Raw genomic sequence first — 57,671 nt, 5'->3', positions numbered from 1 at the left:
GGCTTGGCCAGAAGATTGGGTAGTTCGCATTGAATACCGCGACCAACTTGCAGAATTAGGCAAACTGTGGGATTAAATCCCATAGCTTCTAAGCAGAAGGACGGCAGGTCATGACTCCTTCTTTCTGTGTTTTGGCATTGGGATTACTGCCCATTGCCCGAACTGCGATCGTTGGTTCATAGCCAGGGTAACAACGCACCAAAACAGTATCTTGCGATCGGGTCACGTACAGAATATAAACTGGTTTGCCTCCTAGTACAGCAGGTACAAGACTAGGGGGAAGGGGGGCAGTGGCAACAAGTGTTGATTGGTTAACAAAGTCTATATCTAACTTTTCAGATAAAACAGGCTTTGCCTCAAAAAACTGCCAACATATCAGTACTAACGCTGTAATAATCACCAGTACAACAGAGAATTTAGGGGATAGTTTGAACATGGTTTATATTCCACCCTTGTGACTTGTGTAATTAAGATTGCACGCGATGCCTACGGACAACGCTGGAATATCCAACTAAATTTGCATAAAGCTGATTATGCAAACATATTGTATATTTGTAGGCTTTCGGAATTTTCCTGTAATGTTTAGCAAACAGTTCGCGATCGGTAAAATTGCTGTATTTATTAGCACTATAGCTACCCTCAGTTTAGGCTCTACTCAAGCTCAAGCTTCATGCGCCGCTCCTTTTACAGGTGGAGATTTTGAAGGGCAGACTAGGCAAAGGGTTAGCAGTCCTTGGGTTCCTGAAGGTAGAGTTGGTATCGATCGCGGATTGGGATACAGTAATGCGGGTAAAAACAATGCTTGGATGCGAAATGTTTCGGGATGGAACGGCATCCGTCAGCGCGTGAGACTTCAACCTAACACTCAGTATCAGTTAACAGCTTATGTCCGCACATCAGCGAATGTTACAGATGGTTATTTTGGGGTGCGAGATGCTCGACAAAAAGTGTTTTCCGAAATCAAATTTGGTAGCTTACCTCGCTACACACCTTTGACACTGGGATTCAGAACAGGTAGTGAAACTGAGTACAACATCTTCACAGGATTTTGGGCATTAGGTCAAGATAGTTGGGTTCAGGTAGATGACTATCGCCTTACAGGTGGTTCATGTGCAGATGTAGAATTGGTTCCGGCGAGTAACTAATGCTAAAAATCAACGTAAGTAAACACATCAATATGTGTAGAGATGTTGCATACAACATCTTTCCTTGACTTACGCGACAAATTCGCCCTTAAAATTAGACATATTCTCAATTATTAATTACTAGACTTACTCTTGGTAGGGGGGTATGATGAGCCGTCCAATAATTCTTGGTATTGTCGGTGACAGTGCCGCTGGAAAAACAACGCTAACTAAAGGGATTGCTCAGGTACTAGGGCCAGAAAATGTCACGGTTATCTGTACGGATGATTACCACCGCTACGATCGCAAACAACGTGCAGAAATTGGCATTACTGCCCTTCACCCCGATTGCAACTATTTAGATATTATGCAGCAACACCTATCGCTGCTACGCACGGGACAATCAATTCTCAAGCCAGTTTACAGCCACCAAACTGGTACATTTGAGCCGCCGCAGTATATTAAACCCAGTAAATTTGTAATTATTGAAGGATTACTTGGTTATTCTACTCGGGCTGCCCGCGATGCTTACGATGTGAAAGTTTACCTCGCGCCCCCCGAACCATTACGCGCTCAATGGAAAGTGAAGCGAGATACACAAAAACGAGGCTACACTCCTGAACAAGTACTAGCAGAGTTAGACAAGCGCGAACCAGACTCAGAGCAATTTATCCGTCCCCAGCGGCAATGGTCAGATATAGTTGTGAGTTTTTATCCGCCCGAAGAAGCCGCAGATGAAATTAATGGACATCTAAATGTGCGGTTGGTACTGCGTCCGACAATTCCCCACCCAGATTTTACCCAGATTGTCAAATCTACTAATGGTAATTCTCAGTCAGCGATCCGCTTAGGGCTAGACAGGGATATGACTAAGCCTGTGGATGTCTTGGAAGTAGATGGTCACGCCACCTTAGAACAAGTGAATAAGCTAGAGCAAATTATATGTTCTGATATGCCGCATTTAAAGAGTATATGCGATCGCGAAAGTAACCCCGAACTCGGCAAAATCGCTGGTACAACTGGTGAAACACTCCAGAGTTACCCCCTCGCTCTTACCCAGTTGATCATTACTTACCATATGCTCAAGGCAACACAAATTTATCAGCAAAGTGAAGTTTCAGCTAGCTGAAAATAAATCTGGATATTCAATCGCAAAAAACTCCAAATTCGCCAGTTAGAGGAACTCAGAAACGTTCAGTAATTTCTTGCGATCGTAAATCAAACGGAAATCATCAGAAAATGCTGGCGGCGTTTCTCCTGTATGAGCAAAATCACCAAGCCGATTTATTTACACAGTTGTTTAAAGACAGGATATTTTTCCCATCTTTAATATTTCGCGATACCCCTAAAAGTATCGCGAAGCTGCGCCCTAGGCTAGGGCTTTTGAAGCTTGCGGAGGCAGGCTCCACTATCAAAGGGTAATTGAGGCATTATCTGTATAAGCGTAGCCTTCCAAAGTGTTAGTAAAAATATGTGCCAAAATTAAAGATTTTTCAAATAGAGATGAATTGTAGAGCAAACAAGGGATAACTAAAGATAGTTCCAACTTTGGTGAATATTCCGTAGTTATTCTATGACCTATTGCCTGAGAATTGCTGATATGCCTGAGACTGAGCGTCCGCGTGAGCGGTTAATGGCTCATGGCCCAAAAGTTTTAGCCACAGCTGAGTTAATTGCAATTCTACTAGGCACTGGTCAAGGACCAGGAAAACTATCTGCTGTGGGTTTGGGGCAATATATTTTGAGCGAATTGAGCAAACATCAGCGTGACCCTCTAGCAGTGTTGCGAGAAGTTACCCCTGCCGAGTTAATGCAAATTCCAGGGATTGGCCCAGCTAAGGCAACTACCATCTTAGCGGCAATTGAACTAGGCAAACGCGCCTTTCAATCTCGTCCAGATGGCGTAACTATTGATAGCCCACTTGCAGCAGCGGCGGCTCTTAGTCAAAATTTGATGTGGCAGACACAAGAACATTTTGGTGTCTTGCTATTGGATGTCAAAAATCGTTTGCTGGGAACGCAAGTAATTACAATCGGCACTGCCACCGAAACCTTGGCTTCTCCTAGAGAAATTTTCCGGGAAGTTATTCGTCAAGGAGCAACGCGAGCCATTGTGGCACATAACCATCCCTCTGGAAACCTTGAACCCAGCCAAGAAGACATAGAATTAACACGCCAGTTGTTAGCAGGAGCACAGTTGTTAGGCCTTCCTTTGCTAGATCATCTGATTTTGGGTAATGGCAACCACCAAAGTTTACGTGAGGTTACAACCTTGTGGAATGAGTATCCCCAAGGGGATTAAAAAGCTAGAAATGCCGAGAGAAATTCTTTTATCTGCGCTTGTTTGCCTCGTTTTTCGATGCAAGATATGCTATCTTGAATGCTTACGGGCGATTAGCACAGGGGTAGCGCACATCCTTCACACGGATGGGGTCACTGGTTCAAATCCAGTATCGCCCATTATACATTCGCAGATTATATGTCTCTGTAGAAGACAGATAATTAGTTTACATCTGACTAGCAGTGAATGCGATCGCCCTAAAGAAACAAAACTATTGCCTCTTTCCTAAAATCCAAAAACGCAAATTGCTGTATATTTCAGTATCAGCAGTAGCGCTATAAACTGCTTGCAGTTAATTTAACTGCAAAATGCAACCAGAGAAATATCACTCATTTCTTCTATTAGATGCATGTCAATTTATGGCTTAGCAAGCTAAGTTGAGACTAGCAGCTATTTAAGGTAAAACAAATGAGTAGGGTACTGATATCAATTTTGATTTTTGGATTTTTAGTATTGTTCATTTCCTCTCCCTTTGCTGCTCTTGCTAGTTTAATGCTCGTATTGTTAGTTGCAGGTTTTGTATCATTAATAGGCAATATATTTCAAGCAATTATTGGCGCTAACAGCGATTCCCAATAGTTTTACGAAATAAAGTTGGTAGTCTTGCTATTGGGATAATTTATTCTTAGAACTAGGAATTTTGAACTGTATGTACTCCCCTGTATGAGCACAGTCTAAATAAAAATGCTCATTTTTATGCATTTATAGCTTAGATGCGATCGCTTTTCATAATTAGCGTGAAGAAGCGGTTCTCCAGAACTTTCGCTTGTGGGTGCAACAGCAGATTCAGCAACAATAACTCCTGTTATTCTCTGCAATTGTGGGATTTTATTCCCCCCTCGCTTGCAGGGGGGGGATTAGAAGATGGCGTTCTACGCGCTAAAGTATTTCGCTACTGGATGATAAGCAATAATTGCTGTTGTAGACTGTTCTGGATAAAGTTGCTCACTTTCATCCATATACAGGTTAATCTTGTCTGTCTCCAACAACGTCAGCTGCTTATACTGGTCTTGAATATTCGGACAAGCCGGATAACCAAAACTATACCGTGAACCCCGATAACGTTGTGCCAAGATATCGCGGATATTGTCTGGTTCCTCCGCCGCAAAGCCTAATTCTTGACGAATTCTGGCGTGTGTCCATTCAGCCAAGGCTTCTGCCATCTGCACTGCTAAACCGTGGAAATACAGGTAATCCGTGTATTGATTATCTGCAAATAATTTTTGCGCAAATTCTGTTGCAATCTCTCCCACAGTTACCGCCTGCATCGGGAAGACATCAATTAACCCCGACTGCTTCGGCGCAAAGAAATCTGCAATACAAAGCCTCCTCAAAGACTTCTGTCTAGGAAATTCAAACCTGGCAACTTCCTTCGCGTCTAAGTGGTTCGTTTCATAAATATGCAAAGTATTCCCCTCAGATTGACAAGGAAAATATCCATAAATCACCTGGGGATGCAACAGATTCTCTTCAATAATCCGCTGTTTCCACTGTTCTAAAATTGGGTAAACTTTTTCAGCCAAGAAAGCTTGATATTCTTCTTTCGTTTGCTCTTTGGGTTTGCGGAATTGCCATTGTCCAGCAATTAGAGCTTGCAAATCCAAATAGCCGAATATTTCTTCTAGAGAAATATCATCAGGTTGCAACAATTTTGTTCTCCAGAAAGGCGGAGTAGGACGTTCAATATCAATCGCCACAGCTTCAGAACGTCTTGTATCAACTTGAGCGCTGAGTCCTAAGTTTTGAGTACTGAGAGAAGATTCTTCAGTAATGACTTCTGATTTTTTGGGAATGATTTCTGGTTCATCAGTCCCGACTTCATCCAAAAATCCTTGCAAATTATCCCATTTTCCAATAGCTTTTGCTGGCATTAATTTATCCATAAAATGCAAATCGGAAAAGGCATCTTTGCCATAAACGACTTTACCTTTGTAGGCATTTTGACAATCTTGATATACAAATTTAGGTGTCAGTGCTGCACCACCTAAAATTACAGGTACAGTAATTTCTTTTTCGTTAAATACCTCCAAATTTTCTTTCATAAAGGCAGTAGATTTCACTAGCAATCCACTCATAGCAATACAATCAGGTTTGTGCTGTTCGTAAGCCTGAATGATATTTTCTACCGACTGTTTAATTCCCAAATTAATAACTTTGTAGCCATTATTAGAGAGAATGATATCCACTAGGTTTTTACCAATATCATGGACATCACCTTTGACAGTAGCAATAATTACTGTTCCTTTAGCATTATTGCCAGCTTCAGACTTTTCCATGAACGGTTCTAGGTAAGCAACTGCTGCTTTCATGGTTTCCGCAGATTGCAACACAAAGGGGAGTTGCATTTGTCCCGAACCGAATAACTCACCTACAACTTTCATCCCATCCAACAGGAAAGTATTGATAATTTCCAGAGGCGGATATATTTCTAAGGCTTTTGTCAGTTGTGTTTCTAAACCAATACGTTCGCCGTCAATGATATGACGTTTCAGACGTTCTTCGATGGGGAGGCTTTCGTCAACACCTTTGTTGCGTTTTGCCGTTACCCCTGCAAAAACTGTGGTAAGTTCTCCTAATGGATCGTAAACGCAGACATCAGCCTCAAATTTTCGTTGATCGTAAATCAATTGAAGACAAACTTCTTGATGGCGGGGTTCAATTTTGGACAGTGGTAATATTTTGCTAGCGCTGACAATGGCTGCATCCATTCCTGCTGTCATCGCCTCGTGCAAAAACATTGAGTTCAGCACAATTCTTGCTGCTGGATTTAAACCAAAGGAAATATTAGATACACCCAAAATTACATGACATCCTGGTAATTCTTGGCGAATCCGTCGAATTGCTTCAATGGTAGCTTTGCCGTTTTCTCTATCTTCTTCAATCCCTGTAGAAATCGGTAAAGCTAAAGTATCAAAGAAGATTTCTGTGGGAGGGATACCATAATCTACAGCTTGACGATAGGCACGTTGAGCGATCGCAAATTTTCTCTCTGCGGTTCGCGCCATCCCCTCTTCATCTATTGTACCAATTATTACTCCCGCGCCGTATTTCTTAGCTAACTCCAGTACCTTCAAGAAACGCGGTTCGCCGTCTTCGTAGTTGGTGGAGTTGAGTAAGCACTTACCACCAGCGACTTTTAAACCCGCCTCCATCTTTTCCCATTCGGTGGAGTCGAGCATTAAGGGTAATGTGACATTATTGACAATGCGCGAAACGAGTTCGTGCATATCTCGCACCCCATCGCGGCCTACGTAATCGACGTTAACATCAAGAACATGGGCACCTTCTTTCACCTGAGATCTCGCCATTGAAACGAGTCCATCCCAATCTTCTGCATTTAGCAATTCGCGGCATTTTTTAGAACCACTGGCGTTGAGGCGTTCGCCTACAATTAGGAAGGAGTTATCTTGATCGTAAGGCTGAGTGGTGTAAATTGATGCTGCTGCTGGTTCTAAGCTAGGTTGTCTAACTTTAGGCTTTAGATCTTTGGCAATTTCTGCTAATTGTTGAATGTGTTCTGGACGCGTCCCACAGCAACCCCCAATCACTTGGACACCCAAATCTTCAACAAAGTGCATTAGCGACAACCGTAATTCCATCGGTGTTAAACGGTAATGCGCTTGACCGCCGACATTCTCAGGTAAACCTGCATTTGGAATACAGGAAACTGTGAAAGGTGAATGTTCTGCCAGATATTTAATATGTGGCTTCATCAAGTCTGGCCCTGTAGCACAGTTGAGACCGAGAATATCAATTGGGTAAGGTGCCAAAATTGTCAACACAGCACTGATTTCGGTTCCTACCAGCATCGTGCCCATACTTTCCATTGTCACCGATACCATCAACGGACGGCGATCGCCTTTTTTGGCAAAAACTTCTTCAATCCCATTCAACGCTGCTTTAATTTGCAGCACATCCTGGCAAGTCTCAACCAGAAATATGTCAACGCCACCATCCCATAACGCTTCTGCTTGTTCTGCAAAAGCAGTTTTCATGGTGTCAAAGTCAATATGTCCCAAGGTAGGGAGTTTAGTTGTAGGGCCAATAGAACCCGCTACAAACCGGGGTTTTTCTGGCGTAAAGAATTCTGCCGCCACACGCTTTGCTAGTTCGGCAGCTGTTTTGTTGAGGTAATATGTCTTGTCTGCCAAGTCATATTCTGCCAACACAATCGAAGTAGCACCAAAAGTATCCGTTTCAATGACATCTGCACCAGCAGCAAGAAAGTCACGGTGAACTTTGGCGACAGCTTCCGGTTTGGTATGCACTAGGTATTCGTTACAACCTTCATAATGCGGACCTCCGAAATCCTCAGCGGTGAGGTTTTGTGTTTGCAGATTAGTACCCATTGCACCGTCAAAGACGATAACTGGGGCTTCTGGACTGTGTAAACGTTCAAGAAAAGGATGAGTCATATTTTCACGAGGAAATTAAGTTAGTCGTGCGCTATTAGACTTAACTTATTATTTTCTATAATTTGGAAATTTTCGGCATACTTGAATAAAATCAGACATTGCCAAAGATCATGCCCCTAAGAATGAGTGGTATTCATTAGCGGTTATCGGCACGCCAGTTGCTACCCTGCGGGTTCTGCTTTGCAGTACAACGCACTGGCTCGTTGATCGGCGGTTAATTATTCTTTGTTCGCTCCCAAATCCAGTCTTGTAAAATTGGATTAACTAATTCAGGTACTTCATCTTGGGGGCAATGTCCCACCCCTTCCAAGGGAATAAATTTCAGTACTTGAGGGTAATTAGCTAACTCTCTACCTAAATCCACTGGTTCCCAAGGATCGGCTGTGCCCCATAAAATAATTGCTGGACAAGGTAGCACAGGTAAAAGGTCTTCTGGTAAGGGTCCTGTAGAATAACTTGTAAAAGCCAGGAAAACAGCTACCGCACCGGGGTCGCTAGCAGGGGCAGTTAAAATATCTACCAACTCATCTGTCACAGCTTCAGAATTAGCGTAGGCTTGCAGCAAAATCTTCCTTACTGTTTTTGGTTTGGCAAGTTGATTAAAAAAGAAATCGCCAATCGGTTTGATAGATAATAAGCGTTGCAGCAAGGGTGCACCAAAGCGACGAGACCAAGGTAAAGTTGCCCGTTTGCGATCGTGTAACAATCTTAAAGAACAATTGAGCAATGCCACTCCTAAAGCAATCTCTGGGTTACTTACCGCTGCTTGCATGGCAACTATACAGCCAATAGAATTCCCTATCAAAAATGCGGGTTCACCTACCACTTCACGGCAGAAATCAGCTACTTGCTGTCCCCAAGTTTCGAGTGTGTAGGCAATTTTTTCTCCTGGCTTCGGTTTAGCTGAATTACCAAAGCCAATCAAGTCAATGGCATAAACACGGCAATGTTCTGCTAGCACAGGGATATTTTGCCGCCAGTGCCACCATGATGCCCCAAAACCATGCACCAGAACCACTGCTGGTCCAGTGCTTCCTTGGGTTTGATAGCAGATGGAGAAACCTTGCCAAATCCAAGTTTTGGTGGTGGTAAATGCGGTTTTAGAAGTCGTCATGGCAGTTGATTAAACAAGAATTGATTAAATTAAGGCTATGAATGCCAGAATTGAGACGTAGATTTTTTGCCGCAGTCATTATTATTTTAATTTTTATTAAATTATTTAACGTTTAAAATAATCCAGATTGCTTAAGCCAGGTTTGAAACAGACAGGGAAAAAACCTTTACATCTGCGATGTTATGCTTGGGCTTTGATGCTGCTACTGATAATACTTCATATTTCTTAATTTGTTGATTCTGCATTAGCCAAATACTATCTATCGTTAGGTATATGACAAAAATAGACCTCTCTCTTGCAAAAGTTACTTTTGCAAGAGGGGGGAAAGGGAAAAGGTTAAAAGGAAAAGGGTTTTTATTAGCCCTTTCCCCTTTACCCCTTACCCTTTTCCCCACTTCTGCAAAAAGTCTAATGGAGCATTTAGATGAGCAGAATTCATACTCACAGATTCTAAAAACTACTGGATAACTCAGGTTTTGCACTTATTAACCAAGTAGCAATAATTACTTAAAACACGGGATTTGAGTAATTATATTTGCTGTAACCAGAGAAACATGACATAAATTGAATTAATCCTAGAAAATTTGTAATTTTTGGAAGCATTAGACACAGTATTTTTACTAATTTTGTAGCAATATGTAGTAAAGTTTTTACAAATATGATTAACAGTAATTCACGTTACTAATATCAAGTTTCAATCTCCAATCATGTTTGTGTAATCTTACAAATTGTCTATATGGAATTACATACAGTAAGAATGAGAATCCGTGTTTTTTGTAAAGTAAAAATCAAGTTATATTGAAGAAATCAACTAAATTATGTCTCGAATATCCGACATACCACCACAAGTACGTTTTAGCCAATAAACAATTAATACTTATTCTTACCCAAGCAAAAAAGCCCTGATAATCATTGCTTGTGGATGCTTTACTTGCAGCGTTTGCATTTAGCCGTTAAAACAAGTTTATGTTTACTACTTTTCTGAAAAAAGGAAAAATTACATATCACTAAGTACTATTTCATGGAATAAGTATCAGTAGTAGATTCAGTAGTTTCACAATTTACGACGGCTAAATTAACCTATAAAATTGTTGTGTATCAAGCATCTGCCAAGGAGTGGTTTGCAACTAGGAAAGTGACGCTTAGTTTGACGAATTTTTTTTGTTGCTAGTTCCTCCAAACCGAAAAACATGAATATACTAGAATCTATTGATACTCCTATTGGGAGCTATGCACCAGACTTTGAGCTGCCAGGAATTGACAATCAAGTACACCATCTCAGCCGTTATTTAAAAAAGTTTCGTGCAGTTGGTGTCATCTCAATGTCCAACCACTGCCCTTATGTAGCTCTATATTTAGACAGGCTAAAAAAGATTCAAGCGGAATTTGCTAAATTTGGTTTTACGCTGATTGGGATGAATGGTAGTGCAGCTATTGGGCATCCGACAGAAAGCTTTGAAAGTATGAAAGTTTTTGCTGAATGTCATCGGTTGAACTTTCCTTACTTATGGGACCCAACCCAAGATGTGACTCGGAGCTTTGGTGCTTGTAAAACACCAATGGCTTTCCTTATAGATAATATTGGTATATTACGCTACAAAGGTCAAATTGACGCTCATCCCCAAAACCCCTTAGGTGGAGGAGAAGATTATTTGAGAAAGGCGATCGCTTCACTACTAAAAGGTCATAAAATATATCCACCAGAAACTGAGGCAGTAGGCACTTCATTAATCTGGCGTAACTAGACACAGATAGCCACTGTACTGTTATCTTAAATTGGAGGCAATTGCAACTTTTTCGATAAAGCGTAACTTCATGGGAACGAATTACCGACGGGTTTTACTTAAACTGAGCGGTGAAGCTTTAATGGGCAACATGGGCTATGGGATTGATCCAGAAGTGGTCAAAGAAATAGCACAAGAAGTGGGAGAGGTGGTAGCCACTGGCGTTCAGATCGCTATCGTCGTTGGCGGCGGCAATATTTTTCGTGGCGTCAAAGCGGCTTCGGCGGGGATGGATCGGGCAACCGCTGACTACATCGGGATGATTGCCACGGTAATGAATGCCATGACGCTGCAAGATTCGTTAGAACGAATGGGGATACAGACGCGAGTGCAAACCGCGATCGCTATGCAAGAATTAGCTGAACCGTATATTCGTCGCCGTGCCATCCGTCATCTTGAGAAAGGACGGGTGGTAATTTTTGGCGCTGGTTCTGGAAATCCTTTCTTTACAACCGACACTACTGCGGCATTAAGAGCAGCAGAAATCGATGCGGAAGTGATTTTTAAAGCCACTAAGGTAGATGGGATATACGATGCTGACCCTCATGTCTATCCTGATGCTAAACGTTACACCAGCCTCACTTACGCCCATGTTTTGGCTAAAGATTTGCGGGTAATGGATACTACCGCGATTGCCTTGTGTAAAGAAAATAATATTCCCATACTTGTATTTGACTTAACGGTGCGAGGTAATATCCACCGAGCAGTCATGGGAGAATCTATCGGCACCCTTGTGGGAGGTTCTTGTGAAATTAGCTGAAGCTGAGAGTAAAATGCAACATACCGTTGAGGCAACTCAACGAGCTTTTAACACGATTCGTACTGGTCGCGCCAATGCGAGTCTATTAGATAAGGTATTAGTAGAGTATTACGGTACACCTACCCCTCTGAAATCACTGGCAAATATCAGTACACCTGATGCCACAACCATACTGATTCAACCTTACGATCGCAGTAGCTTGAATATAGTTGAAAAGGCTATTTCCTTGTCAGATGTAGGTTTAACTCCTAGCAACGATGGTTCTGTAATTCGGCTGAATATCCCGCCTTTGACAAGCGATCGCCGTAAAGAACTAGTCAAAATCGCTGCCAAATATGCCGAAGAAGGTCGTGTTGGGATTCGTAACATCCGCCGCGATACCGTAGACTCGATTCGCAAACAGGAAAAAAACGCGGAAATTTCTGAAGATGAATCGCGAGACCAACAAGATAGCCTGCAAAAATTAACCAATAAATACACTGCCAGAATTGACGAATTATTGGCAGAAAAAGAAAAAGACATTACTACTGTGTAAGTTAAACCTGTCTTGAAAATAGGGCATGGGGCATTGGGTATTGGGCATTAGAGGCAAGGGACACAACGGAGACAATGAGAGAAGTCTGAGCGCCGACTTCCGGCGAATAGAACTTTTCCTGTCGCAGACGCTCCGCGAACGGAGGAACAAGGCAAGAAATAACAAATAATCATTGGCTCTTGACCCTTGACTCAAGTCAATTTTTTGAACATGAAACCACAGATATTCATCGGTATCGCTCGGTGTTTATCTGTGGTTTTACATAATAAACTAAAATTTTGTATGCGCCCTAAACAAGAATAAAAAAGGGCAACTCAAACAGAGATTACTGAGCATTACTCAACTTTTAGGAGTGTCAAATCATCATAAAAAACATATACGAGCTAGAACTAAGCTTGAAAAGAAAGTCAAATAAGAGTTGCCTTTATCCGTAGATTAGAAAAATGCACTTTAAAGTCAACTAATTGAGGAGCAAAAATTCAGCCATATGTACGACTGCATCATCGTCGGAGCCGGGCCATCGGGTGGAACAGCCGCATATCATTTATCTAAGCGAGGTCGCTCAGTATTAGTTTTGGAAAAAGAATCTCTGCCAAGATACAAACCTTGTGGCGGTGGAGTATCACCAGCGATCGCTCAATGGTTTGACTTTGACTTTAGCCCAGCAATTTCTGTGAAGGTAGACTCTCTTCGCTTTACCTGGAATTTAGAAGACCCAGTAGAAGCGAAAATCGCAATTAAAGAACCGATTTGGATGGTGCGGCGAGATGTTTTTGACCATTTCTTAGTTAAACAAGCCCAACAGCAAGGAGCTAAACTGCAAGACAATACAGAAGTAACTGGCATTGAGTTTAAAGCAGATTCTTGGCAGGTTAATACAGCTAACGGCCCTGTTACAGGCCGCTACTTAATCGCTGCTGATGGTGCTAAAGGATCGATAGCAAAATGGCTAGGGTTCAAAGACCGTAAACGCCATTTAGCAGGAGCTTTAGAGGCAGAAGTTCCCGCCAATGTTGAGAACAAATCTATGGCTCATTTTGAATTTGGCTTGGTTAAAAATGGCTATATTTGGAACTTCCCCAAGGCTGAAGGGTATTCCATTGGAGTCGGGACATTTATTGGTGGCGCACCCCAAGACTTCAAGAAGATCTTGGATGAGTACGCTCAATCCTTTAATGTAGATGTCAAAACCTGCAAGCAATATGGTCATCCCATTTCTTTGTGGAACGGGAATCAAAAGCTACATAGCCAAAATGCTGTTTTGGTTGGAGAAGCGGCTTGTGTAGTTGATCCAATGACAGCAGAAGGTATTCGTCCATCGATTTTTAGTGGCTTATTGGCAGCAAGTGCCATCAATGAGGCGCTTGCAGGCGATATCAACGCTTTAGAAGAATATACCAATGCCATTAACGAACAATGGGGCACTGATATGGCTTGGGCGCAAAAATTAGCCAACGCATTTTATCGCTTTCCGAAAATTGGCTACAACCTTGGTGTCAAGCGCCCCTCTGGTGCTCAAATTATGGGTAAGATTCTCTGTGGCGAACTGCGCTATGGCGATGTTGCTGGTGGTGCCCTCAAGCGTCTAATTCCTGGCTTTGGGGGCTAACTGGCACAGGGGTGCAGGGAAGATTAGGGCAATGAGCGAGATCAGGAGGCTAAGGAAAAAATGCCCAATGCCCATTTTCCTCAGTTGTCAGTGTACGTAGTTGATCGTGACTATGTAAGAAATCTCCTTCAAGGAAGTTGTAGTTACAACCGCTCATTGGTTAATACCAAAGTTTCCTTGAAAATAAAGACTTATGCCAGCTAATAAGCCTCAATACCAACTGACTGCACCTATATGCTTATTTTTATTAGGAGTTGCTCTCTCTCAAACATTGAAATATACAGTTTTTAACTCCAATAGTTATAGTAACAATTCAGTAATAGTCGCCCAAACATCACCCAAGCCAGCACCGCAAGAAATTGTGCAAGCTGGGGAAGTACGTGCTTTACCTGGCAAGCTCGATACTATTCCTGTATTTAATAGCAATAGCCCAGAATGGATCAAAAATGAGGGTATTTTACTTTCTACATTTCCCGCAAATGGAAAAAAAGTCCCAGCGGCGCATCTCAATTTCCCATTTGAGGGACGCTTTGACTTATTTGCTCACCACTATACCCACACTCCTAAGGATTTACAAACGCTATACCTGGGTGTAATTTTGCATAACCCAAATAAACAAGCAATAACAGTGGATGTTTTGCAAGCAGCAAGTTATTTGTTGCAGGATGCGCCTTTTGTAACTTTAGCGCCATACATCGAAAATAATGATGGTAAAGCTTACTCAGGCCCAGGCGATCGCGCTGTTAGTGATGTGTTGCGAGGAATTCGCCAGGCTGATTTTCCGGCAAAATTAATAATTCCGCCTGGACAAAGCCGATTGCTGCTGAATCATCCTATTCCAGTAAAAAATTTAGAAAAACCAATAAATGGTCGGTCTAGCTTTATGCGGTTGCGTAGTAGTGGCAAAGTTTATGCAGCTAGTCTAGCAATGTTTGCCAAACAAAACCTCGATGGTAGCGATCGCGCTCCTACTCTAACAGAATGGCAAGCTTTACTCAATAACGGAAACTTTGCCGGACCAAGAGATAAAATTCCTACTCCCCCAAATGCTACAGGTGGGGCGCTGATTTATGGGCGTGTAGCTGGTATATCTCAAGGTTCTCAGTGGCAAGCCCTACTAACAGATAACTCTAAAGACCAGACTTTTACGATTTCTCAGCCTGGCAGAGCGATTTCTTATACTTTAGGCACCCTCAAAGGTGGTCGATTGGGTAGTGGACAAATCCAAACAGCAAAGATGTTAGTACGCTATCCAGATACGGCATATGAAGCACATGGTAATTATGGGGTGGAATATAATCTCCGCATACCCTTGAGCAATACTACCAATAAAACTCAGAAAGTCACTGTTACTTTGGAAACGCCGTTAAAAGAAGATAAATTATCTCAAGGTGGTCTACGCTTTCGCAAACCATCCTTAGATTTTCCCTTTTTCCGTGGTACGGTGCGGCTAGGTTATACCGATGACCAAGGACAACAAAAAACGCGTTATGTGCATTTATGGCATAGAACAGGCCAGGTTTTAGAACCCTTGTTACAGCTGACACTGCCACCTGCAACTAAACGAATGGTACAGGTAGATTTAATTTATCCGCCAGATTCAACACCACCTCAAGTGTTGAGTGTTAGAACGCTTTGAGAATTCCCTTGCCACAGATGAATTAATCAAATTTTGGATTTTGATTGTTTTACTGATAAATTTGGGGGCTTCCTGCTCAAAATTATCGGTCACATAACAGGCATTTTAGGGAACTTGGGTAATTGCGGATCTAGATAATCCCATGCTGGACCACTGGAAGCGTAGACAACCATACTAGGCTGAAATACTGATACATCATCTAGACTGCTAGCAGAGACTGCCCCTATTTCATCAAAAGCAGAAGATTCAGCATAGATATGCGATCCGCAAATTGGACAAAAACCTCGGCGTACAGTATTGCCACTATCGCCAGAAGTTTCGTAGAACTTCAATTCGCCAGATATATTCAATGCTGCTTTTGGGACTGCCAATTTTGAGCTATGTCCTGTAGCGCTAGTTTTGCGACAGTCCTCACATTGGCAATGCATCGCTAGTATCGGTTCTGCCTGACATTCGTAGCGTACTGCACCGCACAAACAGCCACCAGAAAAAGCCATAAACAGCCTCCTTAATCCTGCTCAGTTGGAATATTAACCTAGTACTGGGAAGTACATTGTAATTATGACTGTTTATGAATGCAAAAACTTTCCTAACGAATGATTAAGTTCATTTAACTATTTGTTAGCTAAAATTACTAAATATTAGTAAATAAGCAAAACTTACTGTATATACTATTCATGGTTAATACCGTTTCACTTTCGTTGATACAAATAGCCAACAGGAGAAACAGTTAAAGAAAAATCTTTGATCTCAGGCATTTCGTGAAATGGCATAAACTGTATACATGGGATACTATAAAAATAAATTATCTAATGTGTATAGGGTGCGTTATACATTATCAATGCACCATAAGAATTATAAACTCTATAAATCATGTTTTTGCTTGAGCAATTTATCTATAAATCAAAAAAAATATATATGTTTTAATTTAAAAAAATTATGGTAAATAACAATTAATTATTCAATATATAAAATTAGGAGAATGAGATTAATTTGATTTAAATTTAAGCTGTCTTAATTAAGGTTTTAATAAAATTTGAATATAATAATTATCAACTTTTATGTTATTAACCAGAAATATCTATTAATCTCCAGCGATATCTTTAGTCTGTAAAAGTTTTGAGTGTTAGCCTAGAAGTAGTATTAATCTAAAATAGCTGTTACAAGCTTTAGGTTTTGAACTTAATTTCAACCCTCAATAAGGAGGAATTCTTAAATGAGAGATGAGAATTATCTAGTGTCGATACTGGAGGTTAAATTAAATAACAATGCGCTCCTGGGTAAATAGCACACTATTATCTAGCCTTCGTACTCGTCTGGTAGTTCTTGTCCTCCTAGCCGTCGTTCCAGCATTGGGGCTAATTCTCTACACTGCTTCCGAGCAAAGACATAGCGCAACGCTGGAGACGCAGCAAAACACACTACGATTGGTCAGATTAGCCGCTAATAACCAGAGACAGGTAGTTGAGGCAACCCGCCAGATTCTCACAATATTGGCGCAGCTTCCAGTAGTTCGTAAGGGCAAATCCACAGAGTGCGATCGCTTACTTGCCGATCTCCTCAAACAGTATCCTACTTATGCCAACTTTGCTGTGCTTGATAGGCAGGGAAATGCAATTTGCAGTGGTCTTTTTAGTACTGTCCCAGTTAATTTAGCAGACCGTCCCTATTTCCAACGTGCCTTGCAAAGGGGCAAATTTGCAGTTGGTGAGTATCAGATTGATCGTTTTACTAAAAAAGCAACGGTTAACTTTGCTTACCCAATTTTAGACAAATTGGGGCGAGTTCAAGTTGTGGCGATCGCTGCCCTTGATTTAGCCGAGTTGAACAAATTAGCGGCGCAAGTGAGGTTGTCACAAGGAGCAGTGCTGAGTGTAGTCGATCACCAAGGTAGGCTTTTAGTTCGCTATCCTGAGCCGCAGAAGTGGGTAGGAAAATTTATACCAGAGGCAACCTTCTATCAAATGAAACTCGCTCAAGGTGAAGGCACATACGAATCCAATAGCTTGGATGGTATCCCTCGCCTGTTTGCTTTTACCCCAGTAGGTGACGAGCCGCTAAACCCTGATGCTTACATCAGAGTTGGTATTCCCCTATATACTGTACTTGCGAAGGAAGACAGGCTATTAGCTCGCAATCTCATTGGGTTGGGTGCTGTTACTATCTTGGCATTAATTGCGGCGTGGGTAGGTGGAGATATCTTCCTAATCCGCCAGATGAAATTGCTAGTGCAAACAGCCCAAAAGCTTGGCAGTGGCGAACTAAATACACGCACCGGACTCTCCAATAAATTGGGAGAAATCGGTCAGCTTGCTCGTGCTATTGACGAGATGGCAGAAGCATTGGAAGTGCGGGAAGTGGCGATCGCTTCTCTTAACCAAGACTTGAAAACTCTGTTTGAGCTAATTCCCATTGGCATTCTCGTCGCTCAAGATCCGGAATTTAGGCAAGTGAAAGCTAACCCGGCATTTGCTCAGATTTTGGGTATATCACCTGAAGCCAACATCTCCTACACTCCAATTGATGCACCTCGTCCATCCTACAAAATCTTACGGGATGGTCAGGAACTTACACCCAATGAATTTCCGCTGCGTTATGCCGCCATTCATAAAGTTGAAATCAAAGGCACAGAAGTTGATATCGTCCGAGGTGATGGCACTGTATTCAACTTATTTGGTTATGCTGCTCCCTTAGTTGATGATCTAGGTAACACTAGAGGTTCAGTAGCAGCGTTTTTAAATATTACCGATCGCAAGCAAGTAGAGGAACGCACACGTCAGTTAATCACTCAGATCCAAAATCAGGCGAATGTATTACATGCAATTCTCTCTGCTTCTGTCGATCACATTTATATCTTTGATCGGCTAGGCCGCTATCAATACGTTAGTGATGGCGGTGCTACAGTCATGGGCTTGAAACCTGAGGATTTTGTGGGCAAGACTTGGCGAGAACTCGGCTTACCCTCGGAAGCTGTAGAAACCATGAATCGGTTAGATGCTCAGCGAGAAGCAGTGATGGCAAATGGGCAACCGCTCACGGCTGAGGCTGAATATCTAGCAGCAGACGGAGTGCATTACTACGAATACATCCTTGCTCCTCTACAAAGTCCAAATCAAACAATTGAAGGTGTAATTGCCGTATCTCGTGATATTACTGACCGCAAACGGACAGAGCAAGCACTTAGAGATAGCGAACAACGGTTACGGTTAGCGCAACGGGCAGCAAAAATTGGTACTTGGGAATGGAATGTGAGAACTGGAGAAGTATCTTGGTCAGAAGGGATCTGGGATATTTTGGGGCTAGAGCGAAGTATTGAAGACCCCAGTGCGAAGGCTTGGGTAGACTTTATTCATTCTGACGATCGCCAACAGGTGCTGCAAAATGTCGAAAATTTATTTGCTCAAGGTGAAGAATATTACGACGAATTCCGGATTATCCGCAATGATGGCACCGTCGTTTGGCTATCATCCAAGGGGCGGATTATCCGTGGTGTAGATGGGCAAGTCGAGCGGTTTTTGGGAGTTAATATTGATATCAGCGATCGCAAGCAAGCAGAACAAGAGCGCGAACAATTGCTGATGCGGGAGCAAGCTGCACGGGAAGCCGCAGAGGCAGCAAACCGAATTAAAGATGAGTTTCTTGCAGTTTTGTCCCATGAACTGCGAACTCCTCTCAACCCGATTCTCGGCTGGACACAACTGCTGCGGGCTGGCAAATTAGATGAAGCTAAAAAAGCGATCGCATTGGAGACAATTGAGCGCAATGCTAAATTGCAAACTCAACTAATTGGAGATTTATTAGATATTTCCCGGATTCTGCAAGGAAAATTGACACTTAACATTTGTCCGGTTGATTTAGCTGCAACTATTGAAGCTGCTAAGGAAACAGTACGTTTGGCAGCTGAAGCCAAGTCGATTCAAATGCACACCGAGATTGTTTCTAGTGTCAAGCCTTTCATGGGTGATGCCAGCCGCCTGCAACAGGTAGTGTGGAATTTGCTCTCGAATGCAGTCAAGTTCACTCCTATTGGCGGACAAGTGAATATTAAGCTGGAATCTATTGGCACTAACGCTCAGATTCAAGTCAGCGATTCAGGTAAAGGAATTAGTCCAGAGTTTCTGCCTTATGTATTTGAGACATTTCGGCAAGCAGATAGTGCCACTACGCGTCAGTTTGGCGGATTAGGATTGGGATTGGCGATTGTGCGTCACATCGTGGAAATGCATGGTGGTAGAGTCTATGCAGACAGTCAAGGAGAGGAAGAAGGAGCAACGTTTACGGTCAAATTACCGCTGATGGTGGCAGCAACAGAAGCACAGCCGCGCGAACCTCAACGAGAAAATACATTAGATTTGAGTGGAGTCCGCATACTAGTAGTCGATGATGAAGTGGATACACGCGATCTGCTGATGTTCATTATCAAACAACATGGTGCTGAAGTAACAGCGGCATCCTCAGCAAGAGAAGCATTAGAAGAATTAAAACAGTTACAGCCAAATGTTCTTGTATGTGATATTGCCATGCCCGAAATTGATGGGTATACACTGATCCGCCAAGTCAGAGCTTGTCCAGCAGAGCAAAGCAAAAAAATTCCCGCGATCGCTCTGACAGCATTCGCAGGTGAATTTAATCAACAACAGGCCTTGGCGGCAGGTTTTCAAAAGCACCTAGCCAAGCCAGTAGAAGCAGATGAACTCGTACAAGCGATCGCCAGTTTGGTTGATACAGAAAATTCTCAATGATTTCCTCTGCCTTACTCTGCGGTTTGAAAGAATCAATGCACTAAAGTGCTGACTACGTTCTTTGAGCAAAACACGTAGCCTCGATCAGGAGACATAATTCCGCACTGTTAAAAACGGCTATAGTTACTATAAAGACAAGTTTGACCGATCTCCTCAGTTCTTTGTTAGGAGATTATGCGATCTTGTCTTCAATTAGATACTATTGATGCTAGATAATGGGAAAGCTTTGACATTTACTTGCCCATCTAGAGCGGAAGAACAGAATTAACTACTATGCGAACTCACTATTGCGGCGCACTCCGAAAAGAAGATATTGGAGAAACTGTTACCTTGTACGGATGGGTAGACCGTCGCCGCGATCATGGGGGCGTGATATTTTTAGATTTACGCGATCGCTCTGGCATAGTCCAAATTGTCAGCGATCCCCAACGCACCCCAGATTCCTATGAGCCAGCAAATGCTCTGCGGAATGAATACGTTGTCGAAATCACTGGTAGGGTGACGCAACGTCCTGACGAATCCCTAAATCCTCGCATACCCACAGGCGAAGTAGAAATCTACGCGGATAGAATTGAATTACTCAACGGTGTTCGCAAACAGTTACCTTTCCAAGTTTCCACAGCTGATACTGAGACAGTACGGGAAGACTTGCGGCTAAAGTATCGTTACTTGGATTTGCGACGCGAACGTATGGCGCGGAATATGCAATTGCGTCATCAAGTTGTCAAAGCCATGCGTCGCTACTTGGAAGATGTAGAAGGTTTTATTGAAATTGAAACACCCATACTTACCCGTTCTACCCCAGAAGGAGCGCGGGATTATATCCTCCCCAGTCGTGTCAACCCTGGTGAGTGGTTTGCCTTACCACAATCACCGCAATTATTTAAACAATTACTGATGGTATCCGGTCTGGACAGATACTATCAGATTGCTCGTTGCTTCCGCGATGAAGACTTACGCGCCGACAGACAACCAGAATTTACTCAGTTGGACATGGAAATGAGTTTCATGTCTCAAGAAGAAATTATCGAACTCAATGAGAAGTTAGTTTCTTATATTTTCAAAACGGTTAAAGGAATTGAGTTACATCATCCTTTTCCCCGTCTTACCTACGCGGAAGCAATCGAACGCTACGGTAGTGATAAACCAGATACCCGTTACGGTTTGGAACTAGTCAATGTTTCTGATGTCTTAAAAGATTCTGGTTTTAAAGTTTTTCGTGATGCTGTAGCCAACGGTGGTATCGTCAAAATCTTGCCGATTCCCAATGGTAACGATGCTATTTCTAATGTCCGCATCAAACCAGGCGGCGACATCTTTAAAGAAGCCAGTGAAGCAGGTGCTAAGGGTTTAGCTTACATCCGTGTCAGAGAAGATGGTGAAATTGACACCATTGGCGCAATTAAAGACAATCTCAGTGCTGAACAAAAAGCAGAGATTTTACAGCGTACAGGTGCAAAAGCTGGTCATTTGTTGCTATTTGGGGCTGGTGATGCCGCTACAGTTAATAAAACTTTAGATAGACTACGGCAGTTTGTTGCTAAAGAATTTGGGTTAATTGATTCAGAGAAAATCAACTTGCTTTGGATTACCGATTTCCCCATGTTTGAGTGGAATGCTGATGAAAAACGCCTCGAAGCGTTGCACCATCCATTTACCGCACCCCATCCTGATGATTTGCATGACTTAAAAACTGCCCGCGCTCAAGCTTACGATTTAGTATTCAACGGCTTTGAAGTAGGTGGTGGTAGTCGGCGGATTTATCAGCGAGATATTCAAGAACAAGTATTTGAAGCCATTGGTTTGTCGCCCGAAGAAGCACAAAATAAATTTGGCTTTCTGTTAGAAGCGTTTGAATATGGTACACCGCCTCATGGTGGCATTGCCTATGGTTTAGATCGGTTGGTGATGTTGCTAGCTGGGGAAGAATCAATTCGCGATGTCATCGCTTTTCCGAAGACACAACAAGCCCGTTGTATATTAACAGATGCGCCTTCTGGTGTAGATGCCAAGCAGTTGAAAGAATTACACGTTGCTTCGACTTACAAGCCAAAGTCTTAGTGATAGATACTATTGCGCGTTCCTTGTTGTCTGTTAAAAGAAGCGATCGCTTCTTTTAACAGTATCCTCTCAGCATTCCTTTGGATGAATGTAAATAGATAAAACTTAGTCTTTACTAAAACTTTTTATTAATAAATCATTGTAAATACCAGAAACCTAGGCTGTATAATTATTTCTTTTTTTTACTTACGTATAATAAAATATACTATTTATTTATTTCATAAAGGATACAGATTAAGTATTGTTTTTTAAAACTACTACCTTCATACTGAAAATGGAAAACATTTTTTAAGTAGTCTTACTGGTAAATACCCTAAAAATTAGGATTAAAATCACCTTAAATATCGATGTACTCACACAGGTGAAACCAGTATTACTAATAGCCTCAACGATCGAGTTTCGGATGATTGTTGCTTCAATCACTATCAAGATTGTTTTACTCAGTATGTCGGGTGCATTTTGAGGTTTTCATAAGTAGATGAAGGAAAACTAATTTTTCTGTAAAAGTTTTGACTTTAGATTCAACAGTAGTCAAACAATACTGGTTGAAACGACCAGTATTGACCAAAACACAATTCCTAAATCTACCGTATTTTTCAGCAAGCGCTTCGCTTCTCATCTACCTAAATACAGAAACTCCTACCGCTGCGATCAACAAATACTTCTTTTTTTGGAGAATTTCATGAAATTAGCTAGAAAGCTTAGTTTTGCTACAGTTGGTGCTATTATCGGTTTCGCTGGTGTAGTTACATCTTTTGTAGCACCAGCTAGCGCTTTTACCGTAAATACAACTGCTGGTCAATTCTCGACCCAGCCTGGCACAAAAACAGTAAATTTCGACAGTGGTGTAGCACCAACTACTGGATACGCTAGTTACTCTGGTACTGGTGGTACTACCGTAATTTCTGGGTCTGCACCTTCACAATATAGTGCACCAGCTGGTGATACAACTCCATATCTAACAATTGCTCCAGTGGGATCTGGGGTTGCAGGAAGCAATTCTCCTATAACAATTGCTTTGTCTAAAGCAGCAGACTACTTCGGCTTGTACTGGGGTTCCATTGACGCATACAACACAGTAGAGTTCTTCAAAGATGCGGTTTCTTTAGGAAGTTTCACTGGTGCTACTATTCCTGGTGTTACCGCTAATGGTAGTCAGTCAACCTACGTTAACTTTTTCTCTGGAGCCGGGCAAGAATTTAACAAGATAGTACTACGAACTAGTGGTATAGCGTTTGAAAGTGATAACCATGCTTTCAAAGAAGTTCCTGAACCCTTAACTATAGGTGGCACAGCACTGGCTCTAGGTTTTGGTTGGATGATGAAGCGTAAGAAAGCGCTAGCTTCTTAAAATAGTCTCAAAACTTCCCTATACATGGGAAAGCTTGAAGTCTAATTTATATTTACAGATCAAGCACGCAACTAAGTTGCGTGCTTGTAGTTTAAGAAGTTTTTTGATAATTTCTCTTTGCAGTGCTGTCTTACTATTGTGCGAGTAGATGCTTGATACTAAGCATCCTCAAGTTAATCACTAAAAACATAAAAACCCGCTACGGCGGGTTTACACACAACAAAACTATAAATTTGAAGACTTGATTTAAGCGCAGTATCTCATTTCGTCTTCCAATTGGCGAATTAGCTTGTCGTCGCCCTTAGCTCTGGCTACTTGCAAGCGACGTTCTATATCTCTTTGAATATTTTGTCTGTGAGCTTCTTGAGCTTTATTAGCAGCTTGTACTCTAGTTGTATTCATAAAGATCACCTGGTTATCTTTCACTATCTTTGTCTTGTTTTCTTAATATAGCACAAATTTCGTAGTCTTTGTTACAGAAAAATCTGTCTTATTATCTATTTATAGATACACATGGTATATATCAATGGAGCAATTACAAATCCTTGATGCCAAAGCAAGCGTTCTAACGTTATTGAGCGATTTTGGCGATCGCGATGTGTATGTGGGTGTAATGAAGGGAGTAATTGCCCAAATCAACCCTAAACTGACGCTGGTAGACTTGACGCACCAGATTCCGCCGCAAAATATCGCCGCCGCTAGGTTTTGCTTAATGAATGCTTATGCTTATTTCCCTGTGGGAACAGTGCATTTAGCTGTGGTAGATCCGGGGGTGGGAAGCAGGCGAAGGGCGATCGCCGTAGAATTTGCCCAAGGATTTCTAGTAGGGCCAGATAATGGCATCTTTAGTGGAGTACTCAGTCAAAATCCAGCGATCGCAGCAATTGAATTAACAAATTTTAACTATTGGCGAACTCCTCAACCCAGTAACACATTCCACGGTAGAGATATCTTTGCACCAGTGGGAGCTAATCTTGCCAGTGGTGTACCTATCCAAGAACTAGGACAAGAAATTGATTCAGCAACTTTGGTACAGCTAAATATCGGTGAATGCAAAGAGACAAGCATTGGTGTAATGGGTTGTATTCAATATATTGACCACTTTGGCAACTTAGTCAGCAATATTCCTGGGAGTTATGTGCAAGGTAAAACCTGGTGCGTGCAAGTTCGTGGGTTGACTATACCGGGGTGTGCAACTTACAGCGATGTTCAGGTTGGAGAGGCGATCGCTTTAGTTGGGAGTCACGGCTGGGTAGAAATTGCCATCAATAGCGGTAATGCACATTCCCGATTGCAGATCAACTTGCAAGATAGTCTAGAAGTTATTAGCAAGGTAAATGCAACGTAAACTGGCACAATCAAGGTTGGCTTTACCTTGATTGATTTTGACCAGCTGCGATCGCCTAATTTGCAGGACAAGTGATAATACATCCTTGCGGCCATATCGATAGCAGATCTTCTCGCACCCAACCATTAATATTATTTGGGAACTTGATGCGATACCAACGATATTGACCCGCCTGTTGATAGGAATCTTCAACCGTCACCAAATCACCTGACAGCGCATTGTACAGAACCTTACTTCTTAAGTTGGGAGAAGAACGCACGTTAATTTTATACCCGCGATTCCCTGCTATGGTGGCATAACGCTTGTTGTTTGGCTTAAAACTGACTAAATCGCTCCGTATCCAACCGCTTGCTGTCCCTTCCACCGTTGGTTGCACAAAGTACCAATAATCGCCATCATCTCCCCCTGTAATATTCAAAACCTCCACATTACTGCCCGATGGTAAGATTTCCTCTACGGTTGCTGTCAAAGATGCACTTGTTCGCAGATTACTTCTAGTCGTTAAGGTCGCCGGACGAGCCATTGCTGGCAATATTCCAGCTATCAATGTTGCAAAAGTCAACAATCCCGCTGTTAACTTTGTCATTAAACGCATAAATTCTCCAGAAGGTATTTGGTTAAAAAGTATAAAATTGAACTCGTAGGCAAATTTAACTAAATATAACTACACAACAAATCAGAGATTTTCTGAAAAAGTGAGTTTTCTTTAAAATGCATTTACCCTGAATTGAAGAGGAAACAGGGGCAGGGAAACACGCCAGACGCTCTTAAAACCCATAGATCAAGAAGCGTAAGGATTCAAATCTGGAATAGATTTTTGTTCTCCACGGCTGATATCGTGTTCCTTGAAAGATTTACCATTAAGGCAACAGAGGGAGGAGAGGATTTTCAGAGAACATGATATGAAGTCGGAGGCAAATGACCAAGTGCGTCGATCTTGAGAGGTGTGAGCTTTGCGTCCCAAGCTCTTCGCGTCTTTGTGTGTTTTTGGTCATTAGTCATTAGTCATTTGTTATTAGACTAGAAGGGACTAAATATCAATTCAGACTCATAACTGATTTATTATGACTACGCAAACATTATCAGCACCAGAAGTTTATCAAGGTCAGTTTGGGGAATTTACAATTACTCAGAGCGATCGCACTGGTGTAATTATCTATCGTGCTGGATTAATGATAGCTGCACTCAGCTTTGCTATAGGTAGCGCTTTAGTATTGTTCAACAATCACCCAACAAATTTCGCGGTGCTAACTCCGCTATTTGCCTGTTTTACTCTTGCTCTTGGTGTTAGTTTGTTAACCATCCACATATACATGGCAATACTGCACCGATTTTTACAGGTTTTTTGGGCGATTGGTGGCATTGCATCAGTAGGATTGGCGCTTTCTAGTAATGAATCTTTGGCTGTTACCATTTACAATCATCCTCTTACCTTATTCGGAGTAGGATTTATCTTCGTTGCCTTGACTGGAATTTATTTTAAAGAAGCTTTTTGCTTTAATCGCCTAGAAACAAAGATATTAACCTTCATAGTCCCACTGTTATTGTTAGGTCATTTGGTGGGGATTTTACCAATTCAGTTAGAACAAGTTCTATTGGGAATTTGGGCAATTTTGTTTTTAGTATTTGCCTTGCGTAAGACAGTACAAGCAATTCCTGCTGATATTGGAGATAAATCTGTGTTTGCTTATTTGAAAAAACAGGGTTCAGAAAAGGTTTAATGCAGAAGAAACAAAATCGCCAGCGGCTAAAACTTCCTAAAATTCGACTGATTAAACGCCAAGAAATGTGGTTGCTGACAGTTCAGGGTTGGATAATTGCGATCGCATTGATGGTTGCTTTAATCAATTTCACGATTACTCATATACATCCATTTCTGGCGGTTACTTCTCCCATCAAATCAGCAGAATTATTAGTTGTGGAAGGATGGTTACCAGACTATGCACTACAACAAGCGCTAGCTGAATTTAAAAGCGGTAATTATCGCCAAATAATCACCACAGGAGGCACTTTAGAGCAAGGAACTTATTTAACGGTATACAACAGCTTTGCAGATGTAGCAGCAGCCACCTTAAAAAGACTGGGTTTAGCACCAGATAAGCTGGTAGCTGTACCTGCACCTTACGTAATTAAAGATCGTAGCTATACATCTGCTGCCGAATTTAGCCGCTGGTTATCCAAGTCAAATTTACAGCCTAAATCAATTAATCTTTTCTCCTGGGATGCGCATACTCGCAGGAGTTGGCTGCTATTTAAAAAAGTACTGGCTCCTCAGATTCATGTAGGTGTGATCGCAGCTAAAACACAAGATTACGATCCTAAAAAATGGTGGCGTTATAGCCAAGGTGTACGTACAGTGATTGATGAAGCGATCGCTTATATTTATGCACAGTTTTTTAATTGGAAAGCGTAAAAATTAAATGAGATTATTTACCAAGGATTTGTAATAATGCTCCTTTGTAAATCTTGAGTCCTTCTGCATTGAGATGGACACCATCAGTTGTTAAATTCTGTTTCAGAACTTTATTTTCATACAATGGTGCTACATCTTCCTCTCGCACTGGCACTTTTTCTCTGGCTGCAACTTGATTAATTAAAGTATTAATTTGTTCAACTCTAGATAGTCGTGCAGCTAAAGTAGGATTTGAGCTAGCTGCAACTGTTGAGTAAAAAGCTGGAATCAGAAAAACCTCCTGCGAGTTCATTTTTCTGACAAGTGCGATCGCCTCTTGCAGATTTTTGCTAAATAATTCATCATTAATTCCATACAAAGCATCATTTGCTCCAATAGCAATAATCGCTTTTTGGCATTTCACCTTATTATCATTTAAACTTTGAAGTTGGGGAATCAATGAAATAGAGCTAAGACCATTAAAGCCAAAATTAAAATTCTGATTACCTAAAGTATTGCCCAATCCCGCCGAAATAGAATCACCAAACAAACAGCCTGAATATTGCTTACCTTGAGTGGTAAATATTTGATATTGAAATGCAAGTTTACTTAAAACTGAAGAATCTAAATTATCCTTTGGTTTTTCATTAGAATCACTAGAAAATAAGTTTGACATACTAACTAACTTTAAAGCTTTTGGTAAGTCAACAACTAATCTACTACTCGGGTAAGCTTCTAAAAAGCTGACTATACCCAGACCTTCTGGGGATTTAGCACCTAAAATAATCGCAGATCTTAATGCTGAGACACCAGCTTGATCGCGGCGGTCAATTGCTTGAGATGCAAAATATAAAATTTGCTTACCAACTATGGTATCTGTTAGCTTATCTACAGCAGAAATATCAAGAGACATTTTTATTTGCAAAGCTGCCTGTAACTGTTGCTGTTGTTCAGGGCTAAGATAACGCAGAAAAGATTGAAGATCTGAAGAAACTTGTTGGTTTTCAGCATACTTACGAATGTCTGCTATAGGTAGGGATTGCTCAAACAAACCATATCTAACAATAAGTTTTTCAGATGCCAAACTTGGCAATGAAACCGTAAGAGCATCAAGAATCAAAAATATTAAACACCCAAATAGGCATAACAGCAATCGACGGAAAAATTTCATGGCTAGGGAGAATAACAAAATCAATATTTAATACTCAATGCTCATGTGCCATTAGTCAAGATTTATCAATAATTTAGTGCTGCTGTTCCAGGTTGATTTATTCCCATCAATAATCAATCAACCGAATTTGGGAATACTCAATCCAGTTGGTGTGAGGATGGATAAGTGGCAGAAGAACGCGCGTATTGGTTAGCTTGGTCGCAAATCTCTGGGATTGGCCCAGTATTGCTAGGACGCTTGCAACAGCATTTTGGCACGCTGGCAATAGCTTGGAAAGCGACTGCGGCTGAATTGGCACAGGTAGAAGGTTTTGGTTTTCAGACATTAGAAAAAGTAGTAAAACAGCGATCGCGTCTGCATCCAGAACAACTACTCCTCAAGCACGAACAGGAAAATCCCCATTTTTGGACACCAGCAGATGCAGATTATCCCCGCCTGCTATTAGAAACTCCTAGTCCACCCGCAAGTTTGTACTATCGCGGTGAAGTAGAACTGCAAGAAAATCTCGGAAACAAACCCTTAGTTGGCATTGTGGGGACTCGCCAACCTTCAGATTACGGTATCCGTTGGACTCGCCAGATTAGTACAGCTTTGGCGAAAAACGGCTTTACTGTTGTTTCTGGGATGGCTGAGGGAATTGATACCGAAAGCCACTTAGCAACGATGAAAGCAGGTGGACGGACGATCGCAGTTTTAGGTACAGGTGTAGATGTCATCTATCCAACCAAAAACCGGGATTTGTATAAACAAATTTTGAGCGCGGGATTAGTTGTAAGTGAATATCCTGCCAAAACCCCACCAGATCGCAGCCACTTTCCCCGCCGCAATCGCATTATTGCAGGTTTAAGCCGTGCCATCTTAGTTATAGAAGCACCATTAAAATCTGGTGCTTTAATTACCGCCACCTACGCCAATGATTTCGGCAGAGATGTCTATGCATTACCTGGCAGAGTAGACGACCATCCATCCCAAGGATGTTTAAAATTAATTAGTCAAGGAGCTTCTATAATTCTTAAAGAACTAGACGAACTCTTAAAAATGCTGGGCGCAATACCAAAACTGGATGCAGTTGCAGAATCTTCAACACCGCAGCAGTTGACTTTGCTAGATTTATCACCAGAATTGCAACAGGTAATAGCTACTCTTGGTGTTGATGCCTTACCATTCGATTTTATTGTCCAAAAAGCAGGCTTGGCTGCTGGCTCAGTTTCCAGCGCTTTGTTACAGTTAGAACTTATGGGTTTGGTTTCGCAACTACCAGGAATGCGATATCAGAAAATATAATCTTTATCAGATATATAGCGTCAACCCCTAGGTGTTTTAATAATGTAAAATTTTATATACAACAAACTCATCGCACCTGGGTGGCACTATTCATAACTAGTAAAAATAATATTAGTTGAAATGCAAAATTATATATAAATATTGTTTTCAAATTTTTGGAAAAGCTTCAGTAGGCTTTGAAGTTAACATAGTACTGATAAAAAATAGTTTTCATCAAAAACAATGCTGTAACTGCCTAAGATAATGAGGTTAGCGGTTTTTTGGCTATTAGTTATCGCATATAAGATTTCGTCACAATCAAGCCCTGAAAGTTTAACGATAGGTAATCCGTTCCCTAATCTACTGTATGAATTGACAACAATATACTAGTAAATGGATGGCCTCATATGAACCAAAGCGGAACAATAATCGGAGAACGTTACCGAATTGAAAAAAGGCTGAAACAAGGAGGATATGGTATCACTTACCTGGCCGTTGATATGCATCTACCAAGCTCTCCTAAATGTGTAGTTAAACAACTCAGCCTACAAAGCAATAACCCTATTATTTTATTGAAAGCTCGAAAAATGTTTGCCAATGAAGCCAAAGTTTTAGAGCGATTAGGAGAAAAGCACGATCAAATTCCTAAACTATTAGGCTACTTTGAGCAGGAAAATGAAGAATTTTATCTAGTTCAAGAATTGATTGATGGCTATGATCTGAGCCATGAAATCACTCCAGGTAATCATCTAAGTGAGAATGAGGTAATTACTTTGTTAGAGGATATTCTCAAAATCCTAGAATTTGTCCATCAGCAAAGTGTGATCCATCGAGACATCAAACCATCGAATTTAATCCGGCGAAGCTCTGATGGCAAAATTGTCATGATTGACTTTGGGGCTGTCAAAGAAATCAGTACTCTAGAAGTTGATTTAAATGGGCAAGCCAGCATAACCTATAAAGTAGGAACCTTTGGTTATATGCCCACCGAACAAGAAAACGGTAACCCCCAGCCAAGCAGTGATATCTACGCTGTAGGAATGATCGCCATTCAAGCCTTAACTAGCTTGCACCCTTGTGATTTAAAAAAAGGCAACTCTGGGGATTTTGTCTGGCACAAACATGCACCCAAGGTAAGCAAAGCTCTTGCTCACGTTCTAGACAGAATGGTGTGCCAAAATTTTGAGTTACGCTATCAGTCTGCTACAGAAACATTAAATGCACTTAGGGAAGCGACGGAAACTACATTACAACTACAACCTGAGCTTAATCAAAATTTAGTGAGCAATAAATTACCACTAGTAAACCCACAAAGGTTGCCTCAAAATTCAGTACTTAAGTTATCTAGAAATCCGGCTGGTTATCCTTTTTTTATTGTTTTATTTTTATTGTTAGTTATTTCTAGTTTTAATATTTTTCAAATTCTACAAAGAAAAAATTTGGCATCAAAATACCAATCTTATGAAGCTAAAATTGATTTGAATGATGTATGTACAAAAGACTTTATATATGACGAGACTGATGAAGTCAAAAACAATATCCCTATTCAAAAATTAGGAATAGATTACAAAAATCAATACAAGAATGTTTGGCCTATCTTTCGTTGGGTTTGTTTATATAAACCTATCAACAAAGGTAAAAATAATTCTTTTGTTATTGGGGAACCCATACCAATTGGCATAAACTTGGATAAGTATTGTGAAATCAAATACCCAGATGACAAAACAAAGGCTAGCCATCACGACTATAACGATCCTAATTCATTATATTGCACCCGCCCTCACCCATAAAATCATTACAAGTACAGCAGATTGCAGGTTTGTCACTTAATCCGTATATTAGCATTACTCGTTGAGCCAGGGAACAGGAAAGAAGGATCTACAAATGTAATTTGTTTTTTCACAAATGAAATAGGACTGCTATAGTTGCTAAAAAATGCAAAATACAAAGGTGGTTGCTACATAACACAATGACGCAACCGCCGCTATTATATCTTGCGGCAGTGGGGCTGTTAATATGGTCAAAATCACCTAACATTCCGAGCAGCGATCGCAAGTAAAATCTAACGTTCACCATATTCCATGCCATTAGCCGCAGCATAGCGATGCATAAATCGCATAAATCTTTCCCAACGCTCGTCCTGCTCAATTTCTAATTGACACTCGACTCGCTGTAGTTCATCCCCTTCATCACCTCCAAAAATGAATCGAGTAGAAGCAGGAGTAATATTAATTTCACCTTCTTCATCAGTTAAACGCAAGGAATTCAAAGATGGTTTCGTAAAGCTGTTAAACCCTTCTAAAGCTTGCAATTTCTCGAAAAACATCACAACTATGCGTTTACCTGTACGGACTTCGCGTCGCAAACTTACATTGCTCAGATCTTCAAAAAGTCCAGCAAAAAATTCGATTGAAGGTGAAGTTGATTCCATATTAAATGAATGATGAAACGTAAAGTATTAATGATGAAATTTGAAATGAACTATTCCAATTTTATTTTCATCCTTTATGCTAAATACTTCACCTTTTTTTCATACTTCATTATATTTTTGTTAACTTCTATGAAATAAGCTACGACGCATTTAAATTGTATATTTCGCGCTAAGGTTGTCAAGAGTCAAGGGTCAAAAGTCAAGAGTTATTTATTTTTTCCCTGCCTTGAAAGTGCTGAGTGCTGAGTTGAGAGTTAGAAGTTATTCTCCTTATCCCCTCATCCCCTTGTCCCCCTTTCATACATGGCGATGAAATTTTTTCATCGGGACTGCCTTCCCTTGTCCAATTTCTCCCCACACTTCCCACCCTCTCTCTCACTCCCTTGTCACCCTACTTACCTGGGTGGATAATACTGAGGATTCATCATTGGAGATGATGGATAACCAGTATTAGGCATAGGGTTTACCATGCTGTTAGGATAAGGAACCATGACTGGCGATTGATAACCATTCATCGGTACAGTACTACCTGTACTGTTGGGCATGGGTACAGTATTGATTGTACTGTTGGGTACAGGAGGAGCCATGACTGGTGACTGATAACCAGGTGCAGGCATATTGGTTGTAGTGCCACTAGGCATAACCGCATTTTGGCTAAATTGTTGGTAAGCGGCACGAGAAATTGCACTAATCAGCTTTTCGGCACGGGGGTCGTTATTGGGACGCTGTACCATCACTGCGGCTATGTAGCGCTTGCCAGTTGAGATATCAACTAAACCCGCATCTGCCAGCATTGTGCCAATATCGCCTGTTTTGTGGGCAATACTAGCGCCTGCTCCCAAACCAGAAGGTAGTAAAGTGTCTCTTTCGGTGTGGCGCATGATATCAAGCAGGCGATCGCGCGATCGCATACTCACCAAATTCCCTTGATTTACCATCGCCAACAAAGTTGCTAATTCCTTGGGACTAGTAGTATTTGTCCCTTGTAAATCTGGGAGTTGATTGCGAATTGCTGTAGTTGTCAAACCCCAACTGCGGAAACGCTGGTTAAGCGCTTCTATTCCTCCCAGTCGAGCAATCAGCATATTTGTGGCTGTATTGTCGCTGATGGTAATCATTTTAGTGGCAACTTCTAAAGCCGTGTACTGAGTTCCAGCAGGCTTGTATTGCATATTTCCGGAGCCACCAGCAATCATCTGTTGCTGCATGGTCAACATTTCATCCAAGCGGATTTTCCCCGCATCTAAATCTTGGAAGAAGGCGACCAAAATTGGTACTTTAATCGTACTAGCCGCTGGAAAACTGGCAGCGCTATTCACATCTACATAAGCACCTGTATCCAAATCTACTAACAAAACTCCCGGTGTCAGATTTGGATTTGCTGCCGCCAAATTTTGCACGGCAGTTTTCAACGAGGTAATTTCTTGGGATAAATATAACCCAGAAGGCGTTTGAGCAGTTGGGGTAGGTTGAGGTTGGGATTGCCCAGCATTAGTATTAGATGTTGAAGAAGTTGGTGTCATCCGAGTAGCAGGGTCTAATACAGACAAAACCGTGCCCATAATCGCGCCGATACCAACTCCCACAATCAACAGCCGCATGGTATACAGCAGTGTTCTCGCCATTGGTTTTAAACGTGTCTTGCGCGATCGCATGGCTGTTTTAGGCGACCCATGCCGATCGACCCGTACTGTCTTCAACTTTACAGTATTGGGTTGTACTTGAGGAGCCGTTACCTTCGTTCTAGGGATTGGTTTCACCGCTGCTGGCATTACCAGTCTAGGTCTTGACCTTGATACCCCAGCCGCCATTGGAGAGTTATTAGCGCTCTTAGTTACCCGTGTAAGCGTGGCTTCTTTAGCGACAGCACGCTTTTGGTTGGGAACTTTCACTTTTTTGGGTTCCACTTTTTGGACTTTGGGTGGACGCTGGCGGCGGTTTCCGGTTTGACGCCGCGAGAAAGCTCTTAGTTTGTCGCTCGATTCTGACACCGCTACTCCTTGTGACCCAATCGATTTTTTTCCTGCTGACTCCCGGCCCAAAACTCACTCCTCAAGCAATCTAATACTGAAATCACTTTTTGCCACTAAGTAGCATTTTTGTGTTTAGTTTAGGCCATATTATCTATTTTGGGGGGATGAATGCGTACATATTAATCGATGAATTACAAGATTTCACGATCGCTATGGTTTGTAAGTGCCCATTCAACTTGCCGCAAAATCCCGCGCAACATAGCTACTTCAGTCGTTTGCAGGTGTGTACGATTATATAGTTGCCTAAATTTCTCCATTCGGCTAGCTGCGGTATGGGGATAAAGATAACCTATCTTCAGCAGTAAAGATTCTAATTGTTGGTAATAAGCTTCCACCACATCCCAAGGTGCGAGTTCTGTTGATGGTGACTGAGTTGCAGATAATTCTGTAAATTGTGCCAGTTCATAACAGCAGATGGCCACAGCCGTAGCCAAATTGAGAGATTGATAACTCTCATGTGTGGGAATCCTCACAAACCGCTGAGCATAGTTTAATTCTTCATTGCTTAATCCCCGATCTTCCCTACCAAAAATTAGCGCTACGGGTTTTTCTAATTCTTCTAGTAACCAAGGTAGTGCGGCACCGGGATTTTCTAAAGGCGTTTCTTGGCTGCGAACTCTTCCAGTAGTGGCTACCACTCTTACACATCCCTGCAAAGCTTCGGGTAATGTCGCCACCAAAATAGCAGATTCTAAAATCTCTTTGGCATGAACCGCCATTCTCATAGCTTCCATTGACAGCGGATCGCATTGGGGATTGACTATGACCAGATGATTTAGTCCAAAATTTTTCATTGCCCTAGCGATCGACCCTACATTCATTGGACCAGCTGGCTCCATCAACACAATTCTTAACCCAGCTAATCCCATTTCTTACCTTCCTTCATCCGAGCCGAAAAGACTTGCAGAATAATTCTCGGTATTATAACTTTTGCTAGAGAGTTTCCTGGAAATTATTGTAGCTGTGTTAAAAAATTCTTTTTCAAGAAATGTGAAGCAAGCAAACTCAAGTTATTACTCACGCCCTCATCTTTGGATTCCTTATATTTTCTTTAGATTTTAGTTTTACCCGTGACAGTGCTAGTAATTAGGTTGACTCTCAAAATGTCAGACTTATGTTTGTTAGGCAGAAAATTTTCTCAGCCAAGGCATTTGAGGTTTAATTAAGTCGGTATAGCTGGAGAATTGACAGAGAAACATGGAGGCTGCGATTATCTTGATTGATTGGCAAATTGTTTGATGAATTACTACTTAGGAATGTAGATTAAAACACCTGCAATTTTTCTAAGGTGCGTTACGTTCCTAACGCAGCGTCAATCTAGGTGGTGTTTACGCTACCATACTTCGTAATCTAACTATCTCAAGTTTTGCATTTTATTTACTCCACGTTTCAGAGAAGATCGATTAATATACGGTTTTCTCTAAGATGGATACAAAACTATGTCTTCATTTTTCAATCTTTACTTTTGTTTAAAAGTAGCCTCTAATGCACTAATATCTCCCACGAAGGTGTAAAGTCCTTTTTGAAGTATCGAAGTTTTGATATTTATGTGGTTAAAAAACTTACATAAAGCTATCTTGTTTTTACGGTTAAAGGATTTTGAAATACTGGTGGCTATCGCTATCAGCATTTATTATGGGGTTACAAGCATCTAAATTTTTTTTGCAACATGGTTGCTCAGTTATGTCCCAGAGATTATTACTGACAGTACTGACTTTTAATACCAATAACATACTGAGCCATTGGAATATAAGCTAGGATTACTATTTACAGGCAGAACACAGCCAATTAGTTTAGGTAGCCTGAGAATAAAAGGAACTTTATCTTTTACTTATAAAAATTTTGTATAAAAAAAACAGGAGTTTTTGAGAATGCCACGTAGAAGCAGACCAACTGGTTTGATGAAAGATACTGCTAAAAAAGTTGCCCGTGCTCAAAGGCAGGCTGCAATTCAAATGAAACTAGCTGTCCGTGAAAATGAAAAAGCTTTACAACAAAGACCAAAGCAGAGTAAGCATAATTACTTAGAACAACGTTTGGCTGATGTCGATGATATTAATGGGGAACTAGCAGAATGGATACATGAGTTGCAAACGCTCTTAGCACACACTCTCAAGATAGAAGATTTAATCTCATTTGAAGACTTGCGGATTCGGGAAACATTTCCTGCAATAGAAGTAGCGCAGGAGTTATTAACAAGATCAAAACTGACACAATTTTACAAGCCGAAATCTCCTCCTCAGTGGCTCATCCAACTGCTACCTTTTTTAGAAGAGCAATATATAAATAGGGTAAAAAAAGCAGAATTAGACTACGAAATTACTAAGAAAAAACATGAAGAAGCAGAAAATAGCCGTCAAGTATATCTAGAGCATCTTAAAGCAAACTATGAATGGAAAAAACATAGTTTTATTTTAGATATTAAAAAGCGTAATGCTGAGGTAGATGAGTTAGAAGCCGCTTACCAAGAGGCTGAAGAATCTGCTGTAGCAATCTATAACGAGATGGTATTAGAACGATCAGAATATCCATCTTTGGAAGAGTACCAATACATTTCCTATACAAATCAAGATAAGGTAGCATTTACCCAAGAATTTCAAGTAGCCTATATACCTGCATTTAAACAATTAGTTATTGAGTATGAACTGCCTGCTGCTAAAATTATCCCAACAATAGCAGAGGTCAAATATGACCATATTAAAGATGAGATTCACGGCGTAACTAGAAAGCCAATCGAAATTGAGGAGTTATATCAAGATATAGTAGCTGCTATCACTTTGCGAACGATTAGCGAAGTTTTCGCAGCCGATTTAGCTCAACACCTAGATATAGTTGTATTTAATGGGTTTGTTCAAACAGTTGATTCCACCACAGCAAAGCATATCCAAACCTACTTAATATCTGTTCAAGCCACAAAGGAGAGTTTTAGCAGTATTAATTTCAGTAATGATAAACTTACTTGCCTGCGAAATTTGGGGGCACAGATGTCATCTTATCTGACTGCTATGCAACCTGTGCAACCAATTGTAGATTTTAAGATGATCGGCGCAAAATCCTCACCACAGGAAAACATACATGTAGCACGAGAGTCGTTCTGACAGATGTATGTTTTCACAATAAAGTTGGAAACGGGATAACAAAGAAGGACATGGAAGAAAAAGCTTATTTCCTCGTTTAAAGGAGAGTCTTAACTTACTCTTTGATCAAAAACCTACATTTGTAAAAAGTAGAGAAACTCACAAGCGTACTTCAAGCAGTACAATGTCCCGTGGTTGGATTCACAATGCCACTACCTACGTAAATGAGAAGATCCCGGAAAGTTTGGTTGCCCAAAGCACTAAGAAATCTCGTCATTGTCATACTAGTGTTGGGTCTATTACTAGCGGGATTTGCCACTTATACTGTGCGTCAATCCTTTCCTGTAGAAAATGGAGCGATCGCTCTTTCTGGATTGAAAGCTGAGGTAACCGTCCAGCGCGATCGCTGGGGAGTTCCCCACATTTACGCAGCCAACTCCCACGATCTCTTCATGGCGCAAGGCTACATCCACGCCCAAGACCGCTTTTGGCAAATGGACTTTTGGCGACACATCGGATCTGGGCGACTCTCAGAAATGTTTGGTTCTTCCCAGCTAGCAACTGACAAGTATTTGCGGACAATGGGTTGGGCAAGGGTAGCGCAGCAAGAAATAGCACAAGTTAATGCAGAGATGCAGGCATATCTAGAAGCCTATGCTGAAGGAGTAAATGCTTATCTGGCAGAGCATCAAGGCAATGCCCTGAGCCTGGAATATGCTGTGTTAAAATTGCTCAATCCTAAGTATAAACCAGAACCTTGGCAAATGCTGCACTCCCTAACTTGGGGTAAGGTCATGGCTTACGACCTGGGCAGAAACTTCGAGCGCGAAATTGAACGTACCATTCTGCTCAAAACTCTAAACTTAGCCCAGGTGGAGGAACTTTTCCCACCATATCCCCAAGACTTACCAGTAATTTTACCCGACCTGAAAAAAAGGAAAACAGGAGAGCAGAACAATTTTGACGAGACAAAATTGATTGCTTCTACTATTCAGAAGGCAAACGCGGCAATTGCCCCAGCCTTGGAATCAATTACCAAACCAATGCTAGCTTTGCAAGAATTAATCGGTTCTAGAGGAATTGGTATTGGCTCGAATAACTGGGTAATATCTGGGAAACGCACGACTACAGGTAAGCCGATCTTAGCCAACGATCCACACCTAGCAGCACAAATGCCTTCTATTTGGTACGAGGTTGGTCTGTACTGTACACCCAAGAGTCAGGAATGTCCCTACAATGTGAGTGGCTTTTCCTTTGCGGGGATGCTGGGAGTAATTATCGGTCATAGCGATCGCATTGCTTGGGGTGTAACCAATGTTGAACCAGATGTCATGGATTTATACATTGAGAAAATCAACCCAGATAACCCTAACCAGTATGAGGTCAATGGTAAATGGGTGGATATGCAACTCGTGAAAGAGACGATTCAAGTTGCTGGGAGTCAGCCAATTATCCAAATAGTGCGCTACACCAGACACGGTCCCATTCTCTCTGATGTCTCACCCAAGTTACAGCAGTTCCCAGTAAATCACGGGGTAGAAATCCCACCAAAATATGCTGTTGCCTTGCGCTGGACAGCCTTAGAACCTGCAACCTTGGGATATGCTATTCCCTTACTGAATCGTGCCCAAAACTGGCAAGAGTTCCGCATGGCGGCGAAGAACTTTGATGTTCCTGCCCAGAACTTAGTCTATGCTGACATTGATGGCAACATTGGCTACCAAATGCCTGGTAAATTACCAATTCGCTCTCAAGGGAATGGGCGTTATCCTGTTCCCGGTTGGACGGATGAATACGAGTGGCAAGGCTATATTGACTTTGAGCAGTTACCCAAAAGTTTTAATCCACCTCAAGGTTACATTGCTACTGCTAACAATTTGGTACAAAATCAATATCCTTATTTGATTACCACAGACTGGGTTTATGGCTACCGCGCACAGCGCATTGTCGAGATGATTTCACAGCCAAATCAACCTCTATCTTTGCTAGATGTGCAGTCGATGCAGGGGGATAACCGGAATTTGAATGCCCAAACCCTGTTACCACTATTTGAAACTATCTCCCTGGATAGCTCACGTTTGGAAGCAGCTAAGAAATTACTACTAAATTGGAATTTGCAGCTAGGAATGCCATCGCCTGCGGCTGCTTTATTTGAAGTATTCTGGAAACATTTGCTAGCAGATACTTTTCACGATCAGTTACCTACTGAGTACTTCCCTGATGGAGGCGATCGCTGGTATGAGGTAGTAAAAAATCTCGTCAAACAGCCAAATAGTAGCTGGTGGGATAACCACAACACCCCTAAAGTTGAGAACCGCGACCAAATCCTGCGACAGGCTTTTACAGAAGCGGTAGATGAACTCGAACGGATTCAAGGCAAAGACCCGAAATCCTGGAACTGGGGTAAGTTGCATACCATTACATTTCGCAATGCTACCTTAGGTAAATCTGGAGTGGCAGCAATTGAAGCTTTATTTAATCGTGGTAGCTTTCCTACGGCTGGTAATGGCGAAACAGTGAACGCTAATCGCTGGCAAGCAAACAAATCTTTTGAGGTCACTGATATTCCTTCACTGCGGATGATTGTAGATTTAAAAAATCTTGACAATTCAGTAGCAATTCATACACCCGGGCAGTCAGGTCATGCCTTCCATACTCACTACACAGATATGGTTGAACCTTGGCGCAAAATTGAATATCATCCCATGCTTTGGGAAAATCAGACTGTAAATGCTAACACTGCTGCAACACTAAAGTTAATTCCCAAATCAGGGGCTTGATGGACACTTCAAAACAGAAGATGCATCCAGATTTATACATTTCTATATATATCCAATTGTGCTGAGTTTATTGATTTGTCGCACGCAGTATTAAGCTGCCATATATCAAAACTTATGTAACTTTAGACTGCAATAAATTAGTATAACTTAATACTATTTATAGAGAGTATGGAGTATAACGTATCATGACCAATCCTAACTCTGGATTTTGCAGAATATAGTCGAGAACATAAAAAATGCAACGTATGATTAAACAAAGTATTGTACTTCCTGGAACTGCTGCGATCGCATTACTATTTGCAGGTTGTGGAGAGAGTAAGGTTGCTCAATGTAACAAAATAGTTAAAGTAGCAAATCAGGCAGTTACAATAGGTCAAGATTTCGGCAAAAATCCTAATCCTCAAAAAGGTTCTAAAGCCTTGACTGAAGTAGCGACGAAGATAGACACAATTACTACAGACATGAAAGGGTTAGAAATCAAAGATGAAAAATTGCAGGGCTATCAAGGGCGCTTTCTCACCCTCTATCAAAGTACTAGTAAGGGGTTGAAAGATACAGCAACAGCTATAGATAAAAAGAATTTAAAATCTGCAAATACTGCTTTAGCATCTCTGAAAAAGAATAGTAGCGAAGAAACTAAACTAGTCAATGAAATTAATAGTTACTGTTCTGGCAAATGATGCTTATATAGATGCTTTTCGTCCACCAAATACTGCAAAACTAAAGTTTTTATACCAGCAATCAACGTCTTGAAATCCTGCTGCTTCTAGCCAAGCAAGTTGAATATCAAGAGTTGCCATGCGGTCATATTGCATACGTTTTTGTGCAGCTTTTAACTCCTCATTAGAAATACCCTGAGCACAAACAGAATTTAACCATTGTTGGCGATAGAGCTTTTCTAAATTAGGAGTTTTTCCCAGAACTTGATCCGCGTTGACAAACATTCCGCCAGGATTGAGAACGTTGTAAATTCGCTGATAAAGACATTCCTTGTCAGCATCAGACAGATGGTGAATTGATAAGGCAGAAATCACCAAATCGTAGGCACCAGTTATATCAGTCTCAACATAGTCACCTATGAGAATTCTGGGAGATTTACCCATTTTTCTAAATCGAGACTTGGCTTTTTCTAACATCTCAGCTGCTAAGTCCAGCAAAGTAAATTCTGCATTGGGAAAGACTGCTTGAACCATACCTGCATAAAGTCCAGTTCCAGCACCCAAATCTAGAACTTTTAATGGTGAACTTTGAAAGCTTGGGATTATTTCAACTGTGTTTTATAAAAGTCATCAAAACAAGGAATGAGGATGCGACGTAAGCGATCGTAATCTGCCGCAGCAGTATTAAAAGCTTCTTGAATATCCATATTTTAATTTTTAATTTGTAATAAAGGTAGCACCTTCTGCTTTAACAATTTAATTAAAGCTGGTTCCATGTACTCATATTCATCTGGAATATTTAAGCAGATAACTCGCTTATCTTTGAGAAAGGGCTGAAAATTTTTGGCTAGCTTCTGTTTATGAGACTTTTCCATCACAAAAATTATATCAGCCCAGGCAATTGCTTCTGTTGAAATTGGTACTTCCGCATAGCGATCCAAACCTGCTGAATCTGTTTCCAGCCCTTCATATTCAGAAAATACAATCTCAGCGGTAGGGCTTCGCAGCCTATTTTGGCTACATAAAAATAAAAGTTTTGTCATTAAATATTATTTAAATCTAAAAAAATATACTTGGCGACTTGAGCGATCGCACTTGAGTTTCGCATAGTGAAACTATACCTTTAATTCACTATATTTAAAATCCACATAGTAAAAATAACTAAATATTCATTAAAATAGATATTTTAGATAAATTATCTTTTTCTAAACATTCCAATTCCTTGCTAATTAACCATCCTTCTCTAAATAACCTCACAAAGTCAAAGATAAGAACTGAGTATCTGTAATCGTATTTATCGCTAATCTCTTATCTTTTATTGGCTAGAAAATCATCTAAGTTCCAAAGCCCATCAAGCTCCACAATTTTATTGCATTTTTCGTGGCTCTTTCTGATAAAAGCATCACCGCACGTTTGTAAACTTGGTTAAAAGCTTCATTGCGATTTGTTTGTCTGTTTTCGACCAACTGATAGTATCCATTCGCAATATCAGTCTGAAGTTTATACGGTTATTCTAGCTCGCTCCATTTTTACACCCAATTGACATGGGGTAGCAATACACGATACATCATGAATCAATCGCTAATTTGTTTAAAATGCCAAATTTCTTCAATTGCCAATCTTGTCAGCATAAGGAGGGATGAATATGGATGCCAGCTTAATCATATCCAACATCCTGAATCCGCCAGTCCTGTTTTTCTTTCTAGGGATGACTGCTGTTTTTGTCAAGTCCGATTTAGAAATTCCTGCTCCTGTACCAAAACTTCTCTCGCTTTATTTGCTGTTTGCGATTGGTTTTAAAGGCGGGGTAGAATTGATTAAAAGTGGCATCACTCAAGAAGTAGTTCTAACGCTCTTAGCAGCGATGTTGATGGCTTGTGTTGTCCCAATTTACACCTTTTTTATTCTAAAGGTAAAGCTTGATACTTACGATGCTGCTGCGATCGCCGCAACTTATGGTTCTATCAGTGCTGTCACCTTCATTACCGCTAGTGCCTTTTTAAGTGAGCTTGGTATTACTTTTGATGGCTACATGGTAGCAGCTCTTGCACTCATGGAATCTCCAGCCATCATTGTTGGTCTAATCCTGGTGAATATATTTACGGTAGATGAAAAGCGCGACTTTTCTTGGCCGGAAGTATTACAAGAAGCATTTCTCAATAGTTCAGTCTTTCTTTTGGTTGGTAGTCTCCTCATTGGTGTGTTGACAGGAGAACACGGTTGGCACGTTTTAGAACCCTTTACTCAAGGACTGTTTTATGGCATGCTTACCTTCTTTTTACTCGATATGGGACTAGTTGCTGCCAGAAGAATTAAAGACTTGCAAAAAACCGGAATTTTCCTGATCTCATTTGCCATACTAATTCCAATAGTCAATGCAGGCATTGGGTTGTTGATTGCCAAATTCATCGGTATGCCTCAGGGAGATGCACTACTGTTTGCTGTGTTGTGTGCCAGCGCTTCTTACATCGCTGTACCCGCAGCTATGCGGATGACCGTTCCAGAGGCAAATCCTAGTCTGTACGTTTCTACCGCCTTAGCAGTAACATTTCCGTTCAACATTATTGTAGGAATTCCGTTATATCTCTACGGAATTAACCTATTTTGGAGGTAATAATATGCATTTAGTTAAAAAGATAGAAATTATCGCCAACTCGTTTGAGCTTGCCAAAATTTTAGATAGTTTGGACAAGTCAGGTGTACATGGTCATGCTGTAATCCGAGGTGTTGCTGGTAAAGGATTACGAGGTATGGCCGAAGATTTGGACATGACAATGCTCGATAATGTATACATTATCGCGTTTTGTATGCCAGAGCAACTTAAGCCTGTTGTCGAAAACATTAGACCACTACTGAATAAATTTGGAGGAACCTGTTACATCTCTGATGTAATGGAGATTCGCTCTATGAAATGTGTAGCGTCGTTGTAAAAGTAGCATAAATCTCATGGAGCATTCTATGGAGCCTATGGAGCGTCGTGACTTTTTAAAGTTGGGTGTCACGGGGGCATTTGGTCTGATGGTAACTGCCAGCGATTTACTCTGGCGGGTTAAACAGGCTAAAGCCGCAGAATTGCTTTCGGATACCCCTCAATCCCTCACCCCTGATGCCGCACTGCAAAAGCTCATAGAGGGAAATCAGCGCTTTATCCAACATCAACCCCAATACCCAGATCAATCGGCGTCGCGGTTGCAGGAAGTCGCGCAAGCTCAACATCCGTTTGCAACCATCCTCAGTTGTGCGGATTCAAGAGTACCCGCAGAAATTGTTTTCGATCAAGGCATTGGCGACATCTTTGATGTTCGGATTGCTGGTAATATTGCCACACCAGAAGCCCTTGGTAGTATTGAATATGCAGTTACCCTGTTAAACTCCCCGCTGCTGATGGTGTTAGGTCATGAGCGATGCGGAGCAGTCACCGCCGCAGTCAAAAAAGAAGAGTTGCTTGGTGATATTAGTACCTTTGTCAAAGCAATTAAGCCAGCCCTAGACAAGGTTAAGAATCAGCCAGGTGATGCAGTTGAAAATGCTGTGGTAGCAAATGTGCAATATCAAATTGAGCAGTTGAAGCGATCGCATCTTTTAACTGAACGCCTAAAGTCCGGTCAACTCAAAATCATCGGAGGTCGTTACGACTTAGATACAGGAAAGGTTGGTATTATCACTTAGAAGCCTAAATTAGCCGTCTGGTTAAAGTGTGGAAGCATTAGAATTAATAGAACAACATTGTTCACTTGTTACCTCTCTTTACCCATGACGGCAACATTAATTCAAAGTCCTGATCGGGTTTTACTCAATAATATTAGCTGGCAGACTTATCAGTTTTTAGTCAAAAACTTTGAGCAACAGCCAGGTATGTGGCTAACCTACGATCGGGGTTTGTTAGAAATTAGAATACCCTTAGACCCACATGAAACTTACAAAAAACTCTTAGGACGATTAGTTGAAGTCTTAACAGAGGAGTTGGAAGTTGAAATTCGCAGTTTGGGGTCTAGAACTTGCGATCGCGAAGATTTAGCGCGAGGTTTAGAACCAGACCAATGTTACTATATTCAAAATGAACAGGCTGTCTGGGACAAAGAGCAAATTGACCTCAGCAAAGATCCACCACCAGATTTAGCAATTGAAGTTGATATTTCCAGTAGTTCCATTAATCGACTAGATATTTATGTAGATCTAGGTGTACCTGAAGTATGGCACTACGATGAGCAGGCATTAAAAATGTATCGCCTAGAAAATAAGCAATATCAAAATTGCAGTCATAGTATTGCTTTTCCGTTCCTAACTCTATCAGATATTGAAAGATTTTTAAATTTGAAGAAAAGGTTTGAAAGATACTATATGCAAGTCCACAAGTGAATTACAGTGCTTGCAAGTATGCTTGCAGCAATTAGATGGTTAAAATTTTATAAGCTATTCCTGATGATCGTGGTTTTCTATTGAAGCTTTTCTTCTATTAAGTTAGAGAACTGGTATAGCAATAATTTTGAAGAACTTTAGAACGTTTAATAATTTAATAATTCTAAGTATTTCGGATAAAGTAATAAATTTTCTTGTTTGGGTGGGTTGAAAGCAAATCCGACTGCTGGCTTGATATCATATAGAGTACAGCCTACAAAACTCATGGATTCTATATTAGATGACATTAATTTGTCACTACTTCCCCACAAAGGCTTATCTAGTTTCAGCGACATTAATTTGTCTTCAACGACAACAATTTGTCAGCGATGACAAATAATTAGTTAATCGACAGTACAGAAAGCCAGCAGTCGGATTTGAACCGACGACCTTCCGATTACAAGTCGGATGCACTACCACTGTGCTATGCTGGCTAGTTGTGTTATGCTCTTTAATCACTCACCGATTTATGATTATAGCATAGATAAGCGATTTGTCTAGCAGTAAGAACAAAAAAAGTTTTTAGGTTTTATTTTAAGTTACTAATTTGGCAAGCTCGCTGATTATGGCGATCGCACATCGTCGCATAAATACGATCAAATCTCATGAACGTTACAAAAAAGCTGCGAGTTTGGGCGTTGAAAATGTTGAGAAATTCAGATTGCAAGCAAAAGCTAAGTGAAAATCCTGGGCTGGACACCAAAATATCTGGTAAAGTTTTAAAGCGATAATTTTTCACAGGGCTGGCTAAAGGCATAGAAAAACATCACTAGGTTCTTTACAGATTCGGAAGCATGGTAGCGTTGAACGGACGAGATTTATTAAGTCTGGCGGACCTCAGTTCTACAGAACTTCAAGAACTTCTGCAATTAGCAACTCAACTCAAATCACAACAGCTAAAGTTGCGATGTAATAAAGTATTGGGATTGTTGTTCTCCAAAGCTTCAACTCGCACGCGAGTAAGTTTTACTGTAGCGATGTACCAGCTGGGTGGACAAGTAATTGATTTAAATCCAAATGTCACCCAAGTGAGTCGTGGGGAACCTGTGCAAGATACAGCACGGGTGTTGGATCGATATTTGGATGTTTTGGCAATTCGGACTTTTGCACAGCAAGAGTTAGAAACTTTTGCTAGCTATGCCAAGATTCCTGTAATTAATGCGCTGACTGATGCGGAACATCCTTGTCAGGTATTAGCCGATTTAATGACAATTCAAGAATGCTTTGGTAGCCTCAGCGGGTTAACTTTGACCTACGTGGGTGATGGAAATAATGTCGCTAACTCTTTAATGTTGGGTTGTGCTTTGGCAGGAATGAATGTCAGAATTGCTACCCCAAAAGGATATGAACCAGATCATGAAATTGTAGAACAAGCACGAGCGATCGCCAATAATAAAACAGAAGTCCTCATTACTCATGACCCAGAAATTGCCGCTAAGGGTGCTGCTGTTCTTTACACTGATGTATGGGCAAGTATGGGGCAAGAAGCAGAAGCAGATGATCGCTTCCCCATTTTCCAACATTATCAAATTTCGGACCAGCTATTAAGCTTTGCCGACCGAGAGGCGATAGTTTTACACTGCTTACCAGCTCATCGCGGTGAAGAAATTACTGAAGCCGTAATTGAAGGACCTCAATCAAGAGTTTGGGATCAGGCAGAAAATCGAATGCACGCGCAAAAGGCTTTGCTTGCTAGTATTTTAGGGGCAGAGTAATTACTTAAAACTTCAAAGGCAAAAGATTAAAGATTTATCTTGCTTTTGCCTGTTATAGCGCTTTTAAATTTGAGATAACATTTCATAAAATTTGGGAAATACAGATAAAAACAGATAAATGTGTATTTCATCCCTATAAGAACCGCTATATATTTTTACTTTCACCTTGCTTATATGGGATTTTATGTAGTACTAATGTTCTAGGGACATTTGTAATTACTTCCCGACAAAATTATGGAACGTTTAACCGAAGCTCAACAAGAACTTTATGAATGGCTGGCGGAATATATCCGAACGCATCAGCATTCGCCTTCAATTCGGCAAATGATGCAAGCGATGAATCTGAAATCACCAGCACCAATTCAAAGTCGTTTAGAACATTTACGCACTAAAGGATATATTGAATGGACTGAAGGGAAAGCACGAACAATTAGGGTTTTGCGTCCAGTAGCCACAGGTGTACCAATTTTGGGTACTATTGCTGCTGGAGGTTTAATAGAACCTTTTACCGATGCTGTAGATCATTTAGACGCTTCCAATTTTTCCTTACCTCCCCAAACCTACGCTTTGCGAGTAGCTGGCGATAGCATGATTGAAGATTTAATTGCTGATGGCGATTTGGTATTTCTGCGTCCTGTACCAGAACCAAACCATCTCAAAAATGGCACTATCGTCGCCGCCAGAGTAGATGGACATGGTACTACATTAAAACGCTTTTACCGCAGTGGCGATCGCGTTACCCTCAAACCAGCAAATGCGAAGTATCAACCTATTGAAGTTCCTGCTATCCATGTACAAGTGCAAGGTTCTTTAATCGCTGTGTGGCGTGATTATAACTAGGGACTGGAAGGACAAGGGGGACAAGGAGGAGCCACTGCGTTGCGCGGGTTCCCCGCGTTGTAGCAAGTGGCGTGGACAAGGGAGAAGAAATGCTTGACCCTTGAGTCTTAACCAATCCCAAAGGACAAATGACAAATGACCAATGAATGACTCTTGACTAGGGTTCATCACCACCTTCGTTATTGACATTTTATGTACCTGACGCTAAATCGAGTACAGGAACTGCCCTCTTTCCGCTTACGATTACCATTGTTAAGGGAAAGTCAGGGCAGTTATCAAACTCAGCAACCATTACCAGGATGTCCAAGAATGCCACAATCTCTGCAATTGCGGCAATACCAGCGACAAGCTATCACTAGCTGGTTTGCTAACAATGGCAGAGGTACGCTGAAAATGGCTACTGGTAGTGGTAAGACAATCACAGCACTAGCGATCGCTTGTGAATTATATCAGCAGATTAACTTACAAGTCTTGGTGGTGGTGTGTCCCTATCGTCATCTTGTCACCCAATGGGCGAGAGAATGCGAAAAATTTAACTTACAACCGATTTTAGCTTTCGAGAATGTACGCAATTGGCAAAGTCAACTTTCTACCCAAATCTATAATCTGCGTTCAGGTTCTCAAAGATTTGTCACGGTAATTACCACCAACTCCACATTAATTGGAGATGGCTTTCAGTCCCAACTGAAATATTTGCCTGACAGAACTTTGATTATTGGTGATGAAGCCCATAACTTAGGCGCACCAAAATTAGAAGAAAGTTTACCACGCCGCGTCGGGTTGCGGTTAGCTTTGTCTGCTACACCGGAAAGGTACTTTGATGATGATGGCACCCAATCTTTGTTTGATTATTTTGGCCCAGTTCTCCAGCCAGAATTTACTTTGAGGGATGCGATCGCTCAAGGTGCTTTGGTACATTATTTGTATTTTCCGATTCTTGTGGAATTAACAGAAGCCGAAAGCATTGCCTATTTAAAATTAACTCGCAGAATTGGGCGATCGCTTCTTTATCGGGAACGGGAAAATGGAGAAGCAGGTGACTTTGAGAATCACGAAGATTTAAAGCCATTGTTGATGCAACGCGCCAGGTTAATTGGTGCGGCGGAAAATAAGTTAACTGCTTTGCGGGAATTAATGGCAACTCGCAAAGATACCACTCACACCCTTTTCTATTGCAGTGATGGTTCGCAAGAGGCGGGACAACGTTCATCTCTGCGTCAACTCAAAGCCGTCGCTAAAATTTTGGGTGTTGAATTGGGGTATAAAGTTAGTACCTACACTGCCCAAACTTCTTTACAAGAAAGAGAAGTTTTACGCCGTCAATTTGAAAGTGCTGAATTGCAAGGTTTGGTGGCAATTCGTTGTTTAGATGAAGGTGTTGATATCCCAGCAATTCAAACTGCGGTAATTTTATCGAGTTCTGGTAATCCTCGTCAGTTTATCCAACGGCGAGGGCGAGTTTTACGTCCTCATCCTGGAAAAGAACGCGCCACGATTTTTGACATGATTGTATTGCCACCAGATTTAGAAAGGGAAACTATAGAAGTAGAGCGCAATCTGTTAAAAAAAGAATTGCGACGCTTTGTGGAGTTTGCTGACTTAGCTGATAACGCCGGTGAAGCGAGAATGAAATTACTCGATTTACAAAAGCGGTATGGATTGTTAGATATATGAACCGCCGATGAACGCCGATAAACTATCTGTGTTTATCTGTGTTCATCTGTGGTTCCTTTTTTGCTGATTCGTATTTTTGCAAGAAGTCTAATAGTTAGCGACAAATATATAGGATAATAATATTAGGTCATTAATATAATGAGATGTAGGCAAAATTTTTCAAGGCGCTACTAATCTATTATATTAAATACTTACAGTATACCAGCATATAACCTCACCATAAAGCCTTCCCCACAAAAAATTTGAGAAATTAAAGATAAGACAAACCGTGGCTTAACGGATGCGATCGCAGTAGAAGATACAGGTAAAATAAAAAGAAAAAGTAGCTACAATCCGCCATGTCAGCAGACCAAAATATTGATGATGTGCAGGAGCCAATTACCAGCGCCCCACCAGAAGTGCGGCAGATTATTGAACGGGTATGGAAGCTGGAAAAAGGCAGATTAGAGAAGAGAATTAATAGTCACATTAACGATGAAATTTTGGTGATTGTTAAGGAAGAGGTGCGATGAAGCTGACTTCAATTAAGCTGTGTAATTTTCGCTCCTTTTATGGAACGACACCAGAGATAGTAATTTCCGGCGGAGATGTTCTTAACACCACGATTATTCATGGCAATAATGGCTCTGGAAAAACCAGTTTACTCAATGCCTTTACTTGGGTACTATATGAAAAGTTTAGTGCAGCATTTGCCTCAGTAGAACAGCTAGTTAATAAAAGAGCGATCGCTGAAGCGAAACACAAACAAGCGGTAGAATGTTGGGTAGAAATTGGCTGGGAACATGAAGGTAAGCGCTACCGTGTAAAACGTTCCAGCCGAGTTTATAAAAACGAGAATGATTTTGAAGCTAGTAAAACTCAGTTAACTATGTGGGTAGGTGGGGATGATGGTAAATGGTATTTCCCACCCCAGCAACCAGAAGATATCATCAATCAAATTTTACCTGCGAGTTTGCATCAATATTTTTTCTTTGACGGCGAACGGATTGAAGAAATAGTCCGTTCTGATAAAAAAGCGGAAATTGCTGAAGCCACAAAGATATTCTTGGGTGTAGAGGTAATTAACCGTTCAATTAAACATTTGGGAGAAGCGAAAAAAAGTTTAGAAAATGACTTAAAAGCCATTGGGGATTCCGAAATCAAACAGCTTTTGCGACAGCAAGAAAAAATAGAACGGGAGATTGAAAGCATTACCAAACGCCAAACAGAAATTCAACAAGAGTTAGAATATCAGCAAACTTTAAAGAAAGAGACGAGTAACCGCTTACGCGAACTGAGTGCGGCGAAGGAATTGCAGGAACGTTGTCAAAATTTAGAATCGCAGAAGGAAACGTATAAGGAAGATTATAAAAAGAATCGAGAAGCCTTAAAAAAAATTATTTCTGCACGGGGTTACACAGTTTTACTTTCTGAAATTACAGCCCAGTTTCGGGAAATCATGCATGATTTGAAGCAGAGTGGTGAATTAACTTCAGGCATTTCGCGGGAGTTTGTAAATGAGTTACTTAATTCTCAACGTTGTATTTGTGGTACAGATTTAAATGCAGGTAGTCATTCTCATAACAATGTGATTATCTGGTTAGATAAAGCAGGTTCTTCGGCTGTGGAAGAAACGGCGATTCGCATGAGTGCCCAAGTTGATGAAATTGATAAGCAAGCGACGGCATTTTGGGAAGAAGTTGACAGAGAACAAGCGAGAATTAACCAATTAAGACAAAATATCTCGCAAATTGAAAATGAATTAGATAATATTCAAGATCGATTGCGTAAAGATGCTAACGAAGAAATTAGCAGCTTACAGAAACGCTTAGATGAAATTGAAAATAAAATTGATGAATTAAATAGAGAACAAGGTGCTAACCAACAACAAATTGCCCACTTCACAACAGAAATAGAAGCTTTAGGTAAACAAATTGCCAAGCAAAAACTGAACGAAGAACGACAAGCATTAGCACAGCGGCGGATTAACGCCACTCAAGATGCAATTGAAAGGTTAACAGAAGTACGAAATCGGCAAGAAAAGCAATTTCGCCTGCAACTAGAGAAGCGGGTACAGGAGATATTTGCAGATATATCCTTTACTCCTTATATTCCCAAAATTAGTGATAAATATGAACTGACATTAATAGAAAACACCGCCGGAGTAGAAGCACCAGTTGCAGCTTCCACTGGGGAAAATCAAATTCTCAGTTTATCTTTTATTGCCAGCATTATTGATAGAGTCCGAGAATGGAGTGAAAAACGGAAAATGCTGATGTTACCAGAAAGCAGCACATTTCCAATTGTCATGGATTCGCCTTTTGGTAGCTTAGATGAAATTTCTCGGCGACATATTGCGCAGACAATTCCTAAGTTAGCAAATCAGTTAATTGTGTTGGTGACAAAGACACAGTGGCGGGGTGAAGTTGAAGAAGAAATGGCAGACAGAATCGGGAGAGAATATGTGTTAACTTACTTTTCTTCAAAGCCAGATTGCGAACAAGATTATATTGAATTGGGTGGGGAAAGATATCCTCTAGTGCGGCAAAGTCCCAATGAGTTTGAGTATACAGAGGTTGTTGAGGTGAAACGAGATTGGTGATTAGGAAAAACGAACTACAGAGACGCAGAGGCGCAGAGAGAAGATAAGGCGATCGCTTGGATGTTGGGATGAAGTAGTGCGATCGCTCTTTTACTGAGTATAAAATGATGTGACTATGGGGCGATCGCTCTAGCTTTCGGTTACAATATCCACAAATTTGTTATTTAAGTCATGGCAGAAACGGGCAGAATCAGGGTAGCTAAAGACAAAGCAGATTTAGTGAAAGCATTAACCTCTTCAGATGGTGGTACAGGGCCTTTTCAAACCTTTGCTGATGTGATTGTCTTTGCTGCTGCTTTGGGTGCAAAGCATAAAAAGCGCGTACCCTTAGGAGAAATTTCTAAACGAGAACCATCACCCATAGGACAAGAGCATTTTCTGATTAAGGGATATGACCAAATCATTAAATTATTAGCAATTGTTGAAGAGAAAGAGCTTGATATTTTATCTGTAGATAATGAAAAATATGAAAATCAACGCCTTAGGTTATTTGAAGAATATGCTAATGGTGGTCTAGAAATATTACAAAATGAGATGCGAGGAGCAGTAGATTACTCAGAGAGGCTGCTGTTAGTTCTAAGTTCCGCAAGATTCCAGCAAGACCAACAAGCAGAATTCGATCTAAGTAGATTTTTATTTTAAAACATACTCTTCAATGAAATATATACAATAACTACTTAATCTATTTAATTTTTAATTTTTAAGGATTTAATAATGTCAAAAACTCTTGGACAACTACTGTATTCATTGCGTAAAGGAGAGCTACTATTACCTAACTTTCAACGTCCATTTGTCTGGAATCCAGAACGTTGGCAGTCTCTTCTAGCTTCCATAGTATTAGAGTATCCTGTTGGTCAAGCTCTAATTGGTACAGAAGCTGACAGTAGAACTATGTCTGTTAATAAGCCTTTATCTATACCTGAGAAGGCTTTACGTGACATTTTTTTAAAAAAAGCAAATCTAAATTTGAAAGAAGTTGAGGGGTTAAAAGCAACACAATACTTACAAAAAGGTGAACCTTATTCTTGTGATTATCTTTTAGATGGACAACAGAGGTTAACTGCTCTTGACCTTATTTTTGGTACAACATATCACTTCGCTGATGGCAGTGAACTTAATAGAAATTATAGACTAAGATGGTTTTTGAATCTTAATAAACTTGGATTAGTTGATTTAAAATGGCCAAATATTCGTGAAATGCAGCACGAAGAGGTTTGCGAAGCATTTGTCTATATAAAGTACAAAAAAACTGATAAAATTAGTCCTTTCTATTATGAAAAAAGTGAATCAGATTTAGCTGATTTTTGTACTGTTAAAGAATTACAAAAACAAGCTGGCATAGAGGAAGGAATTTATCTTCCTTTAGACAAATTATATATTGAAAATGATGATGATAAGTCTCTTCAGTTTGATCCTGCTAATTTTCTAATAGATTTGTTCGATGAAAGACAAGACATTATTATTGGCAAAACTCAGGAAGGCAAAAAGCTAAAAGAGAGTTTACAAACTAATGTAATTGACCAAAAAAAGTATGACGAAGAATGGAAAAAGCTGAGACGAAGTTTTTCAAGTTGGAAAGCAACAATTGAGAGAATGCTAGATAATCTTATAAATTTCCAATTCCCAGTACTGGAAGTACCATCAAAAGAATTTAATCGGCTCTCAGGTATTTTTTCAGTAATTAATATGGGTGGTGTTGAATTAGAAACTTTTGATTTATTAGTGGCTAAGACTACAACAACAGAGTCTAGCCTTAGAGATATAATGAAGTCAGCTTGTTCTCAAAGTCTGAAAGATTTTAAAAAGTATATAAAACTTTTACCAGAACCTGCAAGAGTAGATGGTATAGATAGTTTTTGGAATATAGGTGATTTTCTCGGTGAAAAAAATGAAGAGGCTGAACAAGTAGTTAGAGGTTTCAAGTTTCCAGAATCTATTGCTCGATCTTTTGCACAAACAATTGTATTACATGCAAAGTTATCAGAAGCTTTAGGTGATGATTGGTCAACTAGAACTAATCCGCTTTCTAGTTTTTCCAATGCTCAAGAAGCAGCCCGTTCGATTTTGCAACTTGAAGATTGGGGATATTCAGATAAACTTATCCTTAACTTATCTCGTCAGACAGTTCAAAAAATTCAAGAACAAGCAGCTAAACAACTGCTACGTGCTTACTTATTCATAAAAGCAAGGCTTGGGTTTCCCAAATTATCATATTTTCCATATCGCCAGATGGATCTGGTGTTAGCAACAGTACTAACTGACTCTGTATGGAATAAGTTGTATCAAGATCCATCTGGTACTTTAATGAAAAAAATCCAGTGGTGGTATTGGGGTTCTATTTTTGGCGGTGCTTATCAAAAAGCTCACTCTTCCATAGACAAGCGAGTTTTGGCAGATATTCCAAGATTGTTAGCATATTTATCTAAACCAACAATCAAATGGGACGAAGTTTCCGATCTAAGTTATGAAGGATGTGATGAAAGAAGCCGTTTTACTGAGATTCCTATAGTAGGGTCTAATGGAAAATTAGGAAATCGTTTTGAAATGATATGTGATGCAGATGGTTACTCTACCAAAGATATACTTATGACATCTGCTAATAGAACAATGGGTTTAGCAATTCTTGCATTTACTCTCAGGAATGGTTTATCGGATTTTAAATTTAGAGATAAGAGTGAGAATGACCATGAACTTAGGCGTGGCACTCCACTTCACGCTGGTCGTAATGATCTTCAAGCCGATCATCTTTATGCTGTAAATTCGTGGTATAAATTTACAGGAGAAAAAATAGAGAGAAATGATGATCATCCTATAAACTCTCCTTTAAATTATTCTTGGATTTCTGCTAAAGCAAATCGCTATTGGTCAGATCACCCATCTTTTGTAAAATTAGAACTTCAATCAGCACTTGAAGGTAATCAAGAAAGTCTAGATTTCTTGCATCATCATTTACTTTCTGTTGAGGCAATTGAGTACGAATACAGAGATATATTGCTAGCTTCAGAAGAAAAACAGCAAAAAATTGCAAAGGCAGTGCTTAAAGCTTTACTAGAAAAACGTTTTGAAAAGCTTAGGCAAGAAGTTATGAATGAAAATCCTGAAAGTTAAATTACAGAAATATTATCAAGGATAGATAAAAAATCTTAGATAATATTTCATGTATTTAATCAAGAATCAAATTACAGTAAATTTGGCAATCCAACTTCTTTAGGTTCAACAAACTCACCATCAAACCCTATAGTTTTATTTTCTACAGTTCTAGCATTAGCCAAAGCCTTACGAAGTTCAGCACGTTCCATTGAATCCTGAATTCCACCGAGAATATAAATTAATAACTTGGTTGCCAATTCCTTTCCTGAAACCTGTACTCGCTTTTTATTAGGATCATACAAAATGCCATACCAAAGAGACTGCGGATATTCCATACCAGTAAAACCGCCTTGCTGGTCAAACTTTCGTAATTTCTTAAAAATGCTGGTTAGAGACAAACCTTTTTTAAAAACCAAAAATCCCAAAGCTTGCGCCAAAGCCACTTGCGCTACAGGACGGAAAAGCATATTTCCCTCACCGCCGCCTTTTTCAAAGCTAAACCTTCTTAAAATTGGTGTATCCTCGTGTTCCAAAATCTTATAACTAGGTAAGCTTGCCAAATTATCAAAAAGTTTGCTGAATTCTGCAATTCCCTGTTCAATTTCCTCATCTTCTGGACGCATGGGAATTAGACCTCTCTCAAAAGGTTTCCAGTGGGGAAACTTATAACCTAAATATCTCTCTGACATATCTTGTAACGCTTGCAAAGTTGTCAAAACCGTAGAATTTGCTGCTACTGTTGCACTATTCCAATTAACGCGGGGGTTACGATTTTGTTTTTGTTCCAAAAGTGAGTGAGTAACTGCAATTTTTCGCGCCACAATTGCAAAACCATCATCTTCATTTAGTTGTGCTAACTGTCCTTTAGTTAAGGGTGCAGCCATCAGATTAACATGAACAAAAACAGACCTAACTCTCCGCCTGGCTTCAGTGCGAGTTTCCCCAGCATTCACCGCACAAATAAATTCAATACCAATTTTTTCCTTAGGTAGACTTTGTAAATAATTAGGATCTACTTGATATTGTTCGATTAAATCTGACACCGTGATAAAACTATCATCAGCCGTTTTATCTTTTTTATATCGCTGGAGTTTGCCAGTTTTAATTAACTCTATTAAACCCTGCACTCCCATCAGCCGATGTTGACCATCAAGTGCATAAATGCTTACGGTTTCCTCAGAAACATTCAGTAAGCCGACCTTACCATCTTTATCTAGAGGTGTAAAATTAGTAGTAGAGTTTCTGGCACGTCCTTCGCTATCCCATTCAGCAGCTTTATGTTTATCCACCCAAGGTTGATTAATTACCACTAACACTGGGGGAAACTTATGGTTTTTTCTTGCTGCTAAATACTGAACTAGTGGTGCTTGGCGTGACCAGTCAAGGGGACGCTGTTGAATTTCGTCAATGCTATCTGCGTCAATTTCGATGTTATCTGTCTCGGGATTATATTTTTTTTGCAGTAAGGGTAAACCAGAGGCGAAGTGAACCCGACCCGCAAACCATTCTAGAGTTACAGACCCGACATAAGCCTCTGTACCCCCCATTTCAGTTTTTTGAACGAGAATCTGGTCTTTTTTCTCTAAAAATTTCTCTATAAGTAATGCTAGTACTTCTTTTTCCTTGTTTTCTCTGTCTAGGTACTCTCTAACAATATTGGCAGTAGGATCAGATGCAGTGTCTCTCATGTTAATTTTTAAAAACTTATTTATGTAGTGTAGCTATATTGTCCAAAAAGTTAGATACTAGTTGAGCAGTTTTTAAAAACTTTTTGGCAACCCGTTCATTCAATTTGCGTAGATAGAAAAAATGAGGTAAAGCCCAGATATCCAAAGGTAGGGAGCAATGACTGAAGCACAACAATCAGAAAATAAAGGTCAGCAGACACGTACTGTAGCAGAGTTAGTGGAAGAGATCCAAGCTCTAACTACTGAAATTCAAGAATTGTATTGTTTAGATGCAATACCTTGGATTATAGGCGTATCTTGGGGAAAAGATTCTAGCGCAGTTTTACAGCTTGTTTGGAATGCGATCGCCCCTCTCCCGCCAGAAAAAAGAACTAAAACAATCCATGTAATTACTACAGATACTCAAGTAGAAAATCCTATTGTTGCAGCCTGGGTTCGTCAATCTATGCAGCAGTTACAATCTGCTGCAAAAGAACAAGGAATGCCGTTTGAAACCCATCTGCTTTATCCCGCAGTCAAAGATACCTTTTGGGTGAACTTAATTGGTAAAGGTTACCCTGCACCCCGTATACGCTTTAGGTGGTGTACCGAGAGGTTAAAAATTCAGCCTGCCAATACTTTTATCCGCAACATGGTTCGAGAAAATGGTGAAGTAATTCTTGTATTGGGTATGCGTAAGGCTGAAAGTACCAAACGAGCAGCCACAATGGAGAAACACGAAGAAAAAAGGGTGCGCGATCGCCTCAGTCCAAGAGCCAGTTTAATCAACTCACTAGTTTATACTCCTATCGAAGATTGGCGTAATGATGAAGTATGGCTTTACTTAATGCAATGGACAAATCCTTGGGGCGGTAACAACAAGGATTTATTTAATATTTATCGAGGTGCAACAGCAGATAATGAATGTCCTCTAGTTGTTGATACTTCTACTCCTAGTTGTGGCGATTCCCGTTTTGGTTGTTGGGTTTGCACACTGGTAAGTCAGGATAAATCAATGGAGGCGATGATCCAGAATGATGAAGAGAAAGAATGGATGCAACCTCTACTTGATATTCG

General features: G+C 40.6%; 49 protein-coding genes and 2 tRNA genes (2 of these 51 cut by a window edge). 35 read left to right on the top strand and 16 right to left on the bottom strand.

Annotated elements, in window-relative coordinates; all coding sequences use genetic code 11:
• Positions 1–76: the 3' end of an ADP-ribosylglycohydrolase family protein gene (locus BV375_RS06030; protein ID WP_086758323.1), read on the top strand. It extends 917 nt beyond the left edge of the window; only the last 76 of its 993 coding nucleotides appear in the window; its start codon lies off the left edge, out of view; its stop codon occupies positions 74–76.
• 12 nt (positions 77–88) lie between these two features.
• Here BV375_RS06030 and BV375_RS06025 read toward each other — a convergent pair whose 3' ends face one another.
• On the bottom strand, positions 89–436 hold the full coding sequence (locus BV375_RS06025; protein WP_086758321.1) for a hypothetical protein: 348 nt from the start codon (positions 434–436) through the stop codon (positions 89–91).
• Between the two features lie 142 nt (positions 437–578).
• Here BV375_RS06025 and BV375_RS06020 point away from each other — a divergent pair, with 142 nt between their 5' ends.
• The 5 genes from BV375_RS06020 to BV375_RS36610 all read left to right on the top strand — a co-directional run bounded on the left by BV375_RS06020 (position 579) and on the right by BV375_RS36610 (position 4,044).
• Positions 579–1,145: a hypothetical protein gene (locus tag BV375_RS06020; RefSeq protein ID WP_086758364.1), complete on the top strand. Its 567-nt coding sequence runs from the start codon at positions 579–581 to the stop codon at positions 1,143–1,145.
• Between the two features lie 148 nt (positions 1,146–1,293).
• Positions 1,294–2,253, top strand: coding sequence for a phosphoribulokinase (locus BV375_RS06015; protein ID WP_086758319.1), 960 nt, complete (start codon positions 1,294–1,296; stop codon positions 2,251–2,253).
• Between the two features lie 444 nt (positions 2,254–2,697).
• Positions 2,698–3,426: a DNA repair protein RadC gene (radC, locus tag BV375_RS06005; protein WP_086758315.1), complete on the top strand. Its 729-nt coding sequence runs from the start codon at positions 2,698–2,700 to the stop codon at positions 3,424–3,426.
• Between the two features lie 86 nt (positions 3,427–3,512).
• Positions 3,513–3,584: transfer RNA gene (locus BV375_RS06000), tRNA-Val, on the top strand.
• A 289-nt stretch (positions 3,585–3,873) separates the two neighbouring features.
• Complete coding sequence (locus BV375_RS36610) at positions 3,874–4,044, top strand: hypothetical protein (RefSeq protein ID WP_166507386.1); 171 nt, start codon at positions 3,874–3,876, stop codon at positions 4,042–4,044.
• 293 nt (positions 4,045–4,337) lie between these two features.
• Here the strand turns inward: BV375_RS36610 and metH are convergent, their stop codons facing one another.
• Both metH and BV375_RS05990 read right to left on the bottom strand, forming a co-directional pair.
• Entirely contained in the window at positions 4,338–7,880 is a 3,543-nt protein-coding gene (gene metH / locus BV375_RS05995) for a methionine synthase (protein ID WP_086758313.1), read from the bottom strand.
• Positions 7,881–8,094: 214 nt separating this feature from the next.
• Positions 8,095–8,994, bottom strand: coding sequence for an alpha/beta fold hydrolase (locus tag BV375_RS05990; protein ID WP_086758312.1), 900 nt, complete (start codon positions 8,992–8,994; stop codon positions 8,095–8,097).
• 273 nt (positions 8,995–9,267) lie between these two features.
• On the opposite strand from BV375_RS05990, the gene BV375_RS35790 reads away from it, so the two are divergent.
• The 6 genes from BV375_RS35790 (at position 9,268) to BV375_RS05960 (ending at position 15,321) form a co-directional block, all read left to right on the top strand.
• A complete protein-coding gene (locus tag BV375_RS35790; RefSeq protein WP_143842010.1) occupies positions 9,268–9,462 on the top strand; it encodes a hypothetical protein in 195 nt (64 codons plus the stop codon).
• 722 nt (positions 9,463–10,184) lie between these two features.
• Entirely contained in the window at positions 10,185–10,739 is a 555-nt protein-coding gene (locus tag BV375_RS05980; protein ID WP_086758307.1) for a thioredoxin family protein, read from the top strand.
• Between the two features lie 70 nt (positions 10,740–10,809).
• Positions 10,810–11,538: a UMP kinase gene (gene pyrH / locus BV375_RS05975; protein WP_086758304.1), complete on the top strand. Its 729-nt coding sequence runs from the start codon at positions 10,810–10,812 to the stop codon at positions 11,536–11,538.
• A complete protein-coding gene (gene frr, locus BV375_RS05970; protein ID WP_086758301.1) occupies positions 11,525–12,073 on the top strand; it encodes a ribosome recycling factor in 549 nt (182 codons plus the stop codon). The genes pyrH and frr overlap by 14 nt, the downstream gene beginning before the upstream one ends.
• Positions 12,074–12,560: 487 nt before the next feature.
• Positions 12,561–13,682: a geranylgeranyl reductase family protein gene (locus BV375_RS05965; RefSeq protein ID WP_086758298.1), complete on the top strand. Its 1,122-nt coding sequence runs from the start codon at positions 12,561–12,563 to the stop codon at positions 13,680–13,682.
• Between the two features lie 193 nt (positions 13,683–13,875).
• A complete protein-coding gene (locus BV375_RS05960) occupies positions 13,876–15,321 on the top strand; it encodes a DUF3370 domain-containing protein (protein WP_086758295.1) in 1,446 nt (481 codons plus the stop codon).
• 89 nt (positions 15,322–15,410) lie between these two features.
• On the opposite strand, the gene BV375_RS05955 is transcribed toward BV375_RS05960, so the two are convergent.
• Positions 15,411–15,818: a GFA family protein gene (locus BV375_RS05955; RefSeq protein ID WP_243713857.1), complete on the bottom strand. Its 408-nt coding sequence runs from the start codon at positions 15,816–15,818 to the stop codon at positions 15,411–15,413.
• A 771-nt stretch (positions 15,819–16,589) separates the two neighbouring features.
• On the opposite strand from BV375_RS05955, the gene BV375_RS05950 reads away from it, so the two are divergent.
• The 3 genes from BV375_RS05950 (at position 16,590) to BV375_RS05940 (ending at position 23,475) form a co-directional block, all read left to right on the top strand.
• Complete coding sequence (locus BV375_RS05950) at positions 16,590–20,063, top strand: PAS domain S-box protein (RefSeq protein ID WP_086758290.1); 3,474 nt, start codon at positions 16,590–16,592, stop codon at positions 20,061–20,063.
• Positions 20,064–20,336: 273 nt separating this feature from the next.
• Complete coding sequence (gene aspS / locus BV375_RS05945; protein ID WP_086758288.1) at positions 20,337–22,124, top strand: aspartate--tRNA ligase; 1,788 nt, start codon at positions 20,337–20,339, stop codon at positions 22,122–22,124.
• Between the two features lie 682 nt (positions 22,125–22,806).
• Positions 22,807–23,475: a PEP-CTERM sorting domain-containing protein gene (locus BV375_RS05940; RefSeq protein ID WP_086758286.1), complete on the top strand. Its 669-nt coding sequence runs from the start codon at positions 22,807–22,809 to the stop codon at positions 23,473–23,475.
• Between the two features lie 246 nt (positions 23,476–23,721).
• On the opposite strand, the gene BV375_RS36605 is transcribed toward BV375_RS05940, so the two are convergent.
• The gene (locus tag BV375_RS36605; protein ID WP_166507385.1) at positions 23,722–23,877 is read right to left on the bottom strand and encodes a hypothetical protein; all 156 of its coding nucleotides are present in this window, start codon (positions 23,875–23,877) and stop codon (positions 23,722–23,724) included.
• Between the two features lie 124 nt (positions 23,878–24,001).
• On the opposite strand from BV375_RS36605, the gene BV375_RS05935 reads away from it, so the two are divergent.
• On the top strand, positions 24,002–24,823 hold the full coding sequence (locus BV375_RS05935) for an SAM-dependent chlorinase/fluorinase (RefSeq protein WP_086758284.1): 822 nt from the start codon (positions 24,002–24,004) through the stop codon (positions 24,821–24,823).
• A gap of 55 nt (positions 24,824–24,878) precedes the next feature.
• Here BV375_RS05935 and BV375_RS05930 read toward each other — a convergent pair whose 3' ends face one another.
• Complete coding sequence (locus BV375_RS05930; protein ID WP_243713856.1) at positions 24,879–25,409, bottom strand: SH3 domain-containing protein; 531 nt, start codon at positions 25,407–25,409, stop codon at positions 24,879–24,881.
• A gap of 478 nt (positions 25,410–25,887) precedes the next feature.
• Between BV375_RS05930 and BV375_RS05925 the strand changes: the two genes are divergently transcribed.
• Both BV375_RS05925 and BV375_RS05920 read left to right on the top strand, forming a co-directional pair.
• A complete protein-coding gene (locus tag BV375_RS05925; protein ID WP_086758280.1) occupies positions 25,888–26,544 on the top strand; it encodes a DUF2301 domain-containing membrane protein in 657 nt (218 codons plus the stop codon).
• The gene (locus tag BV375_RS05920) at positions 26,544–27,236 is read left to right on the top strand and encodes an ElyC/SanA/YdcF family protein (protein WP_086758278.1); all 693 of its coding nucleotides are present in this window, start codon (positions 26,544–26,546) and stop codon (positions 27,234–27,236) included. Before BV375_RS05925 ends, BV375_RS05920 begins: the two co-directional genes overlap by 1 nt.
• A gap of 13 nt (positions 27,237–27,249) precedes the next feature.
• Here BV375_RS05920 and BV375_RS05915 read toward each other — a convergent pair whose 3' ends face one another.
• A complete protein-coding gene (locus BV375_RS05915) occupies positions 27,250–28,386 on the bottom strand; it encodes an alpha/beta hydrolase (protein WP_086758277.1) in 1,137 nt (378 codons plus the stop codon).
• 165 nt (positions 28,387–28,551) lie between these two features.
• Here BV375_RS05915 and dprA point away from each other — a divergent pair, with 165 nt between their 5' ends.
• A complete protein-coding gene (gene dprA, locus BV375_RS05910) occupies positions 28,552–29,670 on the top strand; it encodes a DNA-processing protein DprA (RefSeq protein WP_086758275.1) in 1,119 nt (372 codons plus the stop codon).
• Positions 29,671–30,056: 386 nt separating this feature from the next.
• Complete coding sequence (locus BV375_RS05905; RefSeq protein ID WP_086758273.1) at positions 30,057–31,439, top strand: serine/threonine-protein kinase; 1,383 nt, start codon at positions 30,057–30,059, stop codon at positions 31,437–31,439.
• 272 nt (positions 31,440–31,711) lie between these two features.
• Here BV375_RS05905 and psb28 read toward each other — a convergent pair whose 3' ends face one another.
• From psb28 to BV375_RS05890, 3 genes are all read right to left on the bottom strand, one after another.
• Positions 31,712–32,080, bottom strand: coding sequence for a photosystem II reaction center protein Psb28 (gene psb28, locus BV375_RS05900; RefSeq protein WP_086758271.1), 369 nt, complete (start codon positions 32,078–32,080; stop codon positions 31,712–31,714).
• Positions 32,081–32,475: 395 nt separating this feature from the next.
• Entirely contained in the window at positions 32,476–34,122 is a 1,647-nt protein-coding gene (locus BV375_RS05895) for a serine hydrolase (RefSeq protein ID WP_086758269.1), read from the bottom strand.
• 122 nt (positions 34,123–34,244) lie between these two features.
• Positions 34,245–34,982, bottom strand: a complete 738-nt coding sequence (locus BV375_RS05890; protein ID WP_086758267.1) for an RNA methyltransferase — start codon at positions 34,980–34,982, stop codon at positions 34,245–34,247.
• A 1,002-nt stretch (positions 34,983–35,984) separates the two neighbouring features.
• Here BV375_RS05890 and BV375_RS05885 point away from each other — a divergent pair.
• The 3 genes from BV375_RS05885 to BV375_RS05875 all read left to right on the top strand — a co-directional run bounded on the left by BV375_RS05885 (position 35,985) and on the right by BV375_RS05875 (position 40,650).
• Positions 35,985–37,211: a hypothetical protein gene (locus tag BV375_RS05885; protein WP_086758265.1), complete on the top strand. Its 1,227-nt coding sequence runs from the start codon at positions 35,985–35,987 to the stop codon at positions 37,209–37,211.
• Positions 37,212–37,414: 203 nt separating this feature from the next.
• A complete protein-coding gene (locus BV375_RS05880; protein ID WP_086758263.1) occupies positions 37,415–39,970 on the top strand; it encodes a penicillin acylase family protein in 2,556 nt (851 codons plus the stop codon).
• 236 nt (positions 39,971–40,206) lie between these two features.
• Complete coding sequence (locus BV375_RS05875; RefSeq protein ID WP_086758261.1) at positions 40,207–40,650, top strand: hypothetical protein; 444 nt, start codon at positions 40,207–40,209, stop codon at positions 40,648–40,650.
• A gap of 3 nt (positions 40,651–40,653) precedes the next feature.
• Here BV375_RS05875 and BV375_RS05870 read toward each other — a convergent pair whose 3' ends face one another.
• Both BV375_RS05870 and BV375_RS05865 read right to left on the bottom strand, forming a co-directional pair.
• Complete coding sequence (locus BV375_RS05870) at positions 40,654–41,193, bottom strand: class I SAM-dependent methyltransferase (protein WP_208099060.1); 540 nt, start codon at positions 41,191–41,193, stop codon at positions 40,654–40,656.
• 146 nt (positions 41,194–41,339) lie between these two features.
• A complete protein-coding gene (locus tag BV375_RS05865; RefSeq protein ID WP_086758259.1) occupies positions 41,340–41,672 on the bottom strand; it encodes a low molecular weight protein tyrosine phosphatase family protein in 333 nt (110 codons plus the stop codon).
• Positions 41,673–42,274: 602 nt separating this feature from the next.
• Here BV375_RS05865 and BV375_RS05860 point away from each other — a divergent pair.
• The 4 genes from BV375_RS05860 (at position 42,275) to BV375_RS05845 (ending at position 44,988) form a co-directional block, all read left to right on the top strand.
• Positions 42,275–43,243: a sodium-dependent bicarbonate transport family permease gene (locus BV375_RS05860; protein ID WP_086758257.1), complete on the top strand. Its 969-nt coding sequence runs from the start codon at positions 42,275–42,277 to the stop codon at positions 43,241–43,243.
• Between the two features lie 4 nt (positions 43,244–43,247).
• On the top strand, positions 43,248–43,559 hold the full coding sequence (locus tag BV375_RS05855; protein WP_086758255.1) for a P-II family nitrogen regulator: 312 nt from the start codon (positions 43,248–43,250) through the stop codon (positions 43,557–43,559).
• Positions 43,560–43,596: 37 nt separating this feature from the next.
• The gene (locus tag BV375_RS05850; RefSeq protein ID WP_086758362.1) at positions 43,597–44,298 is read left to right on the top strand and encodes a carbonic anhydrase; all 702 of its coding nucleotides are present in this window, start codon (positions 43,597–43,599) and stop codon (positions 44,296–44,298) included.
• 84 nt (positions 44,299–44,382) lie between these two features.
• On the top strand, positions 44,383–44,988 hold the full coding sequence (locus BV375_RS05845) for a Uma2 family endonuclease (RefSeq protein ID WP_086758253.1): 606 nt from the start codon (positions 44,383–44,385) through the stop codon (positions 44,986–44,988).
• Between the two features lie 146 nt (positions 44,989–45,134).
• Here the strand turns inward: BV375_RS05845 and BV375_RS05840 are convergent, their stop codons facing one another.
• The 3 genes from BV375_RS05840 to BV375_RS05830 form a co-directional block, all read right to left on the bottom strand.
• Positions 45,135–45,323 carry a hypothetical protein gene (locus tag BV375_RS05840; protein WP_086758251.1) on the bottom strand — a complete coding sequence of 63 codons (189 nt, stop codon included), beginning with the start codon at positions 45,321–45,323 and terminating at the stop codon, positions 45,135–45,137.
• A 66-nt stretch (positions 45,324–45,389) separates the two neighbouring features.
• Positions 45,390–45,461, bottom strand: a tRNA-Thr gene (locus tag BV375_RS05835).
• A gap of 95 nt (positions 45,462–45,556) precedes the next feature.
• A complete protein-coding gene (locus tag BV375_RS05830) occupies positions 45,557–45,784 on the bottom strand; it encodes a hypothetical protein (RefSeq protein ID WP_086758249.1) in 228 nt (75 codons plus the stop codon).
• Between the two features lie 37 nt (positions 45,785–45,821).
• Here BV375_RS05830 and argF point away from each other — a divergent pair, with 37 nt between their 5' ends.
• From argF to BV375_RS05800, 7 genes are all read left to right on the top strand, one after another.
• Complete coding sequence (gene argF, locus BV375_RS05825) at positions 45,822–46,742, top strand: ornithine carbamoyltransferase (protein WP_086758247.1); 921 nt, start codon at positions 45,822–45,824, stop codon at positions 46,740–46,742.
• 234 nt (positions 46,743–46,976) lie between these two features.
• Positions 46,977–47,582, top strand: a complete 606-nt coding sequence (gene lexA / locus BV375_RS05820; RefSeq protein WP_086758245.1) for a transcriptional repressor LexA — start codon at positions 46,977–46,979, stop codon at positions 47,580–47,582.
• A 192-nt stretch (positions 47,583–47,774) separates the two neighbouring features.
• Positions 47,775–49,256: a DNA phosphorothioation system restriction enzyme gene (locus BV375_RS05815; RefSeq protein ID WP_086758243.1), complete on the top strand. Its 1,482-nt coding sequence runs from the start codon at positions 47,775–47,777 to the stop codon at positions 49,254–49,256.
• A gap of 338 nt (positions 49,257–49,594) precedes the next feature.
• Positions 49,595–49,768, top strand: a complete 174-nt coding sequence (locus BV375_RS36595; RefSeq protein ID WP_166507384.1) for a hypothetical protein — start codon at positions 49,595–49,597, stop codon at positions 49,766–49,768.
• Positions 49,765–51,837 carry an AAA family ATPase gene (locus BV375_RS05810; RefSeq protein WP_086758241.1) on the top strand — a complete coding sequence of 691 codons (2,073 nt, stop codon included), beginning with the start codon at positions 49,765–49,767 and terminating at the stop codon, positions 51,835–51,837. Before BV375_RS36595 ends, BV375_RS05810 begins: the two co-directional genes overlap by 4 nt.
• Before the next feature lie 171 nt (positions 51,838–52,008).
• Positions 52,009–52,479, top strand: a complete 471-nt coding sequence (locus BV375_RS05805; RefSeq protein ID WP_086758239.1) for a DNA phosphorothioation-associated protein 4 — start codon at positions 52,009–52,011, stop codon at positions 52,477–52,479.
• Positions 52,480–52,551: 72 nt separating this feature from the next.
• Positions 52,552–54,945 (top strand): DUF262 domain-containing protein, encoded by a 2,394-nt coding sequence (locus tag BV375_RS05800; RefSeq protein WP_086758237.1) that lies wholly within the window; start codon positions 52,552–52,554, stop codon positions 54,943–54,945.
• Positions 54,946–55,016: 71 nt separating this feature from the next.
• On the opposite strand, the gene BV375_RS05795 is transcribed toward BV375_RS05800, so the two are convergent.
• A complete protein-coding gene (locus BV375_RS05795; RefSeq protein WP_086758235.1) occupies positions 55,017–56,615 on the bottom strand; it encodes a DGQHR domain-containing protein in 1,599 nt (532 codons plus the stop codon).
• 157 nt (positions 56,616–56,772) lie between these two features.
• Here BV375_RS05795 and dndC point away from each other — a divergent pair, with 157 nt between their 5' ends.
• On the top strand, positions 56,773–57,671 hold the 5' portion of the coding sequence (dndC, locus tag BV375_RS05790) for a DNA phosphorothioation system sulfurtransferase DndC (protein ID WP_086758233.1). It continues 736 nt past the right edge of the window; only the first 899 of its 1,635 coding nucleotides appear in the window; it begins with the start codon at positions 56,773–56,775; its stop codon lies off the right edge, out of view.

Origin of the sequence: Nostoc sp. 106C (assembly GCF_002154725.1) — a bacterium.
Taxonomy (GTDB): Bacteria; Cyanobacteriota; Cyanobacteriia; order Cyanobacteriales; family Nostocaceae; genus Aulosira.
Note: the sequence above shows the minus strand (reverse complement) of the source record. Positions and strands in the feature narration are given on the sequence as shown.

Coding starts and splice junctions, on each gene's coding strand:
- BV375_RS36595 (WP_166507384.1), top strand. CDS start 49,595: ATGTCAGCAGACCAAAATATTGATGATGTGCAGGAGCCAATTACCAGC.
- BV375_RS06025 (WP_086758321.1), bottom strand. CDS start 436: ATGTTCAAACTATCCCCTAAATTCTCTGTTGTACTGGTGATTATTACA.
- BV375_RS05890 (WP_086758267.1), bottom strand. CDS start 34,982: ATGGGATTAGCTGGGTTAAGAATTGTGTTGATGGAGCCAGCTGGTCCA.
- radC (WP_086758315.1), top strand. CDS start 2,698: ATGACCTATTGCCTGAGAATTGCTGATATGCCTGAGACTGAGCGTCCG.
- BV375_RS05815 (WP_086758243.1), top strand. CDS start 47,775: ATGTACCTGACGCTAAATCGAGTACAGGAACTGCCCTCTTTCCGCTTA.
- psb28 (WP_086758271.1), bottom strand. CDS start 32,080: ATGGAATCAACTTCACCTTCAATCGAATTTTTTGCTGGACTTTTTGAA.
- BV375_RS35790 (WP_143842010.1), top strand. CDS start 9,268: ATGACAAAAATAGACCTCTCTCTTGCAAAAGTTACTTTTGCAAGAGGG.
- argF (WP_086758247.1), top strand. CDS start 45,822: ATGGTAGCGTTGAACGGACGAGATTTATTAAGTCTGGCGGACCTCAGT.
- BV375_RS05795 (WP_086758235.1), bottom strand. CDS start 56,615: ATGAGAGACACTGCATCTGATCCTACTGCCAATATTGTTAGAGAGTAC.
- BV375_RS05920 (WP_086758278.1), top strand. CDS start 26,544: ATGCAGAAGAAACAAAATCGCCAGCGGCTAAAACTTCCTAAAATTCGA.
- BV375_RS05830 (WP_086758249.1), bottom strand. CDS start 45,784: ATGCCTTTAGCCAGCCCTGTGAAAAATTATCGCTTTAAAACTTTACCA.
- BV375_RS05875 (WP_086758261.1), top strand. CDS start 40,207: ATGCAACGTATGATTAAACAAAGTATTGTACTTCCTGGAACTGCTGCG.
- BV375_RS05850 (WP_086758362.1), top strand. CDS start 43,597: ATGGAGCGTCGTGACTTTTTAAAGTTGGGTGTCACGGGGGCATTTGGT.
- BV375_RS05980 (WP_086758307.1), top strand. CDS start 10,185: ATGAATATACTAGAATCTATTGATACTCCTATTGGGAGCTATGCACCA.
- BV375_RS05860 (WP_086758257.1), top strand. CDS start 42,275: ATGGATGCCAGCTTAATCATATCCAACATCCTGAATCCGCCAGTCCTG.
- BV375_RS05805 (WP_086758239.1), top strand. CDS start 52,009: ATGGCAGAAACGGGCAGAATCAGGGTAGCTAAAGACAAAGCAGATTTA.
- BV375_RS05800 (WP_086758237.1), top strand. CDS start 52,552: ATGTCAAAAACTCTTGGACAACTACTGTATTCATTGCGTAAAGGAGAG.
- lexA (WP_086758245.1), top strand. CDS start 46,977: ATGGAACGTTTAACCGAAGCTCAACAAGAACTTTATGAATGGCTGGCG.
- BV375_RS05965 (WP_086758298.1), top strand. CDS start 12,561: ATGTACGACTGCATCATCGTCGGAGCCGGGCCATCGGGTGGAACAGCC.
- metH (WP_086758313.1), bottom strand. CDS start 7,880: ATGACTCATCCTTTTCTTGAACGTTTACACAGTCCAGAAGCCCCAGTT.
- BV375_RS05915 (WP_086758277.1), bottom strand. CDS start 28,386: ATGAAATTTTTCCGTCGATTGCTGTTATGCCTATTTGGGTGTTTAATA.
- BV375_RS05880 (WP_086758263.1), top strand. CDS start 37,415: ATGAGAAGATCCCGGAAAGTTTGGTTGCCCAAAGCACTAAGAAATCTC.
- BV375_RS36610 (WP_166507386.1), top strand. CDS start 3,874: ATGAGTAGGGTACTGATATCAATTTTGATTTTTGGATTTTTAGTATTG.
- BV375_RS05855 (WP_086758255.1), top strand. CDS start 43,248: ATGCATTTAGTTAAAAAGATAGAAATTATCGCCAACTCGTTTGAGCTT.
- BV375_RS05990 (WP_086758312.1), bottom strand. CDS start 8,994: ATGACGACTTCTAAAACCGCATTTACCACCACCAAAACTTGGATTTGG.
- BV375_RS05905 (WP_086758273.1), top strand. CDS start 30,057: ATGAACCAAAGCGGAACAATAATCGGAGAACGTTACCGAATTGAAAAA.
- BV375_RS05955 (WP_243713857.1), bottom strand. CDS start 15,818: ATGGCTTTTTCTGGTGGCTGTTTGTGCGGTGCAGTACGCTACGAATGT.
- BV375_RS05865 (WP_086758259.1), bottom strand. CDS start 41,672: ATGACAAAACTTTTATTTTTATGTAGCCAAAATAGGCTGCGAAGCCCT.
- BV375_RS05940 (WP_086758286.1), top strand. CDS start 22,807: ATGAAATTAGCTAGAAAGCTTAGTTTTGCTACAGTTGGTGCTATTATC.
- aspS (WP_086758288.1), top strand. CDS start 20,337: ATGCGAACTCACTATTGCGGCGCACTCCGAAAAGAAGATATTGGAGAA.
- BV375_RS05885 (WP_086758265.1), top strand. CDS start 35,985: ATGCCACGTAGAAGCAGACCAACTGGTTTGATGAAAGATACTGCTAAA.
- BV375_RS05840 (WP_086758251.1), bottom strand. CDS start 45,323: ATGTCGCTGAAACTAGATAAGCCTTTGTGGGGAAGTAGTGACAAATTA.
- pyrH (WP_086758304.1), top strand. CDS start 10,810: ATGGGAACGAATTACCGACGGGTTTTACTTAAACTGAGCGGTGAAGCT.
- BV375_RS05950 (WP_086758290.1), top strand. CDS start 16,590: ATGCGCTCCTGGGTAAATAGCACACTATTATCTAGCCTTCGTACTCGT.
- BV375_RS05930 (WP_243713856.1), bottom strand. CDS start 25,409: ATGACAAAGTTAACAGCGGGATTGTTGACTTTTGCAACATTGATAGCT.
- BV375_RS05935 (WP_086758284.1), top strand. CDS start 24,002: ATGGAGCAATTACAAATCCTTGATGCCAAAGCAAGCGTTCTAACGTTA.
- BV375_RS05845 (WP_086758253.1), top strand. CDS start 44,383: ATGACGGCAACATTAATTCAAAGTCCTGATCGGGTTTTACTCAATAAT.
- BV375_RS06015 (WP_086758319.1), top strand. CDS start 1,294: ATGAGCCGTCCAATAATTCTTGGTATTGTCGGTGACAGTGCCGCTGGA.
- BV375_RS06020 (WP_086758364.1), top strand. CDS start 579: ATGTTTAGCAAACAGTTCGCGATCGGTAAAATTGCTGTATTTATTAGC.
- BV375_RS05925 (WP_086758280.1), top strand. CDS start 25,888: ATGACTACGCAAACATTATCAGCACCAGAAGTTTATCAAGGTCAGTTT.
- BV375_RS36605 (WP_166507385.1), bottom strand. CDS start 23,877: ATGAATACAACTAGAGTACAAGCTGCTAATAAAGCTCAAGAAGCTCAC.
- BV375_RS05960 (WP_086758295.1), top strand. CDS start 13,876: ATGCCAGCTAATAAGCCTCAATACCAACTGACTGCACCTATATGCTTA.
- BV375_RS05810 (WP_086758241.1), top strand. CDS start 49,765: ATGAAGCTGACTTCAATTAAGCTGTGTAATTTTCGCTCCTTTTATGGA.